Origin of the sequence: Mesorhizobium sp. WSM3860, assembly GCF_002294995.1 — a bacterium.
In the GTDB taxonomy this organism is placed as follows: Bacteria; Pseudomonadota; Alphaproteobacteria; order Rhizobiales; family Rhizobiaceae; genus Mesorhizobium.
In genome coordinates this window covers 1-57,671 of the sequence record NZ_NSGF01000005.1, presented here as the reverse complement: position 1 = coordinate 57,671, position 57,671 = coordinate 1, and the positions used below count along the sequence as shown (strand labels likewise).

Genomic DNA, 57,671 nt, shown 5'->3' with positions numbered 1-57,671 from the left:
TAATCGCGTTGGCGGGCTGACGAAGGCAAGACAAATTCGCGACTTCGGCGTGTCTGTCGGGTGGCAGATGCATCTGGAGGATCTTGGGGGATCCGCCCTAGCCGACACAGCAGCGATACACCTTGCGTCCTCCACCCCGCGCGAAAACAGGCTGGCGAGCTGGCTTTGCCATCACCACCTGGCCGTCGATCCTGTTCCAGGTCAAGGGGCGCGGAACGTCAAAGGCCATGCCACGCCCCCTTCGGCGCCTGGCTTAGGAGTGAGCCCCGACGCCAACCGGCTTGGGGACCCGGTATCGACGTTCCATTGATTCGGGAGAATCGCGTGAGTTCACAATCCGTAATGCGAGCCGTTGTCCTGACTGGCCATGGCGGCCTGGATAAACTCCACTATCGTGAAGATTGGCCAATTCCGGTTCCGACCTATGGGCAGGTTCTGATCAGAGTCGGCGCCTGTGGTTTGAACAACACGGACATCAACACTCGCACAGCTTGGTACTCCAAATCGGTGACAGACGGAATCACGCCATCGACCGGCAGCAATGGCTTTGCCAATGCTCGATCAGAGGAAGGAAGCTGGGGTGGTGCGCCGGTTCGATTCCCATTGATCCAAGGCGCTGACGTCGCTGGCACCATCGTCGGCGTCGGCGCGGGGGTGGACTCTGCGCGAATTGGGGAGCGGGTTATAGTGGATCCCTGGTTGCTTGGCGCAGGTGATTGGATGGACCTTGCCAACGCGATCTATTTCGGATCGGAGTGCGACGGCGGCTTTGCCGAATTTACAGTGGCACGCTCCGGCAATGCGCTGCGTATCAATACCGACCTTTCCGACGCCGAGCTTGCAACATTCCCGTGCGCGTACACGACGGCGGAGAACCTGGTGGCGCGAACCGATCTTCGCCCCGGTGAGACAGTGGTGATTGCGGGAGCTTCGGGCGGAGTAGGGTCAGCTGCGGTGCAGCTGTGTCGACTGCGCGGAGCACGGGTCGTTGCTATTGCTAGCCCGTCGAAGGTGGCCAGCCTTAAGGAACTCGGCGCATATGCCGTAGTCGATCGAAACACACCTGCTCTTTCTGACGCAATCCGATCAGCGGTGGGCGGTCCGGTCGATGTGGCGATTGATGTTGTCGGAGGCAAGAGTTTCGGTCATCTCATTGAAGCGTTACGCCAAGGAGGACGGTATTCCAGCTCTGGCGCCATTTCAGGGCCTAGGGTCGAGTTCGATTTGCGACAGCTCATCTACAAGGATCTGCAACTCACTGGCGCAACCATTGTGCCACCTGGCACGGCCAAGCGACTTGTAGGCCTCATTGAGCAGGGACTGCTGAAGCCTCTTCTGGCAGCGCAGTACCCTCTGCGAGAGCTTGGCCGCGCACAGCAGGCGTTTATGGATAAGCAGCACGTTGGAAACATCGTGGTCACTACGCAATAGCCGCGTGTCTCCAACCTAGGAAGCTATCGGCCCCTGTAACTTAAGCCGCCGCCGCTTGAAGCCTGTCAGGCCAGGCTCATCGCTCTGGCCAGCGCTGCACGGGTTTCTCGGATCGAGTCCAACCAGTCCGGGTCCATCTGCGGAACCGAGGTTAGCAGGAGTTGCGTGTAAGGATGATGTGGAGGGGCGAAGAACTCGTCCTTCGGGCCCTGCTCAACGATGCGCCCTTGATTCATGACAACGACTTCGTCTGCGATAGCTCTAACGGTCTGCAAGTCGTGCGTGATGAACAAATATGAAACCCGCAGATTCTTTTGCAGGTCCATCAACAGCCTAAGGACGCCCTGCGCCACCGATTGATCGAGGGCCGATGTTACCTCATCACAAATGATCAGATCGGGCTTCGCGGCTAACGCCCGCGCGATGCACAAGCGCTGTTTCTGGCCACCTGAGAGCTCTTCAGGAAAGCGATCCAGAAAAGTGAGATCGAGCTCAATCTGCTCAAGCAGCTCAATGATGCGTGCTGTGCGAAGGCGCCCCATGAGCCCGTGGTAGAAGGTCAATGGCCGCCCAAGCACCTCCCGCACCCGGTGGCGCGGATTCAACGATGTGTCGGGCATTTGGTGAACTAGCTGGATGCGTCGCCGTAAATCCAGGCTGCGGCGTCTGAGCGAGGAGTCAATCGATCTGCCATCGAACATAAGGGCACCTTTGCTGCACGGCAGCAGGCCGGTGACGACGCGGGCGAGCGTTGATTTTCCTGAGCCTGATTCACCCACCACCGCTACTGTGGTGCCCTCCCCTACGGAGAGGCTGACGTGATGGAGGACCTTTATCGAGCCGTAAGCGGCATCGACGGAGGAGACCGTTAGGATCTTTTGACTTGCGGTCGTTGTGTCGCTTTTTGGAGGATCACGCCCCAGTAGCTGGCGGGTATAGTCGGCCGAAGGCTGTTCCAAGATCTGCCGGGTATTGCCTTCTTCGACCAGGTCGCCGTGCCGGAGTACCATGATGCGATCGGCGAGTTGGGCGACGACCGCCAGATCATGGGTGATATAGATCGCGGCGGTATGGAAGTCGCGGACGACATCCTTGATCGCTGCCAGCACCTCGATTTGGGTGGTTACGTCAAGGGCGGTCGTGGGCTCGTCGAAGACGATGATATCCGGCTTGCAAGCCAACGCCATCGCCACCATCGCCCTTTGCAACTGGCCGCCGGAAACCTGGTGCGGGAAGCGCTCGCCGAAGGCCTCCGGATTGGGCAGATGCAGCTTTCGATAAAGTTCTACTGCCTCAGCGCGCGCGGACGCAGCATCGCGAATACCATGAACGACGGCAACTTCGGTGTATTGATCAATAAGCCTGTGCGCTGGATTGAAGGCAGCTGCCGCCGACTGAGCGACGTAAGCGATCCTCACGCCTCGTAGCCGGCGCAATTCTGCCTCGGAAAGTTCGCTTAAATCTTCGCCGGCGAAAAGGATGGTCCCATCCGTGATCCGGCAACCGGGTTTAACATACCCGAGCGCTGCAAGCCCTATCGTCGACTTGCCGGCCCCGGATTCGCCGATGAGACCAAGTATCTCACCGCGTCGCAGCGTGAGATCAATCCCTTTGACGATCTCGGCCCAACCGGCTTTGCTTTTGGCCCGGATTCGAAGGCCTTTCACGTCCAGTACGACGTCGCCTTTGGTGCCGCGGACGCTATCAAGTTTCGTCATCTAAACCGCTCGTCTCGTGCAGAAACCAGTCCACCAAAAAATTTACCCCGACCGTCAGAAGGGCAATGGCGGCGGCGGGCAACAGTGGGGTGACATCACCGTAGGTGATAAGAATTGCGTTGTCCCTCACCATGGAGCCCCAGTCTGCCGTGGGCGGCTGCAGGCCGATGCCCAAAAACGAAAGGGAGCTAATCAGGAGAAAAACGAAGCAAAAACGCAAACCGAACTCGGCTACGAGCGGAGGCAAAATGTTCGGCAACACCTCTCGCGAGAGTATCCAGATCAGCCCCTCACCCCGCAAGCGCGCCACCTCCACATAATCCATCACCGCGATGTTCATTCCCGCCGCGCGCGCCAGGCGAAAGACGCGCGTCGCGTCGAGCACGGCAATAATCGAAACCAACGAAGTGACCGACGCACCAAAAATCGTAAGCAGCAGCAAGGCGAAAATCAGCTGCGGGACTGCCATGAGGATATCTATCAGTCGCGCCAGGGCCTGGTCGACCCAACCACCGACCACAGCCGCAACAAGCCCTGCGCCGCCGCCAATAAGAAAGGCAAGCGATGTCGTTAGAAACGCGATGCCGACGGTGTTTCGTGCGCCGTATATTAATCGCGACAGCGTGTCCCGACCCAGATTGTCGGTACCCAATAGATACTGGGCGGTCCACGGATCGAACTGCGAACCAACCACCTGGCCTTCCCCGTATGGGGCGATCACGGACGCAAATAGCGCAACCACGACGTAGACTGCCACGATGACAAGACCGAACCAGGCGCTTAGAGGCGCCTGGCGAAGGCCTGCGAGCAATGCCCTAAAGCGGCCGGGATCCTGGCGATGAGGCCGGTCGGCCGGGGCTATGTTCAGCGGTGGGGAATGATCAGCGGGAGTACTCATTTGGGGTACATTAGCCTCGGATTGGTCGCAATCGCCAACACGTCGGCGAACATGTTCAGCAAAACGTAAGTGGCTGCAAAGATTAGGCTGCAGGCTTGAACCACCGTAATATCGCGACGCTGAACGGCGTCGATCATCAGCTGCCCGAGTCCCGGATAGACGAATACAACTTCGACCACCACAACGCCTACAATGAGGTAGGCCAGATCGATCACCACGACGTTGATAATCGGTGCAAGGGCATTGGGTAGCGCATGCCACACAATGACCCGCCGCTGGCCAATGCCTTTCAGCTTTGCCATCTCTATAAACGGGCTGCCCAGAACGCTGATAATTGCCGCGCGTGTCATGCGCATCATATGCGCGGTGACGACCAGAGTGAGCGTCAGTGCCGGCAACGTCACTAAGTAGAGGGAATGGGTAAAGCTGTCGCCTTCTCTCATCGTCGACAGGCTGGGAAACCAGCCCGCCTGGACGGAGAAGAACATGATCAGGATGTACGCGACGAAGAACTCAGGAAATGAGATCCATGTGAGTGTGACCGCGTTCGTGAACCGGTCGAAAACCGACCCGCGATAAAGCGCCGTGAGCAACCCCAAGAGGAGGGACACCGGTACAGAGAAGCAGGCCGCAACGCCGGCCAGGAACAAGGTATTGCCTAGCCGCTCGCCTATCAACTGTGAGACGGCGCGCCCATTTGCGAGGGAGTGTCCGAGATCTCCCTTAAGCAATCCACCGAGCCAGTGCACATATCTGATGTGAAGGGGCAGATCGAGCCCCAGTTCGTGTCGAAAGGCAGCGACCGTTTCAGGGAGCGCTGACTGGCCCAGGATTTCGGTCGCCACATCTCCGGGAAGCAGGGATACCCCGAGGAAGATAATAAGCGACACCACCCATAGGACAAAAATCCCCAGCCCGAGGCGCTTGGCTATCAGCTTTGGAATGTTTCCCAATGGTTCCTCCGCCAACAGTTATGGCACAAATGTTTTTGTATGGACAGATTAATAAAACAATCGTACCTTCGTCAATCAGCGGACGTTGAACAAAATGAATAAGCCGGGAAGACCTCCGTTGGCATGCTTATCAAAGCGCTGCTGTTTTTCGCCCCATAAACAGCGGTGAAACAGGGTGGGGTATAATGGGAGAATTTCCATGAATGGTCACTTGTCATGGCGTCCGACGCGGCGAACCTTGCTCGTCGCCGGCGCCGCGGCGATTGCAAGCGTCAGCTTGCACGGCGGCCGGGCCTCGGCCTCGACCCCTAAGCGAGGAGGGACCTTACGCATAGGCTATTCTCAGGGCGCAACCGCCGATAGCCTTGATCCCATGTCCTACTTTTCCGATCCCAACTATGCCTGTGGATGGCTTTTCGGAAACAATCTAGTCGAGCTCGCGCCGGACAAGAGCCCAGTTCCGGAGCTTGCAGAGAGCTGGGAGGCCAGCAAAGACGCCAAGACGTGGACGTTCAAGTTGCGCAAAGGCGTGGAATTCACGAATGGCAAGAAGCTGACTTCAGCCGATGTGGTCTACTCCCTCAAAAGGCATACTGCAGCTGACTCTAAGTCGGCGGCAAAGGGCCTCCTTGAGGATTTTGCGGACATCCGTGCCGACGGGGACAACGTCGTTGTCATTGAACACAAGACCGGTGACGTCGACATTCCTGTTATCCTCGGCGATTTCCACCTTCAGATCGTACCCGAGGGGTTCAAAGACTGGAGCACTTTTATTGGGACGGGACCCTATATCCTCGACAAATTCCAGCCGGGTGTGACGCTTAGTGCCCACCGCAATCCGAACTACTGGAAAGCCGATCGCGCCTGGTTCGATGGCGTGGAATTCACTTACATCAATGACGCTACGGCTCGAGCCAACGCCCTAACCACAGGCGCTGTGGACGCGGTTGATCGGATCGAGCCGAAGATCGTTCAGTTGGTAAAGCGAAACAAGCAGCTGAAAATCGTGGAGACGGTTGGCGGTGCCTACGTTGGCAGCGCCATGGACATCAGCAACAAGCCGTATACGGACAACAATGTCCGCGAGGCAATCAAATACGCAATTGACCGCGAAAAGCTGGTGGCGAGCATTTTCTCCGGTTTTGCGGAAGTCGGCAATGACCAACCGATTGCGAGCAACGATCCGTTTTTCAATAAGGCCTTGCCGCTACGCAAGTACGATCCGGATAAGGCGAAATGGCATTTGAAGAAGGCCGGGCTCTCGTCGCTCGATGTGGAACTTAGTGCTGCGGACGCCGCCTTCGGGGGCGCCGTCGATTCAGCTGTTCTGATGGCCGAGCAAGCGCGAGCCGCCGGTATCAATCTCATCGTCAAGCGAGAGCCAGACGATGGATATTGGTCCAACATTTGGATGAAGCGGCCGTACTTCACGACCTATTGGGGGACACGGCCTACGCCCGGAATGATGTTCTCGCTTGCGTTCAAGTGCAACGCTCCCTGGAATGAAACGAGGTGGTGTAACGACCGCTTCGGCCAAATGCTGCAAAGCGCCCGCACGGAGCTCGACGTGAACAAGCGTCGATCGATTTATCAGGAAATGCAGGCGATCTGCAGCCAGGACGGCGGCAATTGCATCTTCGCGTTCCCTGCTTCGTTGGATGGCTACAGCACCAAGGTCGATGGCGCCGCCGGTCCTGATCTCGTTCGCTCGATGGCCGGTGCTCGTCTGGCCGAGCGCGCTTGGTTCAGGGAGTAGAAACCGCGGACAGCCGATCACCCGGCGGCCCGTATTTTTCGGGGGACTCGTCTTCCCACGGTACCCTCCCCCGGTGCACTGTGTGTTTCCGCAGCATTGAACCGATGGGTTCAATGCCCTCATTCTTGGACGAGGATCAGCATGAAAATAGCCCGAATCGTGGTCTGGGAAGTTCCCCTAACCAGCCATGTTCCTTATCACATGGCCGGCGGAAAGACTTGCGATATCGTGACATCGGTATTGGTTCGCGTTGATACCAATGAGGACATCTCGGGGTGGGGCGAAGTGTGCCCGATCCCACACTATCTGCCCGCGTATGCCGAGGGTGTCCGCCCGGCGATTGAATATATGGCGCCTGTTCTCATCGGAGCCGACCCTGTCGGACCCGAGGCCTTGATGAGCAAGCTCGACGCATGGCTGCAGGGGCACGTTTACGCGAAATCCGCCATAGACCTCGCACTTTGGGACATCACAGGCAAAGTCGCAAAATTGCCCCTCTACTCCCTTCTCGGCGGACGGCAGGCACTACGCATGCCGCTGTATCATTCAATAACGTGTATTGGACCGGACGAAATGGCGCGCATCGCGCGGGAGGCATTGGCTCAAGGGATGCGGCAGTTCCAGGTCAAGTTGGGTACCGACAACAATTGGGAAACCGATGTAGCGCGCCTTCGCCAAGTGCGCGAGGCGGTTGGTCCCGGTCCTCTCGTCTACGGGGACTGGAATTGCGGGGCGAGCCGACTAGACGCGACCCGCGTTGGCAAAGCCGTCGCGTCACTCGACATCATGCTGGAACAGCCTTGCTCGACCTTGGAAGAGTGCGCAGCAGTTCGGGCTGCCACAGGCCTCCTGATGAAGATTGATGAAAACGGCTATGACACTGGCTCCCTGTTACATGCCTACAATCTCGGCTGCATGGATGCAGTCGCGTTGAAGCTCTCCAAATCAGGCGGACTTAGTGCACTTCGCCGTTTACGCGACCTGTGCTTGCACTTCGGCGCCAAGATGTGCATCGAAGATGCGTGGGGTTCTGATGTGAGCACTGGCGCATTGCTGCACTTGGCCGCCGCCACCCCCGTAAGCCGGCTTTTGAACACCTGCGACCTGTCAGGGTATGTTGCGCCTCGCCTGGACCCGGGTGCACCCGCGCGGAGTGGCGGTAAGATCTCGCCGCCTGAGGGGCCGGGGATCGGCGTCAATCCGGACCCCGACGTGCTTGGTCAAGCAAGCGTAATTATTGACTAAGCCCGCACAACGGGACGCTACCCACCATGAAGATCACTTCAGTCGATATCTATCGCAAGAACTATGCAAATGGCAGACAGTGCGATCTCATATCGGTCACGGGCCGACTGGCAAACGCCCCGCCCTCAAGAATTGACCGATGCCGAATGGCGCGTGGATGGCCGGACACGCCCTGTGAACAGCAGGCCTTTGATGCGGTTGACGTGACGCATGCGCTCGTTCGTCAAGACCTTTGCGCTCGCATGATGCGGCGACGGTCCTTCTCCTCGGGCGCCGGCACCCGGAGCATCGCAGACACCCGTGGGTCCCCTCGCTTGTAGGCCAGCAACGCGCGGACCGGCGCTTCACCGTCGATCCTGGTCGGTCTTTGCGCGGCGGTGTCAGCGCGAACTCGCAATCGGGGCCGTGACCACGTGAATTCGATCCCTTCCTTCTCCAACATCCGATTGATCCAGAAGGGATCGAGCCCGGCCTCCTCACGATGATCGGAAAGCACTGTCTGTTCCGCCCCTGCGCGTTCCTCTTGAGCTCGGCAATCGCCCCAGCAGTCCGGCGCCGTCGCCGGGGCCACCACCGAGTGGTTCGACATCTTCTCGCCCACTACCTGGCGACAACGAGGGGATCAAGCATTTCGAGCGACTCAGTTCCGACGAGACTAAGATTACGCCAAATCGGCACCGATAGCGGTAGGCGCTTCGGATTGGAGAGCTGCAACGGGCATGCTTGCCTCCAGCGTAAGGTGTGGATCTAGCGACCTGACTTTGCTAACAACGCAGGTCGCTATCCACCACCTCATACGATCTTGCTGCTATAGCAATCTCGCTTGCTCGGCCTCGCGGCGCAGATTCTGGCGCGGGCGCGGCCGATCTGCTGGATCACCAGCCCGGCCGCCAGCGAGCCGAGATCGCCGCAATCCTTAAGGCTGTGGCCGATCGTGTAGCCGTAGAGGAAGCCTGCGGCATAGAGGTCGCCGGCTCCGGTCGTGTCGACCAGTTCCTTGATCTTCGTCGCCTCGAGGATGACGGTCTCGTCGCCGCGCACGATGACGGAGCCTTTTTCGGGACGGGTGACGGCAGCGATCTTGCAATCCTTGCGGATGGCGGCGAGCGCTTCCTCGAAGGAAGCAGTCTGGTAGAGCGACTTGATCTCGTGGCTGTTGGCAAAGACGATGTCGAAGGTGCCCGAACGCATCAGCTCGAGGAACTCGTCGCGATAGCGGTCGACGCAAAAGGAATCCGACAGTGTCATCGACACTTCGCGTGCCGCCGCATGCGCCACGTTTCGCGGTCCGGCTGGCGCGCGGCGCACGATCGAGCGCCTCGACCCTGGCGCGCGGTAACAGGAAGTCATCTTCCGGCAGCTGCACGAGCCCGGCTGCGTTGGCCTGTCGGACTTCACCGATATGAGCGGCGCCGGCGTCACCATCGCCGGTCGGTCGCTCGATCACCGGCTCGCCGCAGCAGCGCCCGAAGCATCCGCGCCCCGGCGAAGGGGTAGTCGAGATGCAAACTCGTCGACGGCGCATCAGCGCCAGGTCCTCGGCTGAAACCGGCCGAGGCTTATAGTAGACCGTACTTGTGGGCAAGGGCGAGCATCTTGGCTCGCCCGACGATCGGAAAGGCGTGCACCACCGGGCATCTTCGAGCGGAACGTCGAGAGCCACCGGCGGCGCGAGGCCATCCGAGGAAAGCACGGCTCGGTCGCCCCGCGTCATACGGAACGCCAGGAAACTTCGCTCCTGATTGACCCGCCGCGACAATCAAACGACAAACCCCTTGCGCGGCAGGTATCCGAGGTGCTCAGCATCATCTAAACGACGGATGCGGTCGAAATCCGCGGCGCGTCGGCGGCATTTCCAAACAGCGCTTAATCCTGGTCAGTCAGGTCGCACCAGATCGGTGTGGCTGACACGGGGGGCTTCTGCCAGTTCATAAAGCGTGACGATAATTGGGTTCCTTTTGGCCTCCTCCAGCCCGCTGATGTACTGCTGGCTGACGCCGAAGTTCTCGGCAATTTGCTCCTGCCCCAAGCGGCCTTCTCACTGATCCAGCGTGCATTTCGTCCGACCAGCTTGCGGATATCTATGCGCGGAGGTCAGCGGAGGACGGCTTTAGTTTATCCACATTGTCATTGCCCGAACCATCGGCCGGGGGCAGCAAATCAGACATGCGATTTCGATGACGTTGGTCGCTCAAGCCACGAACAGCACGAGCTATCGGTCACGTAAGCGACGCATTATGTCCGAGATCCTCGCAGGTCGGTTTCGAGCGTTTCCGCTACGTCGAGGAACTCAACGATTCCATGCGACGTTCACCGCGCTCTTACTTGGCCACGGAAGACTGCGGGCGGTGAAGCACTTAGGCAACCTTAAAGTGGGTTAAGCCGTTGTTCTTGGGCGCCGTTATCAGCTGTTCCAGCAGCCGGCGTTGGCGGGGCGATCGAAGGCATTTCGGCATCAGACGGTGCTTGTTCAGATCGCGGATCGAGCATCGTTGCCGGCTCAACCTCCAGCACCGTAGCGAGCTTCTCGACCATGTCGATGGTAGCAGCATATACACTGCGCTCAAGAGCGGTGATGTAGGTTCAATCAACACCGGCTTCATGTGCCAGCGCCTCTGCGACAGCTTCTTTTTCTCGCGAAGCCTACGCAGATTGGGGGCAAAGACCTCTCGGATTCGGCCGCCCTCTTGTTGAGGATTTTACCACGGAGTACGCTCTACAAATTAGGAGCAACTCGCACGAGCACCGACTCTGGCCCGAACTACCTGAGGTCAGGATCGCGACTTCCGGATGCGGTCTGACAATAACTATAGCTGGTCGGCCCTATAGGTATCGCAAGCTGCGCCAAGGTGCGAATGGCTGGTCTGGACCCATGTCAAAGAAAACGGGTTCAGTTCACCGGCGTCCGGTTGCACGCCGTCAAAATCGAGCTCGTCAATCCAGGATGGGCCGGATCGCCTTTGTCATTGCCGCGGCCTAATCAACTCACAAGGATCAACGGCAAGTGCTTTTGCGAGCTGGCCGAGCACACTGACGCTTGCAGAAACCCGAGCACGCTCGATCGAGCCGACATAGCGCATGCTCAACTCTGCGCGGGCAGCCAATTCTTCCTGCGTCAGGTCCTGATCATGGCGCAAACGACGCATATTGATCGCCATGACCTCCTTGAGGTCCATGGCAGGAAAGGACCAGAACCGGAACTATCGTTCTAGGAACGATCGTTCCTATTCGGTATGATTAGCCCAACGAGGAGATGTCTCGCCCAATCCGATGACGAAAAACCCGAACAGCAGGAGGTCACGATGAAACCCAAGGTTCAAGACCAAGTCCCTTGGTCGGACCGCCTGACCGCTTACGACAACGAGCACTTCACGATCTACATGAGGCTCCTGGACGCATCCGCCGACGATGCCAACGAAGAAGAGATGGCGTACCTCGTCCTCGGCATCGATCCAATGCGAGAGCCCGAGCGCGCCCGAATGGCGGTTCGCAGCCATCTCGATCGGGCAAACTGGATGGTTACGACTGGATACAAAGAACTGTTCGGGCGCTGACCGGCTCCAAGTTAGCTCTTCCGATCACTTTTTAGACAAGGAAATCCTGATTGCCACGATCCATGAGCATGTCACCGCGCCGGACGGCACGGCGGATGCGATCGCGAAGGTGATTGCGATTCGGCCAGTCGGCCTGGACGCATTGCCGGCCCAACCGGGCCCTTGTGATTTCACGGTGCGATGCACCACTTAGCCAGCCGGCAAGCGCCTTGGACAAAGCGCAGACAGCTGGCACGGTTCGGGCGTGAGGAGCATTGAGGCATTCGAACGCATTCAGCTGCTGCCTCATCCGATCGCGTGCCGGAATCGCGTCGACAGAAAGCCGAACGGGAGCAAAACTTCCGCGCCGTCCACGACAAGCTGGAGGTCCCGGTGAGCGTTTCGCAGTCTTACGTGCTGACGACCGTCCGCCGTGATCACGATTGCCGCCCGATATGGCAATGCTCCGCAACGACCGGCAGGACCATGGGGGCAAGTGGCGGGAGCACAAGGACACAACCGCATCGCGCCTCAATGAGCCTGCGAAACACCCCACTGCATGAGATCGAGCGACGATCTCAGCACTTCTACGCCGAAGCGCCTTTCTGCAAATTCAGCATGCTCAAGCGCTTGCCTCGAGTCACGCTGGAAGGCCGGATATTTGCACAGGTTGATCAAAGAGAATTCTGTTCCTCAGAGGATTGATGATCGTGAGGAGGCCAGCAGCGTCACCGCCTGATTTTTGGTGCGCACGCCGAGCTTCTTCTTGGCATTGTCCAGATGGAAAGCGGCCGTACGCTCCTTGACCCCCAAGATGCAGCCGATCTCCCAGGCGGACTTGCCCCGTGCCGTCCATTGCAGGCATTCGTACTCGCGGGGAGTCAGCGAAACGCCATCCACCGCCAAACCCTGCGAAAGCTTGCGGCGAACTCCAATGTGAAAGCACGTCGCCATAATCTCGAGCGCCTGTTCATATTGTTCGGCGATGCGCAGGAAGGTCGGATCGAGCCTGTCTGCCGCGAAGGTCATCGCAGCGACACCGCCGCGGCGATCGACAAGTGGAATCGTCAGTCCGCAGCAGATGCCGAATTCGGCAGCCTCGTCGAAAAGCTGTTGCTGTCGCGTTGAAATCCCGGTATGGCCGAATCCCGGTCCCCACTGAAAGGGACATTCGCTGCATCGTGCCCATTCTATGACCGGGTCGATCCTTTCATATTGTTGGCGCATGTAGTGCGACGTCCAACCGGAATGATAGTTCGATATCAGCCTGGGTTCTGTGACGCGATCAGACACCAGAGACAGATAGGCGAATGCGGGAATGTCGAAGGCGCCGGCGGCGCTGGCGAGTGCGTTATGAAAGTCGACTTCATCAACACTTAAAGACAACTGGTCCAGCAAAGTTTCGAAGACGAGCTGCATTTTGTCCTGCGGCTGTTTCAGCTAAACCTGGAACTTAGCAAGCTACGGCGAGAAGATTTGCCCACGAGATTCGACGCTGGAGAAAAGTCACCGCGGTGACTACTCTCCGGACCTTGGATCATATGAAAGCAGGTGCATGCCACCTCGTTCTCCAACTGTCGTTTGCGGACGCGCTACAATCACGCAGATTCAGCGGCTCAAAAAAGGCGCCCCGCCGGCGGGGAGGTACACCGGCAGGGCGCGCCGCGCAACACGCCCCGGTCGTTGGGCAACAGGACAGCGGCGGCAGAACTGATTTGGTCACCGCTTGATGGAAGTCTGAAGCATGCTTAGAATCTCACGGCTTCAAGTCAAGGAGTTTCGGTCGGCTCGGCGTGAAATGCGCTGTCAACCCGTCTTCACCAATGAACGTCAATGCGCGACCAGTCGTAATGCGAGGATGACGTCAAATGTCTGGTACCTGGGAAAGTTCATCCCAGGGAGCACCACGTTGGTTATCCGGGACGGCGTCAACCCGGGGGCACGCTTCCGTTGGCGCTCTGTTCATATCGCATTCTCGGCCTTCAGCGCGCGGTAGGTCGTCTCGATGGATTTCGCGGTTGCGTGGACGATTATGTCGATCTCCTTTCGGGTGATGATCAAAGGCGGGGCAAAGCCGAGGATATCGCCGTGCGGCATGGAGCGCCCGATGACACCGTACTCGAACAGAGCAGCGGCGGCGCGAACGCCGACTTGAAGATCGGATTCAAACGGTATCCTCTGCTTTGGATCTCGCATCAGCTCTACGGCGGAGAGGATTCCGACACCACGAACCTCACCGACAATGGGGTGTCCCGCCAGTTCGGCGTTCATGCGTGCATGCCAATACGGTCCGACATCGCCTACATGCTCCAGAATATTTCTTTCCTTTAGGAGTCGAATATTGGCGAGCGCGGCCGCAGCGCAAAGCGTGTGACCCGAATATGTCCAGCCATGGCCGAGGGCACCGTGCTTCTCTGTTCCTTGTTCCAAGACCGACCAGACGCGGTCGCCAATGATTGATCCCGAGATGGGCAGGTAGGCCGAACTCAAACCCTTGGCGATGGTCACGAAGTCCGGCCGCATGCCATAGAGGTGGGAACCGAATTTCTCACCGGTTCGTCCAAACCCGCAGACCACTTCGTCGGCGATGAGGAGGATATCGTACTTGTCGAGCACGTCTTGGATAGCGGCCCAATATGCTTTTGGGGGCGGAACGATGCCGCCTGTCCCAAGCACGGGCTCTCCGATAAAAGCTGCAACGGTCTCGGGGCCCTCAGCGAGGATAAGAGCTTCAAGTTCATCCGCGCAGCGTTTCGAGAACGCTTGCTCACATTCGCCGTCATGCGCTTGGCGATAGTAGTGCGGCGTCGTGGTATGGCGTACCAAGTCCAGCGGCAGGTCGAAGAAATTATGAAAAAAGGCAAGGCCCGTCAGGCTCCCGGTGACCAGCCCAGACCCGTGATAGCCGCGATGTCGCGAGATAATCTTCTTCTTTTCAGGGCGGCCCAGAATGTTGTTGTAGTACCAGACCAGCTTGATGTTGGTTTCGTTGGCGTCAGAGCCGGAAAGGCCGAAAAAGACCTTTCGCATGTTCTTCCCAAAATACTCGACCACGGCCTCTGCCAAGAGGGCGACTGGCTCTGTTCCTTGACTTGCATAGACATGGGCGAACGGCAATTCGCGTGCTTGCCTGGCAATGGCCTCGGCAATTTCCGTGCAGCCATATCCCATGTTGACGCAGTAGAGCCCACCGAAACCGTCGAGGCTCTTCCGGCCTTCTGTATCCCAGATGTACACGCCTTCCGCACCGGCCATGATCCGATTTGGAGTCTCGCCTCGGCTGTGCTTGGCCAGATGCGTAGAGGGATGAAAGACGAAGCTTCGATCCTTCTCTCTGAGTTGCTCGGTTCCCAGATTGCTCAAGCGCATGGTCCCTCTCTTCGCCAAGTCGGCGGGGCACTCGGCCAGCCGCCTCTCTAGAAATAGCATACCGCATACGTCGCTCGAATTTCGCGGGAATGCACGTCTTTAGCCGACAATTTCGCGGAATTGAGGTAAAACGCCGTGGAACCAAGGCCTCGGCGTTCACCGCTGCCTCAGTGCGGACAAGGGGATCGGCGAATTGGATTTCACCGGTTTGGTCACGACAAGACTGTAATATTGATCGATTCCCAAGCCCGCCTGCAGCAGGCCCTCCATGAAACCCTGATACGCGGCCATGGAAAGAGATGCGACGCGCATTAGATAATCGATGCGCCCGCCGATAGCCCAGCAGTCCAGGATTTCCGGATGTTCTTGGATCGCAGTCTCGAAGTGTCTTTGGTCCTCGAGTCGATGACGATCCAATACGACCTCCACCATGACGAAGACCATACCGCCGATGAGGGCCGGACTCAGTCGCGCGTGAAATCCCTCAATAATCCCTGCGACCTCAAGTGCACGGAGCCGCTCCGAACAGGCCGACGCCGAAAGATGAACGCGTTTTGCAAGCTCGCTTTTTGAAATCCGGCCGTCCGACTGAATCACTGAGAGAATGCGGAAGTCCCAAGCGTCCAGGCGCGCAGGATTGGGTTTCGACTTCATGACCTTCTGCTCTTAGCCGTTGTCGACAATGAATTGACGCCAACCAACCGAGCCGGGTGGGAAGGCTCAAACGCCAATGTTGCGTGCGATGCTGTCCGCCGCCATGCGCTTGCGCCACTCAAGAGGCCCGGAATTGTGAATGGAGTTTCCCTCAACATCGACAGCCATTATGACAGGCATATCCTGCACCTCGAATTCGTAGACTGCTTCCATGCCCAGGTCTTCAAAGGCAACGAGCCGCGCTGACTTGATCGATTTTGATATCAGGTAGGCAGCCCCCCCTACTGCGATGAGATACGGCGTTTTGTAACTTACGATCGACTCGATGGCCGCCCGTCCCCTCTCCGCTTTGCCCACCATCGCGAAAAGTCCGGTTTCGGCGAGCACCTTGTCCATAAAATCGTCCAAGCGGCTGGAGGTTGTTGGGCCAGCCGGTCCGACGACCTCATCTCTCACCGCGCGGACGGGTCCAACGTAGTATATTACGCGTCCCTGCAGATCGAACGGAAGCGGCTTGCCGGCGTCGATCAACTCGACCATTCGCTTGTGGGCGGCGTCACGGCCTGTCAGCATTTTTCCGGACAGAAGGAGCGTTTCACCACAGCGCCACGATGCCGTCTCTTCCTTGGTCAACCCACCGAGGTTGACTCTTCGTACACCTGCTGGACTCAATTCCTCGGTTCCAATGTCGGGCCATTCGCACAAATCGGGCGGCTCCAGCCTGATTGGTCCAGAGCCATCCAAGGTAAACTTCAGGTGCCGGTTGGCGGCGCATTGCGGAATGAGCGCCACGGGCTTGGACGCCGCATGGGTAGGATAAGTCGCAACCTTGACATCGACGACTGTCGTCAGGCCACCAAGGCCCTGAGCGCCGATGCCCAGCGCGTTAATCCGTTCATAAAGTTCAATCCGCAGTGCCTCCTCCTCGCTCGACGCCCCCCTGGCGATCACTTCCGCCATATCAATGGGGCGGTTCATGGCCTCCTTAGCCAGCAGCATAGCCTTTTCAGCGCTACCACCGATGCCAACGGAGATCAGGCCGGGCGGACACCACCCACTGCCAAGCGTCGACACTGTGTCAACCACCCAATCGGAAACAGACCCGCTGGGGTTCAAGGTGGTAAAGCGTGCCTTATTCTCCGACCCGCCGCCTTTTGCGGCGATGGTGATCTCAATCTGGTTCCCTTGTACAAGGTCGACATGGATGACCGCTGGAGTGTTGTCACGGGTGTTGACCCGTCCGGCGAGCGGATCGGCAACGATCGATGCCCGAAGGGGATTGTCAGGGTCGAGATAGGCCTGACGGACGCCCTCATTTACAAGGTCGGCGAAACTGACCGTTGATTTGATCCGGGCGTCCATGCCGACCTTCGCGAAGACCACCACAAGGCCGGTGTCCTGGCAAATCGGCCGCCGCCCGAAGGCTGCCATGCGGGAGTTCAGCAGAATCTGTCCCATGGCATTCTTCGCCGCAGGGCTCTGTTCGCCCGCATAGGCCTGCGAAAGAGATCGGATGTAATCTGGAGGATGGTAGAACGAGATGTACTGAAGGGCGTCGGCAACGCTCCTTGTGATATCCTTGCCGGCGATGGTCCGTGTTCTACCCACGAAAACTTATCCAAATGATCCGAGGCCATTTACCATCTTGAGGATTTGAAAGCTTCGCACCCCCTGCTCGCCCCCCTCGTATCCATAGCCGCTTTGCTTGACGCCTCCGTAAGGCGCGTCCGCGGAAACCCCCTTCAGGTAATTCACACTGACAGCGCCTGCCGAAAGGCCGTTGATCATCATCTGTTGCGCGTCGGCAGCGCCAGTGAACAAATACGCGGCCAGGCCGTAATCAGTCGCGTTGGCTTCTTCGATTGCCTCTTCGATGCCTTCGAACGGCGCCACCGTGAGGATCGGTCCGAAGGGCTCTTCATGAAGCACTCTGGCATCCTTTGGCACGGCCGTCAGGATGGTTGGCGGCCAGTAAAAGCCTGGTCGGTCGAGGCAGGCGCCACCGGTCTCGATGCGGGCGCCGCGTTCGACCGCATCTTTGGTTAGGCGCTGCATGGCCTCGATTCGCCTCGCGTTCGCCATCGGACCCATGTCCGTTGCAGCGTCGTCTGGTAGGCCGATCCTGATTTTGCGGACCGCCTCCGTCATCCGGGACAGAAATTCGTCGTAGAGTGGCCGCGCGACGAGGATCCTGCTGGGGGCATTGCAGCTCTGGCCCGCACACTCGAACTTGTATTCCGAGATCGCCTGTATGGCCTTTGGAAGGTCCGCATCCTCGCACACTATAACCGGAGAGTGCCCACCGAGTTCAAGAATGCAACGCTGCAAGTTATTCGCCGCTAGTGCGGCCAGCTGTTTTCCAACCGCCGTGGAGCCCGTGAAAGTCAACACCTTCACAATTGGCGAACTGAGCAGATACCGCGATATGTGCACCGGAACACCGAAGACAAGATTGACCACGCCGTCGGGGATGCCTGCTTGGCGCAATGATTCAACGATATGGACAGCCACGCTCGGTGTCTCTTCAGCCCCTTTGAGGATCACCGGGCAGCCTGCCGCCAGCGCCGGGGCGAGTTTGCGGGCGATGAGAACGGCCGGATAGTTCCAGGGCGTAAAGGCAGCAACGACGCCAAGCGGCTCCGGGACGATCATCCGGTTCGGCCCCATCGGAATAGGGGCCGACAACTCTTCGGCATGCCTGCCGTTCCATTCCAGCGTTTCGACGGCACGCGTGTACTCACCTGTCGCTTCGGGAATCGTCTTTCCTTGTTCGGCCGTCAGGTCCCTGGCTGCTGATTCAATCTTCGTTGCCAAGATTCTTGCCGCTGCTACCAAGATCTCGCCACGTTCTTTTGCAGGCCGTGAAGACCAAGCCTTGCGGGCGCGTTCTGCCGAAGCCAGGGCCTCATCCAGATCCGACACCGTGGCCGAGGTCACCGAGGCAAATACCTTCTCCGTTGCCGGATTAATCACCGGCAATGTGGGTCTGCTACCACCGGCCCGCCATTTGCCGTTAATGAAGAGCTCGTGGCTCCTGGCGTTGGACATCGCGTGCTCCACTTGTGGTGAATTCCAGCCATGCGAGTGCCGTTCGAACGTTGAAACCGGCAACTCGCTTAAGCTAGTTTCATCGCGACGGTCGCGGCGGGTCAAATATCGATTAATGCCGAAATCCATCTGGAATCCAGATCGATCTAATCCAACGGCAAAAAAGGTCGTGCTTTATAGATCGACGGCTGTCAGGCCGCGTCAGGAGCCGCGGCTGCCCAGCCCCGGTTCTCAATTAATTCTCTGGCGACCCTGGGGATGAGCTTGCGGACCGCGGAGACGGCCGCAGAACGCTCATCTTTGGAATTTACAGCAAGCACAACCGAGCGGGTAATCACCGGATCGACGATCTTGACGGTCCGCACCAGCCCTTGAGAGGCTTCTTTCTGGACCGCGGACGGGGCCAGAATAGAATGGGCTTTTCCCTCTACGACCATGTTGATGATCGTCGAGAGCGAGTCCACTTCAACCTTGACATCCAAGGCGCAGCCGTGTTGTGCGACGACGTCAGCCACCGAGCGCCTGACGTTGTTATTGCGCATGGGAACCGCCAACGGGAACGCATGCAGGTCCGCCAGACATATCGACTCCTCGAAAGGCGGCTCACCTGATGGCACCACCAGACAGAGGTCTTCGCGCGCCAAGACTGTCATTCGGCCCACACTGTCCGTGGTGCGGTAGAGAACTGCCAAATCGAAGCGTCCAGCAGCCATCCACTCCTCCAGCGGTCCAGTCATGCCCTCAACCATCTTAAGGGAAACTTTGGGCAGTTCGTTTCTTACCGAATCAAGCAGCGGGCCGCTTAGGACTCGAGCAGCTCCAGACGGAATGCCAATAGTCACCTCACCCGCCGGGGAGGCAGGAGAGTTGGTCAATTCCACCTCGGTAAGTCGAATTTCCCTGAGAATCGCCCGCGCCCGATCGAGGAGTTTGGCTCCCGACGCCGTGACACTCACGCCGGTCCTATCGCGTATTAGCAACTGGGTGCCGAAACCTTCCTCCAGCTGGCGCACATGTAGGCTCAGCGCACTCTGGGCGACATTGAGGAAGCCGGCGGCCTTCGTAAAACTGCCTGCTTCAACCACGCCGACGAAATATCTTAACTGCCTGATTTCCACGGGTACTCTTCCGAGGGCCAACTCCGATTTATATAATCTATCTCGAAATGCGATGGCGCGACAGCAATAATTATGCCACGCTGCAGAGACCCTCGGGCGACGCAATTGGGGGCTTTTGTGATGTCTCGCCCGCTTCTAATCAGTTGGCGAAGGTCTCTAAACGTCCAGCTCGGCTCGCGCGCCCGAGGCGATGATTGTCGGATGGATCGCCAAGGCCCCGACAAAGCCAAGCCGCCGCGCACGCGTCGCAATCGGAGAACTCGCCGATGGCGCTTCGAATGACCGGAGCATGGACCAGCTTGCCGTCCAAGGCGAAAGCACCTCTGGCCCCGGGCCGAGAAATCGGTTGCGCCGCGACCACACGATGGGCCCTCGAGTTCTTGTGCGCTTGGCGAGAATGCCTCATTGAATATGACCACTTGTGCTCCCTACGAAGCCCAGTAGGAGCAAGTCGGCCGCACGGGCGGCAAACAAAACAGAAAGGTTCGGCGCCAACAGAAGGTCGAACTTAGGGGAGCCGCCGACACAGCGGCACTGAAGGCTTCGGGACTAAGCGCCATTGCGGCTATCCTGGGATGCGCCAACGCAATGGTAGCCGTTGCAAGGCGCCTGGGGTCTCGATCTGGGCAAGGAACCGGATGCGTCCCAGCGGAAGATTTCTTTCCCGTTCAAGTTCTGAAACTGCATTCGCGATCTCTGACACCCATTCTGCCGAATCGGTCTTCGGAAGAACCACTGCGTCAACACCCGCTATCACGGCTGCATTGAGACCGGCCGCCAAAGCGCGCAAACCATGATTAACGCGGACCAAAACAAAAGCGCCTTTCCGGCCACCTAGGCCACGCATTCAGCAAGCTGTCGCGTGCCTCACCCTTCTGATCCTGAGGAACGGAATCCTCCAAGTCGAGAATGAGGCCATCCGCACCCCGCTCATGGGCCGTCTCCACAAAGCGCGGTACGTGAGTAGGTACGAAGAGCAGGGACCTCCAACGTGGTACAGACATCTCGGTTTCAACTGACGGAAGGGTGTCCGCCATCATGGAGTCACCTCTGCAATCAATCTTAGCGAGCGTGATGGCGGTGGGCTTGCTGGATGGCCGACGCGCTGAGATGATCCGAGGTACACAGCTTAGACGCGCGCTCACGCTGACGCCGCTCTGTTGCGCAAGAGCCCCTCAACCTCCTCGCGGACAGCCTCAGTATGAGCGCCAAGAGCCGGAACTGGGCGTAGCGAAGGTTGCTCATAATTGAAAATTGCCGCCGGCGCGATGGTTTCGACGCTTCCTTCAGGCGTGCCAATCTCGACTCTGCGGACATGTGGATGTTTTGAAACATCCGCCACTTCGCTCAGTCGGCCATATGCCAGTCCGGCCGCCTCAAGCTCCTGCATTGCGACCTGGCAGGATAGTTCAGAGAACCGCCGTTCAATGATCTTATCAAGTTGCGCACGGTGGCTAAGGCGCTCCATATTATCGGCAAAACCAAGTGCGCGTGTAAGTTCCGGCTGCTTGAGGAACTTCTCGCAAAAACTCACCCATTCGCGGTCATTCTGAACCGAAAAGATGACGTCCTTACCATCGGCACAACGATAGGCGCCATATGGCGCCAGAGACGGGTGTTTAACACCGGCGCGTTCCGTGTGGTAGTTGCTATAGTCGTTTTGCAGAACCGGAACATTCATCCACTCAGCGACAGCATCGAACAGTGACACCTGAATGCTGGTCCCTTCGCCGGTGACCTCGCGGTGATACATCGCCTGAAGAATGGCGCTGTGCGCTGTCATGCCCGCTGAGATGTCACAGACCGAGACCCCGACACGTGCGGGCCCTTGCTGGTTGCCGGTGATCGCACACAGACCTGTTTCGGCTTGAACGATGAGATCATAGGCCTTCAAGTGTGAATAAGGCCCTTTGTCACCGAAACCCGAGATGTCACAGGTTATCAGGCGCGGAAATCGGCGACGCAGGTCAGCAGAGCCGAAACCTAGTTTTTCGACGCTGCCCGGCTTCAGATTCTGGATAAAGATGTCAGCAGCGGCAATGAGCGTATCGAGGACCTCGCGGTCCGCCTCCAACCTCAGGTCCAGACATACCGATTCCTTACCGCGATTAAGCCAGACGAAGTAAGCACTCTGCCCTCGGACCAACTTGTCGTAGCTCCGGGCAAAGTCTCCTTCGGGCCGTTCGATCTTGATCACCCGGGCACCGGCATCCGCCAGCCTAGAGGACGCGTAAGGCGCGGCCACGGCCTGCTCCACGGCTACGACAGTGATCCCCTCAAGAGAGTTCTGCATGCGACACCGCGCCTCTCATCCAACGTTTTTGGCTCGAACTCGACGACGGTTCAGCATCGCCAGCAATCGGTTCTGCTCGTTCCCGACGATGGAATATGCCTCGTCGACACCCATTCCGGGCTTCGCAAGCATCATGTCGGCCTGGGTTGCCACCGATACGTGGACAGAAGCCTGGGCGGAGAGGTCTGTCTCGGTACAGCTTCCCCCGACATAGGCCCCTTTCTTATTTGCCTTGCAGATGAGAACGGCGCGCGCCGTATCGACAATTGAGCCGACATCGGGTGTCTTGATCTGCACCAGATGCGTCGCTTTGGCTTCGACAAAGAGCCGAATGTCCTCAAGCGTATTGCATCTCTCATCCACGACAACGCGTGCGCTGGAACCCCGTTTGTCCAAAATCGATACGATCTTGGCGTAGTTCTCAATTTGAGCTCGCGTAGAACCAAAGTCTGCCGGGGACTCGATGTTGACCGTAAAACCCGGAACGGTATCCGCAACCTTGCAGATAAAATCGGCAATGCTCTGCGGCTCCAGGCCGATTTCCTGGCCGATCCAGCCGTACACATCGAAATGAAGCACCGGATGATACCCAGGGCGGCCGAGTTCGCGCGTGCGCGTTGCAACCCACTTGACGAACTCAAGGAAAGTCTGGCCGCCTTGGCCGAATTTCTGCCGTGAATTGATCAGGCCATGGGGAAGTACATCCACCGCCTTGAGGATCATCTTGTCGACATTGATTTCGCGGGCATCGCCGCTCTGGCAGTAAATCGGGACCCTGCGCGTTGGCAGCGGTAGATCAAATTCACTGCATATGATCTCCGCCATCGTCGTACGTTGAAGATGAGCCGCCGCGCGAAGGAGCGCCTGGCTCACGCCATACTCAATAGCGAGAGGTAGCCGCTTGTCTTCAAAGGGCTCGAAAACCTTCGCGCAGGCATCAAGATAGCGAGACGCATCGACATCTAGAAGCCGGGGCACCACAGCGCGCGACACCAAACCCGAGATTTGAGCGGTTTCAAACACAGGATCGCGACCGCCAGCACCAGAGTACTGCACGTTCATCATGTCGCCCCAAACAATTGTTTCGTCGGCGAGGATCAGCCCGATGCTGAGCGAAGATGCTGGAATGCGAATGGATTTGAACCCAAGCGTTGTCGGTTTGCCGATATAGTTGAAGCCGTCCTGAGCTGCGCCCGAGACAATGGCAGCTTGATCGTCGTAGAAGAATGCGCCGTTGCCAGGCGCAAGGAGGACGTCTTTGATCCGCAATTCGGCCACTCTATTCATCCTGTACGGGATTAAATTCTTCCGCTACTGACACGCGGGGCGCTAGCTGCCACCCGCCTCTTATTTCTTCAGCGGCCGTGCAAGGAGCGCTACCACTTTGTTGGCGTCGAAATGCGCCCCTGATGCTACGGCCAAGACGACGGAGGTTTCGGGCGCGCGGATATCAATCGATTCAGCGGACAGCGAATCTATCGGATGCAGGATACCTATGAGATCGCCCTGCTTCATTTCATCCAGGACCGAGCAGCGAGGTTCGAAGATGCCCGGCGCAGGCGATTTCAACTCGTCGGAGGGGCGCGTTTCGAGCGTTTGTCGGGACTTCTGTCGACGGAAAGTTGGAGAGTCGGCTTTGCCCTCGATCAGCCGGAGCGCGATGAGCGCGTTGCGCACCCCAGCCTCGTAGATCGCGAGATTGTCCGCGCCGACCGTACCGCCGCCGAATTCAGTGCAAACAAATACCTTGCCCTGGTTTTGGGCCGTGATATCAAACATTCCAGCCGTGTCGTTGTGTTGCCAGATCAATGTCAGAGGCAAATTGAAGGCTTCCGCCATTCCCACCGTCCGGGCCATAAGATCGGGATCGGCAATGGGGTGCGTCGTGGCCGCCGGTGGGAAATCCCAGGTTGGTCCGAAGCTGTGCAGATCAAACACGATGTCGACCATTGGCAACAATACCCGCGACACCGCATCCGCGATTCGTTCAGTCACTGACCCGTAGGCGTGGCCCGGAAAAACGCGATTGAGGTTCAACCCGTCGAGGGGAGTATTGCGGCTCCATGCCTCCACGGCCAATGGATTAAGCACCGGCAGGATCATGACTCGCCCACAGGTTTGCGCTTCTGGCAGCCACTTGATAAGCCGTCGCGCGACAAGTGGCCCCTCCAGTTCGTTGCCATGATTTCCGCCGGTGACAAGAAGGCGCGGTCCCTCTCCTTTGTTGAGACTAAAGACCGGGAGCGAAAGCTCTCCACGGTCGGCACCTCCAGGGACAACCAGATGCCCCCTGCTCACGCCCGGCGTATCTAGATCAAACGTAATATGCGGTGCTTCGCTCATTGTTCAACCAATTGCGGGTGTTCAGACTACGTGGCGCGGGTTTATGATAGCTGTTGCGGGTTCGCATTCTAGCACTCCTGAAGTATGCACCACGAGGTGTTCAACACGCCAATATAATGTCCCGGACGGTGCCATCCCGTTTTTAGATGGTCGCCGCCTGGCTTGGTGCAAGTATCGCTGCTCCATGTACAAGGAAAGTCGGCAACCGTGACGAATAGCTGGCTCCCGCGCCTACACCCCAGGACCGACAGCGTGTTTGCCGCCACAGGGGCTAGCCTTCAGGATCTTGTCAAGCTTGTGCAGATGCTCGAACGTGGTCGAGGGCTAAGAAGAGATGGCCAAGCAAGTAGTACTTGCCGACCTCAGACGGGGAAAGACCCCCGGTCTCCATTGACCGGGGCAGGTCAGTTGCTGCCGGCTAGAGCCAGAGTCTCGTGGATGCGCCGAACCACCGGCGGATCAACCATCTTTCCGTCCAACGAGAATGCAGACAGTCCGCGGGCTGCAGCATTGTTCTCCGCCGCGATGACATCGCGGACCCACCCCAGTTCCTGTGCGCTTGGCGAGAAAGCCTCAATGAATATAGCCACCTGTGTTGGATGAAACGCCAAAGCTCCGGCAAAGCCAAGCAGCCGAGAATGTGCCGCGGTTTCACGAAGCTTATGCGTGTCGGAAGACTCGCCGATGCTTCCTATGAAGCCTTGTGGCAGCAGGCCAGCCACACGGGCGGCAAACAGAACGGAAAGGTTAGGCGTCAAGAGAAGGTCGAATTCCGGCGCAGCGCCAACAGAGGCACTGAAGTCTTTAGGGCCAAGTGCCATTTCATCATCCTGGTGGGCCGACGCCCGCGGCTCGTGACATTAGCCGACGGGGTGCCGACGCCCGAAAAACAAACGGGCGACCGCAACCCGCAACCCCCCGCCTCCCATCCGACGGGTACCGCCGCGCCGAGCGACCAGATCGCCGCTTCAGGCCGCCGAAAACTCATCGCTGTGCAGCGAGGCGCCCAGGTGATTCTGCGCCTAGTCCGGAAATTTCAACAGATTTCCATCACTGTGGGGATTCGGAGGTGAATCCGTCCGCCATTTGGATCAAAGACTGGCAGCCATTCCAAACAAAGTCGGCCAGGTTTCGGCACTAAACATTTCCTGCTGTGTCAGCAGCTTTGGCATTAGGTGCCCCCGCGATGAACCGGGGAATTTGGATACCGCAAAGAGAACGCTGATGTAAGCGCCCAGCCGTGGCCGTTCAGCCGGCATGGTGGTTGAACGGCAAAGGCTGCTCGAGTTCCGCGTTGAGCCAGCCGGCGGCGATGCACTGGACGGCTTGTGCGAGCCAGCGAACGGATCGACGTCGTTCATTTTCGCGGTTTGGAGGAGTGAGGCGATCGTGGCCCATGTCTTCCCACCACCGTTGCTGCCGCGAACTATGCATTCTTTCTGTGAATGTCTGCGGCCGGATGGCCCGCTCGACGGCATTGGGGTCGATGTCTAGACCACCATCATGGGTTCGAGGGACTCGCGTCGATTCTGGCGTAGCGGATTGCCTCGGCGAGTTTCGACTTGTCGATGGGTTGCCAATAACCGGCTCTCGGAAGCCGAACGCGCCGGCGCCGCTCCAGCTAGCCGCGTGTCGGACACGCTCCTGAGACGCAAGTTCTTCCAATGGCAGCTCGGCGATGATCGCGGCCGACTGCTCCTGGCGTGCGGCGCAGCGGGCATGTGATCCTGGCCACGGGTACGCTCCTCTGCGGCAATCAGAGCCTCCGTGTAGGGATGGACCGGCTTAGCGAAGAGCGCCTCGCACGGCGCAAGCTCCACGACGCGCCCGAGATACATGACAGCCACGCGATGGCCGATATGCTCCACGATGCCTGGGTCATGTGAGATGAAGACGAAGGAGATGCCCCTCTGCTGTTGCAGATCTAGAAGCAGGTTCAAGATCTGGGCTTGCACCGACACGTTCAAGGGCTGACACCGCTTCGTCAGCGATGATGAGAGAGGGGTGGAGCGACAGGGCGCGGGTGATTCCGAGCCGCTGGCGCTGGCCACCCTCCGAGGGCAGCCTGTGCATCATCTCGGGTGACATTACGACGTTTCGGAGAAGCTCCGCGGAAAGCGCCTGGTGCTGGCTTCGGCTGAGGCGCTCAAAATTCTCGACCGGTTCGGTGATGATGGGACGTCCTTGCGGAAAACCCCCGCGCTAAGCGGATAGTGCTTGAGCAGGTTCTCGACTTTCAACAGAGGACCACTCATGCGTCAACAACCTCTTCGAAGCGCCAGCAGGCTGCGGCGTGCCCCAGCATGACGTCACGCAGGATGGGTGTCTTCTCGCGGCCGACGTCCACGCGCGGCAAAGCTGCATCCCACCATCGGCTCGCGCAGGCTCGGCGCGATGCCTTCCGGCTCTTTGCCGCGCCGCCTGTCCGGCACTGGATTCATGAGGCTTTCGTGTAAGGATGCGCGGGATGCGCAAACAGATCCGTCATCCTCGCCTGCTCGACGATGCGGCCGGCATACATCACGACGCGCGCTGGCATGTCTACGGCGACGACGCCCAGATCATGGGTGATGAACATCGCGGCAGCTCCCGTGCGTTCAAGGCCGACCGGAAAATGATTGTCGCTGGCAGCGAGCTTAATCCCTTTCACGGTCTCACAGCGAACGTTTCCTGGAACGCAGACGGGCGCCCTCAGAGCTGGCTCCGCTTGTTTGGACAGCACCCCGCGCGGAATTTTAAGTGGCATCCTGCCGGGTTACGTTGAGCGTGGGGCTTGGCGATTTTGCTGCGGCATCGGGAGGGGGTAAGCCCGACCAGAGTTGCAGCAAAATCGCGCGGCGACGATCATGCGGCCGTGGCGATCGCTTGCGCGCCGAAATAAGCGTCGTCGGCGCGCGCCCGTCAAGGTTTGAATGCGGGCGCCCTCCATTATAGAAGGCGAGATACCGGGCGATCGACGCGCGGGCCTCGGACACGCTGTCGTAGGCGCGCAGATAGACCTTCTCGTATCTGATCGTGCGCCACAGCCGCTCGACGAAGACGTTGTGGCGCCAGGCACCTTTGCCATCCATGCTGATCGACGCGCTCGCCGCGACATGACGGCGGCCGACCACGACACCAGCTCGCCGCAGCAGCGCCCGAAGCATCCGCGCCCCGGCGAAGGGGTAATCGAGATGCAACTCGTCGAGCCGGCGCATCAGGGCCAGGTCCTCGGCTGAAACCGGCCGAGGCTTATAGTAGACCGTACTGCGGGCAAGGCCGAGCATCTTGGCTTGCCCGACGATCGGAAAGGCGTGCTGGGGGTCGATCATCGTTTTGCGCTCAACAGGCCGGCTTTGCTGAGCGCGCCCTCTAAAAGATCGTTGGCCAGCGTCAGTTCGACGATCCCGGCGCCTTCTCTTCTCCTGATTCGCAGCCAGAAACCTCGCCGCCGTCAGGCACGAAATCCACTTATGCCACCGTCCGAATTTGCGGAGCCAGCTCTCTCGTCGACCTTCCGCACTGATGCCCTCACCCTGGTGCGGCGAGGGCAAGGAGTCGCAGCTTGCTCCTATTCGCCAACTGTCGGAAATGGTGTGATCGACCAATCAATCGTATCGACGGCACGTTGGAGTATCGCCTCAGTCCGAGCAGGGCTGGGTGAAGCGGCAATGACGTGTCCGATCCAGTCTCGGTAATCGCCTTTCCTGATGATCGGCGTCTTGGGTTCAACATAAAATTTGACCTCGGCTATACCTGGCACGGAGGCCGCCCGACTCTCGCCTACGATCCAATCCAGTGTGCCGTCGCGATCAGGAACTATGTACCGCGCCGCCGCAGTGTGCGAATGCCGTCTGTGCACATCGCAATCGTGGCCAATGGTAAGCTTGACGTGCTCGGTGATGAGATCGATACCGTAAGCTAACTGAACAAGTTGAGGACCGGGCGCGCCAGCAAGACGGGGGTTCACTTCAATGACGACTGGTCCTCGCTTCGTCCACCGTAGCTCGATGAACGTTGGCCCCCAGCCAAGGCCGAGAGCTCGCAAGCAGCACACGGAAACATCGGCGATGCGCTCATGCTCGTCATCAGCCAGCGGGACCGGAAAGGTGGCCTCACGCCAGACAAAATTTGGCGGGCGGCCGAAGCCGCCGATACCGATCCCAATAACCTCACTTCCCATGATCTCGGTGAAATAAAGGGGGCCTTGGGCGAATTCTTCGACCAGTATCCTCGGCGAAGACTGCCATCCGTGCTTCCCGCACAACAGATATGTGGTATGTTCGACCACCTCGTTGGCGTTACGGCACAATCGCACGCCCATGCTGCCGCTGCCAACGGCTGGCTTAACAATTACTGGCAGTCCGATCTCCGAGACCGCGCTTTCAACGTCGGTGGCATTTGCTGCTAAGCGATAAGCAGGGATTGGAACGCCGGCCTCCGCGAGGAGCTGACGTTGCACGAACTTGTCACAACATCGTTCGACGGACGCGGGGTTTGGTCCCGGTAGATCGAAGTGCCGACAGAGCTTGCCAACTGTCGCATAGACCGACTCGTCGTCGCCCGAAAAGCCAGTAATACCAGCTATGTCATAGTTCGCGCGTAGCTGGCAACATTCGCGGATCAACGCATCGAGATCGTCTGTATTGACGCGGATCGCCTCACTTCGTTCCGCCGCAACATAGTCGTACTGAGTTGGATCAGCCGACAGGGTAATTGGATGAAGGCCAAGACGCTTGGCCGCTTGGACGTATCGTAGACCATTACCTCTTGAATGGCCTTCAACCAGGATGAGCGCTCTTGTTGACATTTGCTTCTGCCTCCGACGTTGCGCGTTGTGCAGTCCGAGCGTAAATGGGCATAAGTGTTCTTTGCTACGCCACGCCTCAGACGTCGCTGTGAAAGTACCATCGCCGGAAATTGCGCGCGCAAAGATTCCGTAAATTTACTTGAAGGACCAGTTGCACGACTGAAACAAGAAAGTACCCTCCGATGAGGGCGGTGATCAGGGTGCTTTGAGGGTGCTCATTGTAGCCTGCCAGTGCCAGCGGTTTGTGCAGGCGTGTCTGCCGGGCGGCGGCGGTCCGCCAGCCGGGCCAGCGCATTGTTCAGCGCCTCTACCGTGTGTAAGGCATGTCCGAGCATCGCTGGGTCGGGCAGACGTGAGGCGGCTAGCACATGGGCTTCGAGCCGCTTGAACAGTGGCATCAGCGCCGCAGCGCCGGCGCCGACCTAGTGGCGGGCGTCGACAGGCTGAGCGGCACGCCTTCGCGGGCATAGCGTTCAGCCTTGGTGGTTGAGCGGCAGCTGTCAGAACTTCTCGAACAGGATCACCGCCAGCAGGCCGGGACCGGCCGTGGGGTGACGTGGAACGTCGCCGGAGCCTGGCTGATCGCCTCGCAGCCGCGGCAGGCGAACTTCTCCCGCACGTCCTGGATCACCTTCCATTGCGGCGGCGCCACCCCCGGCGTCTCACTGATATCGTCACCCAGCTTGCGCAGCCGATGACCGCCGCAGCAGTCGCAAGCGGCCGGCGCCGGCTCCGACCATACGCTCGCGCGGCAAATTTGGCTGGCGCGCCGGTCGTTGCCAACACAAGGCGCCACCTCGGTGGTCCGGGCCGCGGCCTGCTCGGCGGATCTCGTCTTGCCTCGTCGTGCTCTCGAGTTCCTCGAAGGTGAGTCTCCATCCGCTCGTGCAGGCGGGCCGAACGTTCAGAACTCCGGCCATGCAGCGCCCGCTGCAGCTTCCGGATCGTCAGATCCTGGTGTGCGATCAGCGCCGCATCATCCGACGCCTTGGCCTTGGCGACCGCCAGTTCGGCCTCGACCAGCGCAGCGCGCGCGGCCTCGTCTTTGGCTCTGGCCAGCGCCGCGGCCGGCGCCGCCCTCAGCGCGCCGATATCGTCCGGAACAACATCCTGGGCGGTGGCAACCGCGCCCTGGCGTGTATCATAAAACGCGTCCGCTGACTCGCGGAAAATCGCGCAAATCAAAGAAAACTCGGCCCGCGCGCTGGGGGCGGAAGGTGTGACGCGGGTTGCGCCAATCGATCCCATCAAGCACGTAGGCGAGCTGCGCTAGTGATATGGAAACCGTGCCATCCGCCTGCGACGGCTATAGAAACCGGCCTTTCTCGAGCCGTTTTGCATACAGCGACATGCCGAGCCCATCTGCCAGAGAATCTTGATCAGATTGCCACTGCGGCCTCGGAAAACATAAAGATCGCCGGCGTGCGGTTAGGTGGCGCGCCACCGACGCGGGATCCCCCTGCGCCGCAATGCTGGAGGGGCGATATGCCCGACTTCTATTTTTCGTATGGTGGGGTACTGAGGCGCCTCGCGTAGCGGTGCACTCGGTGCGAGATGGATCGCTTCGCGGAGCATTTTTCACACGGCGAAGCCGGTTGCGACAAAACTTTCAAATGATTTTGCAAATATTTTAACAATACAACCTACCGATAATGGTATTTATACTCATGATTTCGAGGTTTGGCGAATGTAAGAAGATGCCTCACGCGCAGGCTGACGCACAGCCCACAACAGAAGGTCAACGCCAATGGCAAGAAGAGCGTTCATCCTGGTGGAAGGCGCAAGTAATATGTTGCGATACATCCTAGCGGCCCGGCGCCTTGGGCTTAGACCAATCGCCTTGGTGGCTGATCCGGCTCGGTATGCTTATCTCGCAAGGGAAGGGATTGAGGCAATCCGTGCCGATACAAACAGCGTCGATGCGCTCATTCGCGAATGCCGCCGGCTCCGTGAGACCTATGACATTGCTGGGATTACGTCTGCCCTAGAGTTGACCTATGCGGCCGCTGCTAAGCTCTGCCGCTATTTCGATCTGCCGGGACCGAACCCCGTATCGATCGAAAGGTGCTGCGACAAATTCACTCAACGTCAGCTCCTCCGGAAGGCTGGCGTTCCAATGCCTTCTTATCGATTGGCAAAAGATGCGGCGGAGGTAGAAAGCTCTGCCGCGGAGATCGGCCTTCCGGTGATTGTTAAGCCAGCCGCCGGCATAGGCAGCATGGGGGTCCGATTGTGCCGCAGTTTCGATGAGGTAGCCCAACATACGAATTATTTATTGGGGGGCGAGCACGTCTGGTGGTCTTCGCCAAGTATACTGATCGAAGAATTCGCACAAGGGCCCCATTATAGCATTGAAATAATGGGAAATGAGATCATCGGGATAGCCGCCGCAGACTTCGGCCTCCCGCCGCACTTCGTCTGTCGTGAGTACATCTATCCAGCGCCGCTGAATGGTAATGAGAGTAAGCGTATCGCAGATGTTTCACTGAGCTGTTTGCGAGCTCTCGGGCTTGGCTGGGGGCCGACGAACATTGACTTGCGGTGGACGAAGCTTGGCCCAGCTGTCATTGAAGTCAATCCGCGTCTTGGTGGCACGCCGGCCCCTCAATTGGTCCACTTGGCTTACGGTGTCGATCTCGTCACCCAGCATATCAAGCTTGCCATCGGGGAGGAGTGGAAGTCAGGCAAGAGGCATTCGCATACTGCGGCGGCGCGGATTTTACTTCCGCATCGCGATGGCACCCTCGATTGGATTGACGGCAGTAGGGCGGCTGCCGTGCCAGGTGTTGCTGAGGTCGAATTCTATATTGAACGCAAGACGCCGATCATCAGGAAAGGCGATAGCCGAGACAGGATCGGCCATGTCATCGCCGCTTCGCCTAAGCGTATTCGGACCAAGGCAATACTTCAGCATGCCGTGGACTTGATCGATTGGTCGATCACACCGAACTCTGGGGAATAAGACACTTTAGTGTCAGTGCACCCGAAGCAAATGGGTCAATCAAGCTGGTTTCCTTAAACAGGCAACTCTTTGAACTTGGTCTAAGGACTGTGTCTCAGGGGAGCCGAAGTGGTACAGAAGCTCCGTTTTTCCGCTCCATGCCATTGCAGGTCACCCATGGTTGTTCCGATACGGTCGCATACTCCGCCGCTACTCAGCCACGTCGGCCGCGGCGGCCGTCCTTCCCGGCACCAGAGCATGTCGTGCCATAACCTCCCTTAGGATTGAATTGATGACACAACTCTTCCCGCCGCGCTTTCCCGTCGACGAATTCCGCTCGCGCCTCGCAGTATTGCGCACGGTGATGGCCGAGCGGCGCGTTGACCTGCTTATCGTGGACCAACGCGAGCACATGATCTATTTCAGCGGCTACGCTTCCACAGCGGCAATGTATCAATCGGTACTCATCCCTCTTGATGGCGAGCCGATCCAAGTGGTCCGTGCAATCGACGCTTCGACCTTTAACGAGGCGAGTTGGCTGACTGATTACGCGGCGTTCAACGATAACGAAAATCCGGTCAAGGTCGTGGCCGAAACTGTTAAAGCTCGCGGTTTTGGGGCCTCAGCCATAGGTGTTGAGCGCGACAGCCATTTTCTCACCGTAAATCGGGCATTGGAGCTCGAAAGCCTGCTGCCGAGTGCCAGGATAGTAGATTTCTCCCGGGTTATGTGGGAAATGCGGCTGGTCAAATCTCCGCTCGAACTTGCCTGTCAAAAGATGGCCGCCAAGATCTGCGACCGCGCGGCATCGGCAGCCTTCGAGACAGCTCGGGCAGGTATCAATGAGCGAGAAATTTTCATCGCCATGACGAGCGAAGCTTGGCGCAGTGGCGCGGACAACGCCCAGATCGGCGTTATTTCGTCCGGGCCTTCCACGTCCTTTCACTCCTCACTCGGTGACCGTGTGCTGGCCGAGGGCGATCTCGTGTTTGTGGAACCGGTTCCGCATTTCCGCGGCTACACCGCGCGGATCATGCGCTCGAAATTGATCGGCGTGCCAACCGACGAACAACTCCGGACCGCGGAAAGGATCATCCAAATTCAAGACGAGCAGATCAGCGCTATGAAGGCCGGAGCAAATGCTAAGGATGTGGACCGCATCCTGCGCGAGGGCATATTGGCGGCTGGATTGCGCGACAGCTACACGACTATCACCGGCTACACCCTCGGCCTCAAGCTCCCTCCTCGCACCAGTGATTTCACTCGCGTCTTCCTCCCCGAGAGTGAATGGCAGTTGGAGGAAAATCAAGTTTTCCACATGTATACCTCGGCGTGCAGCCTTCCGTTTAGCGAAACCGTGGTCGTCACACGTGAGGGCGGCAAGCGCCTGACGGAAATGGAGCGGAAGCTTTTCTACTAAGAGACGTTTTGAAAATCGGCTGGCTCAGGTCGGTAGCCATGATGGTGTCGGTGGATCGGCCCTCATCGGCGAGTTACGCGCCATTCGGCTGAAGGATATCGACTGGCGAACAGCGATGTTGTTTTTGTCCGGCGCACCAAGGGCAAGCGTGATCGGTGGTGCTACTCCTCGAACAGAGCGGCGCCGCACTCGCCGATTGCATCCTGCTCGCTCGACCGAAGGTGGACAGTCCGTGTCTGTTCCTGTCCTTCGCGCCGCCGCTGCGGCCGTTCAAGTGGCGCGTCGCCTGCGTGCGGAAGCGGGTTGCGGCCGGGCGCCCTCATTATAGAAGGCGAGATACCGGGCGATCGACGCGCGGGGCTCGGACACGCTGTCGTAGGCGCGCAGATAGACCACTCGTATTTGATCGTGCGCACAGCCGCTCGACGAAGGCGCCTTCTCGGCCATGCGCCGCGGCTCCAAGAAGCCTGGAAAGTAGGAGCCCTTCCTGAGCCTGGGGATGCGCAACTCGACGGTGCCGGCCCCGCATCTCCCAGTCTCTGTCGCGGTAGCCGTTGCGCTGGGCCGCGCCCAACGGGCTCTTCTCCCCATAGCCGGCGCCCACCTCCAGCTCCATCAGCCGCTCAGCGGCAAAGCCGAATCGTCTGGCGCAACAATCGGCATCGGGGGTCTTCTCCACGGGTGTGCGCAGGTTCATCATGTCGTCGCTCATCGGTCGTTCCTTCGAATCAGGTTGGTGTGAGCAACCCGACCTACCGGGGAACATCGATGACCGCTGCTACGCCGCTCGCTCGCTCCAGCGCTGTTGAGGGCGCGCTCGCGAGCGGCTTCGTATCCGCCGAGCTACACCACGCGGTGGGGCACGACCCTCAATGACATCACAGCGGCTAGAAGTACCTCCGAACTTTCTGCTATTCGGCTGTCTCTAAGCAACGTCACAGCGGGGATTTGGGCTTCAGCCTTATGGCTCCAGTGTCGTTTTCAATGACAATTCGGGTTCCGAACGGGTCGGAGAGCTTCTGAAGCCGCTGCAGAATGGCCTTTGCCTGTGGGCCGTGGACCAACTGCGGGATACCCCGATTGGCAAACCTCTTGGAATAGCCAAGCTCGATCGGATAAAGTCGCAACTCGGCAAGCTGGTTCTGCTCAAATCGGCTGACTGTGATGACACTCTCGTAGAAAATGGGTTGCGCAAGCGCGCCCACAAATCCGTTTGCCGTCGGGTACCCCTTCGTCTCTTCGTCGACGGTCACCTCGGCTTCGGTGTGGTGTCGTGGATCTTTGCCGTAGGCGGCGAACATGTCCGCCCCCACGGGCGTCCGGAGGTCGTCGTAGAAAAAGTTTCCGAGGCTATAAAAGATCGGGCGGCCCTTATAGATTTCGATGCCTCGCAGTAGGTGCGGCCCGTGTCCGACATATACATCGGCCCCGGCATCAATAAGTCTACGCGCCAAGGATTGCTCGTAGTCCGGCGGTTCCTGGCTTACTTCCTCAATCCAATTAGGCTCGTGACCGTGGTTCGTAACGATGCAGAAATCAGAGAACTGCTTGCCCCGGCGAACGTTTCGCAGAATGTCGGCGACATCGCCCGGATCGGGTTCGTAGCTGTAGCCGGCCTTGTCGCCCGCCTTGAACGTCGCTCCGGCGACCACGACTCGGGTTGAGCCACCATGGCTGGATTTGTAACCGGGCAGCGCATCGCGCACTTGCCCTAAGTTTTCCAGCATCTCTGGCGGGACCACGATGCTTTCCGCCAAACGAAGGGGGTTGAGTCCAGGTCTGGCGGGCGCCTCGCCGGCGGGATTGCACGCACGAGACATCGGCATGAACGTTGAGCTAAACGACAAAAGTGCCGCGCGACCACGTGTAGTTTCCAAGAAGCGGGCGGCGCCAGCTTGTGCAAGACTTTCCCCAACACCAGCATGGACGATACCGCTCTCATCCAATATGCGGCTGGTCTCTCGCATGCCTTCAACGCCCCAATCAAGCGAATGGTTATTTGCGCGGCTCATTAAATTGAACCCCATCGCCTTCAAATCAGGTCCGAGCTCCGGTATGCTGACGTGATACGCACCACCGTACTCGGCCGCAGGACTTCCCTTGAACGATCGAATATCGAAGATCAGGGTTTCCATGTTGCCGAACGTGACATCGGCATCACAAAGGATCTTGACGACCTCACCGAAGCCGGGGTGTTCGTATCTGGTCAGCGGTCGGGATACAATCAGGTCGCCGACTGCGACCATCGTGAAACCCTCTGCAACGTTGGTTTCGATCGAGCCGACCGTATCGTAGCTATCAGACCGCCGGGCTGGATGAGCGTTATCGCACAATTTTTTTTCCACTGCATTCTCGCTAGGTTGAGTGTGCCTACACGGCCGAAACTGTCGTTGCCGAGGTATTCGCCGGTTCAGCGAACTAAGGGAGTTCCTGTGGCCGGAGCGCGCACGTGACAGGCCACGACCCGCCCGTCTGGCATTGGCACCAAAGGCGGCACGTCGATGCGGCAACGCTCGACCGCGAGCGAGCAGCGCGGGTGAAACGCGCATCCGCTCGGTGGGTTGATCGGGCTCGGCACCTCGCCTTCCACGGGCGCCGCCAGACGAGCTCGCGTCGGATCCGGTACCGGTGCCGCGGTGATCAGAGCTTCGGTGTAGGGATGGACCGGCTTGGCGAAGAGCGCCTCGCAGGGCGCAAGCTCCACGATCCGCCCCAGATACATGACCGCGACGCGATTACCGATATGCTCCACGACGCCGAGGTCATGCGAGATGAAGATGAAGGCGATGCCCATCCGCTGCTGGAGATCTGCAAACAGATTAAGAATCTGCGCTTGCACGGACACGTCGAGGGCTGAGACCGCTTCGTCCGCGATAATGAGGGAGGGGTTGAGCGACAGGGCGCGTGCAATGCCGAGCCGCTGGCGCTGACCGCCCGACAACTCAGACGGGAGCCTGTTTATCATCTCGGGCGACATTCCAACCTTTCGGAGAAGGTCAGTGGCAAGCGCCTGACGCTGCTTCCGGCTGAGACACTCAAAATTCTCGACCGGTTCGGTGATGATCTGTCCGGCGGTGAGGCGCGGGTTGAGCGACGAGTACGGGTCCTGAAAGACCATCTGCATTCGACGGCGCCACGCGTGAAGCGCGCCCTTGTTGAGGCCCGCGATATCAGTCCCGTCGATCACCACGCGCCCGCCCGTCGGCTCAACGAGCCGCATCAAAAGCCGCGCGACAGTCGACTTGCCGCAGCCGGATTCGCCCACGATGCAAAGCGTCTCGCCCTCGGCGACGGAAAAGGATACATCCTCCACCGCCCGGATCACCGGAATGCTTTTCTTGAAGATTCCCGCACCGAGCGGATAATGCTTGGTCAGATTCTCGACTTTCAGCAAAGGACCACTCATGCGCCCATCACCTCTTCGGCGCGCCAACAGGCTGCGGCGTGGCTCGACCCGACATCCCGCAGGGCGGGAGTCTTGTCGCGGCAAATGTCGATCGCAAACGGGCAGCGAGCCGCAAAGCTGCAGCCCACAATGGGCTCGCGCAGGCTTGGCACGATGCCGGGGATTTCCGCAAGGCGGCGTTGACGGCCGCGGCGCCGATCAGGCACCGAACGCATCAGGCCCTGGGTGTACGGATGCGCAGGGCGCGCGAACAGCTCAGTTACGCTCGCTTGCTCCACGATCCGGCCGGCATACATGACAATTACGCGCTGGCATGTTTCTGCCACAACGCCCAGGTCATGCGTGATAAACATCACGGCCATTCCCATCCGCTCTTTCAGATCGACGATAAGCCGCAGGATCTGTGCCTGGATGGTGACGTCGAGCGCCGTGGTGGGCTCGTCAGCGATCAACAGTTGCGGTGAGCAAGCAAGAGCCACGGCGATCATGGCGCGCTGGCGCATGCCGCCCGACATTTGGTGAGGGTAGTCATTGACGCGACGCTCGGGGTCCGCGATGCGGACGAGACAGAGCATCTCTTCGGCTTTCTTCATGGCCACCGAGCGAGACGCCTTGGTGTGGATCTGCACCGCCTCCGCGATCTGATGGCCGACCGTATAGACCGGATTGAGGCTCGTCATCGGTTCCTGGAAGATCATGGCGATCTGGTCGCCGCGGATCTTTCGCATCTCGCGATCGGACAGCTCAAGCAGGTTGCGACCGTGAAAGCGGACCTCGCCGCCGACGGTCCTGGCGCTCACCTTCGGCAGCAGGCGAAGGATCGACAGGGCAGTGACGCTCTTGCCGCATCCCGATTCACCAACAACGCCGAGCGTCTCACCTTTTTTGACCTGGAAGCTGATCCCACTGAGCGCGCGGGTGACGCTCTCTTCGCCGAAAAAGTGTGTCTCAAGGTCTCGAACGTCGAGAAGCACATCGTTGCCTGCGCTTTGATTCATCTGCATATCAGCGCCTCCGCTTGGCGCTGGGATCGAACAGGTCGCGGACGCCGTCCCCGAGCAGGTTGACGGCAAGAACGGTGACGGCAAGGCAGATCCCGGGAGCGAATATCGTCATTGGCGCGATGGCGAGATACAGCCGCGAACTGGCAATCATGTTACCCCAGCTGGGAATCTCGGGCGGCACGCCCACGCCGAGGAAGCTCAGCACCGCCTCCGTCAGGATCGCGCTGGCGGAGACGGTGGCGCCCTGCACCATGAGCGCTGGAACCGTGCTCGGCAGGATATGCCGCCAAAGCACTTTCGGCAGGCGCGCCCCGCCGCAGAGCGCGGCCTCCACATAGGGGCGCTCGCGAACCCCCAAAACCACCGAACGAACCAGCCTCGCGACGGCGGGCGTCTCGGAGACCGCGATCGCCACGATGAGGATGCCAATTCCCGGTCCCGTCAGGGAAATCAGCGCGATTGCCAAAAGAATCGTCGGGATCGACATCAGGCCGTCCATGACCCGCATGACGATCTTGTCGATGCTGCGGCTGTAGCCCGCGGTGACACCGATCAGGAGCCCGGCAAGTGCCGCGCATGCCGCAGACATCAATCCGACCAGGAGCGAGATGCGGGCGCCGAAGATCGTTCGGGCAAAAACATCCCGACCTAGATTGTCGCTGCCGAACCACATTTCGGCGGAGGGCGGCTGCAGCCGCCTGAATGGATCCATGTTCCCCGGATCGCCGGCGTAAAGCGGGGCAGCGAGTGCAAGGATGATCAGAAGCCCCAACAGGCCGCCGCCTACAGCGACCAGCGGATTACGCCTTGCCAGACGGGGAAGATCACCTATTTGGAGGCGGCTGCCCGCAGAGACGTATTCGACTGCTGAAGACAATACTGTCATATCAGTATCGTACACGGGGATCGACCAACGTATAGGCCAGATCGATTGCGAGATTAATGAGCACGTATAGACCTGAGGTCAGGATGATCACGCTCTGAATGATGGGATAGTCCCGGTTGTTGATCGCATCCACCACCAGGCGACCGATACCTGGTATGTTGAACACCGTTTCGGTAAGGACGACTCCGCCGATTAGATAGGCGAAGCTTATGCCGATGACGGTCAGGATCGGGATGCCGGCATTCTTCAACGCATGGTGAAAAAGCATGGCATAGGACGAGGCACCCTTGGCAGCGGCTGTCCGCATATAATCCTCCGACAGGACCTCGAGCATGCTTGTACGTGTGACCCGGGCGATGAATGCAATGTAGCCAAGACTTAGGGTCACGGTAGGAAGGATCAAGTGCACGAACCAATGCCCGAGGCCAGCATCGATGGGCACATATCCCTGCACCGGTAGCCAGTGTGTCTTGATGGCGAATAAGTATATGAGAAAATAGCCGATGACGAAGACCGGGACGGAATAACCAAGCGCCGAAAAGGCCGTGAGGAGGCGATCGACGAGGCGACCGGCCCGCCACGCGGCGAGGATGCCGAAGCTTACCCCAACCGTCACCGAAAGCAGCATCGTCATGAGCGCAAGCGAGACCGTCGGTTCAAGCCGCTGCGCGATGAGTTCAAGAACCGGGCGTCCGGCAAAGATTGACGTCCCGAAATCCCCACGAAGCATGTCTCCCGCCCAGCGGGCAAACTGAACCGGTAGTGGAGCATTGAGCCCTAGTTGTTCGCGGATGCCGGCGATCATCTCCGCTGTGGCCTCTTTGCCGGCGATCATGGCTGCGGGATCACCGGGCGCCAGCCTGAGGAGCAGGAAGATGAATATCCCGACTACCGCCATGACGGCAATAGTCGAAACCAATCTCCGTAGGATGTAGCCAGCCATCACGCCGAGGCCTTCCGCATGTTCCACATCGGGACGACTTCCGGCATGCCGATCAGGCCGGTGAGTGTCATGCGGCGCGCGATTGGGGAGATGACGCGCCCCAGCAGAACCGTACCAGCAAGGTTCCAAGCGATTTGTTGCATCTTGCGCGCAAGCGCTTTGCGCTCTGCCGTGTCGACATTCGCCCATTTGGCTCGAAGAGCCTCATACTCGTCGCTCTTCGGCCAGCCGTACCACCCTTTCTCGCCGTTCATACTGAGTGTCGAATCAGTGATTGGATCGCCGCGGGAGTAGTCGGACTCGCTCGTTATGAAAATGCTCCAGCCACCATCCTCAACTGGGCCCTTCTTGTTACGGCGCGCAACAAGCCCGCCCCAATCGCTCGGCGCGACTTCGGCGTTGACCCCAATCTTCTGCAGCGCCACCGCCAGCAGCTGCGAGGCATTGTCGGCTTCGCGCCAGTCCGTCGGATCGAGAATGACGACCTTTTCGCCTGCGTATCCAGCCTCAGCGAAGAGCTGCTTAGCCTTCTCCGGGTCTCCGCCTTTTTTGAACCATCCCGTATTTTCGTCGTTGGATACCGGGTTGCCGCTCCCAAAAAAGGAGTTGACCGTACTGCTGTATTTTGGATCAGGGGAAATGACACTCAAAAACGCCTCCTGATCGACCAGGTGAAGGACTGCCTGGCGCGCCTTCACACTGTCGAACGGCTTCTGCAAACAATTCATGCGCAGGAAGTAATCCTGTCCAGACTTGTCGAGAACTTCGAGTGCCAAGTTTGGGTCGCTCTCGATATCTGCAAAGAGATCAGGGGGCGGCCCCTCAAAGTAGTCAATCTCACCCGCGTGCAAGGCCGCCAATGCGGTCTGCTGATCGCCGATATTGTTCCAGACGACACGATCGACATTGACAATCTTCGCGCCTGCCAACCCGTCCGATGGCTCGCTTCGTGGTACGTATTTTTCATTGCGGTCGTAGGCGAAACTGGCGCCTGGCTTTGCTAGACTCTGGTTGAACCTAAAAGGGCCCGACCCGATGTTGGTGGTCACTGCTTCGGTTGCCGGCCTATCCGCATCCTTTTCGCGCATGATGTAGCGGTACTGAGACAGCATAAGCGTGAGGACCCCCAGAGGCTCCCTGAGCGCAATCGTGAACGTCTTGTCGTCCTTCTTCGAGATATCTGCCCCTTGCGCCATCATTAACTGACCGGGCCCGCCGGCTTCGAAAGAGCGACGGATGGAGGCCACACAGTCGGCAGCAGTAACGGGCCTGCCATCGTGCCACCCCAGGCCATCGCGAAGCTCAAACGTATAGGTCTTTTTATCATCCGAAACGCCCCACTTTCCCACCATCTGAGGCTGCGGCACAAACTTAGAATCGAGCGAGAACAGCGTGTCGTAAATCGCAGTGGCGTGATCCTGAGTGATGTTAGCCGTCGTAACTACAGGGTCGAAGACTGTTAAGCCGCCGACCTTCACCATGCGCACCGTCCGCGCGTCCGTTGGCGCTTTCTGCGCGCGCAGGACAGAAGGGATTGCTAACACCGTCCCAGTGGCTACCCCCGCCTTGAGGACTTCACGTCGAGATATCGTCATCCTTAGTTCCTCCACATTGGCTTATGTCGAAAGCTTTTATGTCGAATTTCTCTGGCATTCGATCAACGTACGTGTCTTAGCCTAGCGCCACGAGAAGCCGGCGCGTGCGGATGAGCCTCGGTGGCATTGGCCATTACGAAACAAGGCCATCGGCCCCTACACTTCCCGACGGCTTTGCTTTTTGGTTGGTTGAGTCATAGTCGACAAAGAACTTGCGTCAAATTCAGGATGTGTATTGAAGTCATCTGGTTTTTAGATAGGCCTGCCGGCATAAGGCCGACTAGATCCGCAAGCCATCTGAAGTAGCTATACGGCATCGACGTAGCGCCGGAACATGATTTCGGTCCTCATCGCCGCCTGGAGGAATCGCAATCGCCTGCAGCGGTGCGGAGAACCCAACTTGGTATTTGGTCATTCATGTTCTCCTGTCCACCCGTGTCAGATTGATGACGCCGTGTTCGAAACAATACGCTAGGCGTCAGTATCCAAACCCGAATCCATGCTTTTCCCCCTCCCTGACGCAAACATCCGTGGCACGCCATTTGCTGAAGGGGTGAAGGCGCTCGGGTCAACAGGGATGCGAGCGATTTGACATTGTACAGGGCAGGAATCAAAGGGAGTGGCTCATGCGGGTAGCCGTCGTAGGCAATTTTAACCACACAGGCGTGATCAACCGGTTCGGTCAGCTTCGTAAGAGGACCCAGAATCGCGAGGCGGTCGAAACCTTGGCGGCAGCACTGCAAGAGGGTGGCCACGAGACGCTCGTGTGTGAAGGCGATAAGGGACTGATCGCTACCCTCGACCGGTTCATGCCACCCGATCCGCAGGCCCGCCCTTCGGGAATTGTCTTCAACTTAGCGGAGGGAATTCAGGGTGAGTCCCGCTACACCCACGTTCCCGCCATGCTTGAAATGGCCGGTGTTCCATACACCGGATCAAGCCCCCTCGGGCACGGGGTTGCCAACGATAAGGTTATCGCCAAGACGCTCATGCGCGACCGCGGTGTGCCGACGCCCAAGTTTCGCGTGATGCATAGTGGCACCGAGAGCGCCGGCGATCTGAATTTTCCTGTTGTAGTCAAGCCCCGTCGCGAAGATTGCAGCTACGGAATGCAGCTCGTCCGTGAACCTGGTCAGTTGAGGCAGGCCGTGGAAGCAGTCGTCACGCAATATGCGCAGGATGCGCTCGTCGAAGAATACATCGACGGGCGAGAAATCACGGTCGCCCTACTAGGAAACGGAGAGCTCGAAGTGTTGCCTCTGGTGGAGCAGGATTTTGGCGACAGCGAACCGCTGTTCACTTATGACGCGAAGTATATGGGCGTCGGGAGCCCGAAGAAGATTTGCCCGGCCCAGCTCGACACTAATCGTGCGACAGTGCTGCGGGATATTTCGGTTGCTACCTTTCGTGCCTGCCTCTGCCGAGACTATGGCCGCGTTGACATCCGGATCGACCGCTCCGGCCAGCCCTTTGTGCTGGAGATCAATCCCAATCCCGAACTCGGGACAGGCACGTCATTTTTGTTGGCCGCCAAGACCGCCGGATACACTTCCTCGAGCTTGATCAATCACATCCTGGATCTCGCACACACGCGATATTTCGGACCCTTTCTCCCCGCAAAGACGCTTGCTGGACCTTACCCACATGCTGAAGATTGAGCTAATATCGCTCCTGCCCCGACTTACGGCGCGCTTGGAGTGCTCGGTGGCGCCAAGGCTGTGCTTAGGCCCCGACGAGCGGCCGTCGGTCGCGTGGCTTTCTAGCCGTGGAACGAACGCGCCACGACATTCGTCATGCCCGCATTTTAACGCCGCCTGGGCTTGGAAAAAGCTGCCTTCGATGCTGAGACTGCGTGTTTCGTCAATCCGGGACATCCGCTTCGCTAACTCCAGAAGTGGTGGAGTCTACTCCTCCGGACTCAGACAAGGAAAATCGGGGACACCTCCCGCGTCACGCGCCTTTTCCATCTCTCGTGTGCGTGAATGTGCTTCTGTTCGTATTCCCCCGGAGTTAGAGAGTAGAGCGCCGCATGCAACCGTTGCTGGTTCTGGCTGGTGTCGATGACGGCTCCGATCCGTTCGCAGAACGGCCGCATCCTTCTAGTTGAGGCGTTGCAGCTTCATCCTGCTTGAGCGCCTTTCATGAAGCTTCCGCCTGCGCGTTGTTTTAAGGACCCGACACTGCTCATGCTCGCCTGGATACCGTGAAGATGTAGAATTTCGGAGTAGGCTCCGCAGGCGTAGTGAACTCCGCGGTCGGAATGACTGGACGAGGCTCCCTGGTTCGGGCTGCGCGTGTAGCGAGCGCCATCTCGATAGCCTCGAGCGCAAGGCTTGCTAAAGAATGCGCATTCAACGCCCATCCGACACGCGTCCAGGAAACGGCGCTCCTCAGCCAGATGCAGGAACGTGATATCGGCCACCCACAGATGGTCTAGTCCATCGAGGATCTTTGCCTTGCAATCGGCATGACGTGCCAATCATCCCTCGAGTCCTCGCCACAGGATAGCTGGCTTGCGCGCAGCATAGAATTGCCTTTTGGCATGATCAGTAGAATGCGCCTATGGTTGACTTGCCATCCGCTGCAGCAGGGCTGCGACCCGGCGCGCCTTGGCTTAGGCGACGCACTGGTCATGCAGCCAGGCGTGCAACTCCTCATAGGTCTTGAAGCGCAGCCTAGGCGTGAAGAAGCGTGACCCTTCTCCCAGCCCGACGCCAGGCGACCGGCTGCACCAGATAGTGGGTGCATATCTGCAGGAGGCGGCTATTGTATTGGCGGTCCTTGCCAACAAAGATCGTTTCCACTGCCGTCTTCATGTTGTCGTAGATGCCGCGCGTGCAGGCGCCGCCGGAGAAGGCAAAGGCTCTGTCGTGGGCGTCGGACAGCCATCTCCTGCATCTCGCGCTGATAGGCCCTGACGAACATCCTGCGGCTGTGGCATAGCCGGACATGGGCGACCTTCACGGTCACCGTCACGCCCTTGATCAGGACGATCTCGTGGCTCCAGTCGAACTGGTAGGCCTCGCCCGGCGCGAAGAACAGCGGCACATAAGGCATCCGCCATCGCCGACCCCTGCGCCTTCGCCCAGATCTTCGCGTATTGGCGGCCGGCGTCATAGCCACCCTCGTAACCGAGGCTGCAAAGCTCTTCGTAAATCCAGATCGGTGTCAGTTGCTCGCGCGCCGCCTTGCCCCACGGTTGCCATTCAAAAACCCGTCAAGCTGATCCCGCCACGGACGACCTTCGGCTTGGGCTGCCGCTCCCATTCGTAGGAGAACGATGTCTCATCGGATCTGAGAATCTTGCGGACGGTGTTCCGCGACACATGCAGCTCGCGGCAAATCCGCTTGAGCGACCATCCTTGAACATGGAAGGCGCGCCGAACCCGGCAATCGTATCCACCGACTTCATCCCCACACCATCCGCTCGCCACGACGAGCTGATGGTCGCAAATCAAAGCTCAGGGGGGTTAAAATTGGACGACGATTCCCCGGCTTGTGGGTCAATTTTGCACCCCGACTCATACCTCGAAACTCGTTGTGTAGCCAAAGTCGTCAGGATTGGCCAACGATACTCTTCCCACAGCAGCACCAGCGTTACTTTGCGCCGGCGCAACTCCTTAGCTCCAATCGGGCACCGGCCGCCAGGGGCTTTTGCGGCGCGCCATTGCTGACCCCGAGCGCGATGGCACGTTCGTCAGCGCGCTGGACATGTCGTAGGCGTAAAACTTCTCTGATCCGGCGCATCGACAATCTCTGAGCGGCATCAGGCTCCTCGTTTTGAACGAGGCATCCTGTAGACAGGCTGAGTTGTCGGTCGAAGCGTCCAGCCCTCCGAAAAAGGTGCTCACGATCGTCTGAAATCCGCTGCTCACGATAACCCGAAATCGTTGCTCATGATCCCGTGAAATCGTGCTCACGATGCGGTGAAATCCGTGCTCACGATCGTCTGAAGTGCGCATGGTGCATCGATGCAGACCTTCCTTGACACGGCCCCAGCCGGCGAAGGAGAAAATGATCGCTGCCTAATCCTCTCGGGCAGAGCAAAACGGACCATTCTCAGACGCCAGCTGATCAACTTCAAACTTCTACAGGTTAGTGTCAAAGAAGCCAGCACTTGCGCCGCAGTGTCCAGCGGAAGATGACCGCGGAACTTACTCTGTGTGCTTGAAAGCCATTCTTGGCCAGGCCGATATTCGGTCACGGAGTGGCTCCTTTCCATCTGGCACATCGATGGCGTGGGGGGCCGTCACCCCATCACTGGAAGACGCTGACCCTCATCGCGTTGCGCTGCGACCGGATCGACGGACCGTACATCTTCGACGGCCCGATCAGCGGGCGCTGCTACCACCGCTCAGCTCCTCAGCGTCGTAGCTGGTCGAGCACCCAGGCCATGCGAAATGCTGCTTCCTCGGCTACGGTAGGCCCATGTGAAGGGCCGCTATGGCCGCCCACCATCCGCATGCGAAAGACAAGGGTCGGGTCACGGCCACCCGCGCAGGAACGACGCTGTGCCACGTAGCGAGCGGGCTGGTAATACAACACCTGGCTGTCCTCGAGCGCCGCCTCGATGTAGGTGGGCGGAAGTTGACGATCGGCGCTGAGGTTGTAGTATGGGTCGTAGCTGCGTAGGCAGCGATATTCATCGGCAATGTGAGGATCTCCGTACTCCGCCGTTTCTCTGAGCGCGTACGGCATCGCGAAGTCCAGCTCGGTATCTAGGAGGTCGGCGAGTGGAACCTCAGCGAGCACGGCGCGGAACAAGTCAGGCCGAAGGTCCGCGGTCGCAAGCACGGTACACCCGCCAGCGCTCGATCCCTCAATGGCAATCCCGTCGCGGGTGGCGACTCCCCGCTTAACAAGCCCCTCGGCGCCGGCGATCAGATCTGTGTGGGTGATACGCTTTTGATCGCGAGTAGCCGCCTCCTGCCAAGGCCATCCGAGCTCGCCGCCCCCTCGAACGTGCACGATGCCGAAAGCAACTCCGCGATCGAGCAGGCTCAAACGCGCGGTCATCGATGATGGCCAAGTGAAGAACGAGGGCCATCTCGACGTCCCGTAACAGCCATACACATTCAACAATACCGGCCCTGGGCTTGTTCGATCTCGGCGCGAGACCAACGAGATCGGGACCTGCACCCCGTCTTCAGCCTCCGCCATGAATACCGTCGCCACATATTGAGCCGAGTCATACCCGGGAAGGCGGGCTTGGTGCAGGACTACCGAGCGGTCATCAGCGATATCATGCTCAACGAAGGTATCGGGCGTTACGAACGAGCTAACCGAGTAAACCAGCTTCGAGCTTCGGAACGGATGTCGTGGGGCCGAATGGCTACCCCCCGTGGACAATCCGACCTCAAAAGTGCAACTTGGCTCGTCGGGAAAGATCGTGGCCACAATCCGCCCGCTTTCGTTGCGCGAGACCAAGCGAGGACGAAGGCCTTCCCGCTCCAGTACAATCAGATGGTGTTCGAGCAAGTGGACCTCCTCGAGCGTCACGCCTTTCCGATGCGGTATGACCTCTTCCCAGCGGGAGGGTGAGGGGTCGTCAATCGGCGCACGCACCAGTCTGGAATACGGCCCGGCGTCATCGACCTGGAACAGGAAATTGTCTTGCCAGTGCTCTGCAAGGATATGGTGACCAAATTCACGCGTCACCAAGCGGCGCCATCCAGCGTCCGGCTGGTGAGCGGAAAGGCACCACACCTCAACCGGCCCTCGATGGAGGCCCTTTACATCCAGAAACAGCCAGGCGCCGCTGTCAGAGCGCCTTATCCCCACATTCAGTCGCTCGTCCACCTCTTCGAATACGACCTCAGAGTCCCCGGTTGCAACGTCCACGCGGATAAGCTCATGAGTTTGTCGTCGCAGGTCAGCCCGCTCCCTAGTGAAAAACAGGGTATGACCATCTGCGGCCCAAGCTACCATCGCAGCACGCCTCGAGCCCCTCAAGACTTCGCTACCGGTCTCCATATCCCGCACCCTAAGCTCGTAGTTCTCGTCACCGATGACATCGAAGCTGAAGGCCACGTAACGACCGTCGTCACTCGGCTCGAAGACACCGAGTTGGTAAAAGAGTTCCGCCCCTTCGAGCGCGTTCGGATCGATAACAAGCTCGGCTGGATCTCCGGCCACCGGCCGGCGCCACCACGCCGGATGAGCCAGCCCCTGCTCGTGTCTTTGGAAATACTCAAAACGTCCAACTTGGACGGCTGGCGGCGCACTCTGGCAAGGCTGACGCCCTTCGATCTCAGCAATGAGTTCCGCCTTAAGCCCTTTCAGGTGAGCTGTCGCTTTCTCCGCGTAGCTGTTCTCCGCTTCAAGGTATGAGCGGACATCCGGATTCTTCCGGTCCCGAAGCCAACGAAACCGGTCGATCGTGACGTCGTTGTGAAGCACCCGGATCCGTTGCTCGCCATGAGGAAGCGGCGGCTGCAGGACATCATCTCCCATCACATCGCTCCTGCCATTAAAAATTGCATAAGGATTGCCCCAGCAGGCCGCGAACAGTATAGTTTGTGCATTGATGTTCCTCCGAAAAAATATCGTTTATCCCGTCCAGCGTGCATTGCACACGACATTGCAAAGATGTTTTCTTTCCGAGTTCTTAGAAGCAAGGCGTTCAACCCATAGCGTTTCTTGCTGCCTGCAAGAGATGGCGGCGCGTCGGAATTGGATAAAGGGGTGGCGGTGTCGCCACTGCGTTCGCGGACGAGGCTACGGCGGCTTACGCCATTTCTGTGCTTGGCCAGCCGATATCGCGATAATTTGATGGAGCGCCCTATAGTTGCTCGCACTACAGGGCTACGCACGCAACATTCGCCCCAACGCAGTCATTTGCGGCATAGTAATTTTGTCGCCGATGACGGCCGATGCCAACGGATGCGATGCGAAGCGCGCAACGACCATCTCGGCATCAGGTGCGATATAGAGGCGCTGGCCATGAATGCCCCGGGCTTCGATGGCACCAAACTCATCATGCGTGACCCACCACTGGCTGCGATATGAATAGCCATCGTCAAGCTTGGCCGGGTGGTCGCCGCTCTGTATATCCCGCACGACGGATGCGGGAATGACCTGTTTGCCATTCAACATGCCTTCGCACCGCATCATCTCACCGAACCGCGCGAAATCGCGAAGGGTTACGCACAAGCCGCCGGCACCCATTTGCATGCCGGCAGGATCGACGTGAACGTAGGCGTCCTCCTCGCAGCCGAGCGGGCTCCACAGCCGATCCTGCAGCAGCTGCGCGAACGTACGGCCACTCACGCGGGCCATCACCCAAGCCATTACGTCGGTATTCACACTCTTGTACTCGAAGGTGCCGTGTTCGCCTTCCTTACGTATCATTCCCAAGTAGTCACACAGGCTCCGCGGACCATCGTAGCCGGCCAACCGCGGTCGCCTGCCGCAGGCACGGTGGTATTTCCAGATGTCCGACTCCTCCTCGCCGTAAACCTCCGTGTAGGCTAGCCCTGTTTGCATATCCATCACTTGGCGCAGGGTGGCGTCTTCCCAGGCGGTGCCCCGCAATTCGGGAAGGTAGTGTGGAATCGTCTTGCGATCATCGAGCACATCATCAGCGATAAGAGCAGCGGCAAGCGTGCCGGCATATGACTTCGTGACTGAGTGGCATGCGTGCGGCAGGTGCGGCTCGAGCGCGCCGAAGTACCGCTCATAAACGATTTGTCCGCGATGCAATACCAATATGCCATCAGTGTAGGTGTCGAGGAGCGCTTGGTCGAAGCGGAGGATGCGTCCGTCCGTGTCTGTGATCGTGAGCGCGTCAATCTCAGTAGTCCGCTCATAGCGTTCAAAGTGCGAAGGTGCGCCGCGCCCCCGCCAGACGTTCACTGAGGGAGTCAGCTCACGCATGTGTGACAACGACCAGCGGATTTGTGGGAAGGCGAGGATGCTGTCACCTTCGAACGTGATGCGCTTGTCGGCGGGGGGCGGCGCGCCGCGCATCCAACCGAGTTTGCTTGGATCCGACGCGCGACCATCAAGGTATTGGCGTCCCCCGAATTCAGGCATATCCATCGTTCCTCCCTAAGGTATTGTTGGGCTAGCCCGGCACTGCCAATGCAGTCGCCGAACATTTTGGCTCTTTGTCCAGGTCTGGGCCGAGCCAGAATTTTCGGTCCGCGACAGTGGTTCGCCCTGACAGGCAAATTGCTCGTGTATTCTGCTCGTGGTGAGTTAGAAATCTCACACTCGGTAATCTGGCCTATGCAGCACCTGGGTAGCCCGTACGTATGAAGAAGAACCAAGCGCCGGCTTCCCCTGAAACGATGTGCCGCCTCAATGTACTGTTGACCCGGTTGCATTCAATCGCTGTCCACAACGGTCATCTTGCCTATGCCAAAGTCGCACGACAGCATTACGGTGCATCTCCTTCAGCACAACACAACGTGCCAATGACAAACTCAATCCAGCCGCGGAAGCGCCGTTGGCGTCGCCGACGTCGCCGGCCGCAAGGCGATCATGGGCGATGGAACCATCGAACCTCACCGTCATGGCTTTTGCGACGAGTGCCACTCAGTAGAAAAGCTTGCGCTCCATTTTCGTCAGGCGCTTCCCGCCCTCCGGTCTGACGACGACGGTTTCGCTGAACGGCAGGCCTCGAGCCGAAGTATACATGTGGAAGACTTGGTTTTCCTGAAGCTCCCAGTCACTGTCGGCCAGGAAGACGCGAGTAAAATCACTGGTGCGAGGCGGAGATTTGAGGCCAAGCGTATATCCGGTTATATTCGTATAGCTGTCGCGCAAGCCACCCTTCAACATTCCCTCGCGCACAATGCGATCGACTTCCTTTGCATTTGCGCCAGGCTTCATGGTGCGGAACTGATCGTCTTGAATTCGGATGATCGTTTCCGCACTACGGAGTTGTTCGTCAGTTGGCACACCGATGACTTTCGAGCGCATCATCCTGGCGGTGTAGCCGCGAAAATGCGGAACCGGTTCCACAAACACGTTATCCCCCTCCTGCAACACGCGTTCGCCGAGCGAGGCGTGAAAGGATGTCGAAGGTCCGGAGGAGATTGCGGCGAGCTGCGCATTGTCCGCGCCACTGCGCCACGCCTCGCTGGTCATCGCTATGAAGACCTCACGCTCGCTGACACCGGCCCGAGCTGCATGGAAGGCTGCTGCCGCCGCTCGGTCGCATATCTCGGCTGCCTTCTCAAGGTAGGCAAGCTCGAGCGGCGACTTGACTAACCGCATTTCCCACATGACACGGGAGAAATCAACGATCTTGGCAGTCGACAGCAGGCTTTCTAGCTCCAGTGCCCGGTTTACAGTGAGAAAATGGCTATCGCGTTCAACGCCAATGACCGAGGCTCCAAAACCCCGAGCCTTGACGGTATCGGCCACGACCTTGATCGGATTTTCATTGTCGGCGAACATTATGCTGTCGGTGAGCCAGCTTTTATGGCTGAAAGTTGCTGCGTCGAGGGCGCGGACCACTTGCACCAGCTCTCCTTCGAGCGGGATAAGTAGCGCTTGGTACATTGCCGCTGTGGACGCGTAACCGCTGAAGAAAATCATATGCTCATGCTGATCCACTATGAGTATTTCAACGCGCCGCTCGGCCATGATGGAACGCAAAGCTGCGAGGCGCGAGCGGAATTCATCAATGGGAAAGTGCGGCGGGAGGAGCGGAGGATATCCCATTAAATGGTCTCGGGGATGCCTATGACTGAGGGTTTGACGAGCCGTCTGACGCTCTTTGGACTACGTTGGGGTTAAACCAAGCTATTGTCCAATGCATTTTTGAGCTTCCATCCATCGCTTTTTGAGAAACCTTATCGACGGCGCATACGTCGCATGTGAACTGACAATACAGACAAGCGGCAAGAGCTTTACCCTAACGATCGCTGATATTGAGCTCCGTCGACCTCGACATTGGCCATTTCAAACCAAGCGCTGGCGCTCCGGATCGAGTCAAGGATGGAAGCCGGAGCGGCGGATGCATCCGGCGCGCTGCACAGCCATAGCTTCGGGATAAGCCAACCTGATGTCACTTCCGTCGCGCTGCAGGCCGCGATAGGAACTATGCTTCTACATGGGCAAATTCGGTCATTTCTCCCATTTGCTTACTTTGCGATGCGTTGATCGGACGCAGCTCGGGTCCGGTGGAGCGGCAGGATTGGAACTGCTCGATTGGGGCGCCCTGATAACAGCCACTTCGCCTAGCTTTGCCGCGGCTGCTGTTGCAGCATGCCCGGGCGATAACGGAGTTTGGATTTCAGCAGCCTTCAAAGGGTGTTCAGGATTCGGGCGACGCAGAGGTGTTTTGACTGCCCTGGTCTTCAGGCTCGCCAGATAACATCCGGTGTCCGGCTCCGTGAACCCGTGGTCGGCGCCGCGAGCTTTTGCAAGCGGCTGGAGTCTCGATCTGAGCAAGGACCCGGAGCCTCCCGGTGCAGGATTTCTTCCTACGCGCGTGCGGTGGCGAAGTTGCATGCTATTTCGGCCGTTCGCAGGCGATGGTTGTCCTTCAGGCTTGTCAGTGGTTACTTACGTGCATTACATGGACACATCACATGACGGGGAAACTCTCATCCAGCTTCGCAGTTTACCCAGCTTTCAAGGTGTCGCGCAGGAGCCGTTTAGCCGCGCGAGTCCAAGTTTTCCTCCTCGTCACGCAGTATCGTTTCCGCGGCATCAGCCAGCACTTGGCAGCCGAGCACCAGGTCGGTATCATCTGTATTTTCCGTCCAATGGTGGCTGATACCGCCAATACTTGGGATGAAAAGCATAGCGGACCTCAGTCTGGGCACCACGATCTGTGCGTCGTGACCAGCTCCACTTGGCATCCTTACATGGGCGCCTGGAGCATGGCGCGCAGCCGCGTTCTCTATAGCGTTCTGGAAGGCCGGATCCATATTGCATGGTTTGCCGGTCTCGGTCCGCACGATCTCGGTGCGGCAACCCGTTTTCAAGGCGGTTTCTTCGACCAACTCCCTTAGCAGAGCATCTAGGCGTTCAAGCACCGGCATCTCAGAATCGCGGAACTGGAAAACCATCTCTGCCTTGCCCGGAATTATGCTGGGAGCGCCCGGCTCCAGGTTAATGCGGCCCGCGGTCCACACGGAGCACGGGCCGGCCACTTCAGGAAAGCGCTTGGCAATGGCCAGGACTAGCGTCGCTGCAGCAACGCCGGCATCCTTACGAATCGCCATGCGCGTTGTACCGGCGTGGTTCTGGATGCCGTGAAAGATGATTGAATACTGCCAGATCCCGACGATGCTCGTAACAATACCGATCCGGTTGCCCGAGGCCTCCAGCGCGTCGCCCTGCTCTATATGTGCTTCCAGGTAGCCGACGTGGCGTTCCGGCTCCACCAGAGATCGGGGAACGCCGGCTAGGCCGGCCGTACGGAGCGCGTCCCTGAGCGGCAGCCCTTCATTGACATTCACCGCGCGATCGATCTCCGCCTCGTCGATGTCACCAACGAAGGAACGACTTCCGAGCATTGACACGTAGTGACCTTCTTCATCCGCCCACGCCACTGGTGAGATGAGAAGGCCTGCACAGCCGAGTGTTTCCGCAAAGGTTCGGGCAATCTCAAGACCGTAAATCACACCAAGGGCCCCGTCGAGCCATCCGGCATAATTCTGGGACTCAGCGTGCGACCCGATCAACAGCGATCGTCGATCCGACCTAGGCGTGCCAAACACGTTGCCGACCCCGTCAATATGGGCCTGGAGCCCTGCGGTTTCGTACTGCTGCACAAGCCAGCGGCGGCTCTCTATGTCCTCTCGTGAATAGGTCGGACGATGTACACCCGTCTTGTACGCGCCGAACTGCGCGAAACGTCTGAGATCCGATAGCAACCGCTCGGCGTCGATCGTTGGCATCTGTTGCACTTCCTTTGGTTAGCACGGAAGCAGCTGAATGGAGCGGTCCGTGGTTGGGTATGCCTGGAGATCTGGGCAGGGTTCATGGCGGCGTGCCCAATCTGGAGAGTCATCCGCACCTTTTCCAATCCAGCATTCAGCCCCTGCCCCTTACCCGAGGTGAGGAAATCTGGCACCTGCGCGCTATGCCAGCACACGCGCATGGAAGATGAAGTAGTCCGGGACAAGCACCGGTCGAAGCCTTCGTTGCTTGAAACACGTTGCACGACCCCCTACGCGCACGATCTCCGGTCTAGCTACTCGAGCCTTACTAGTTGACCATCTGTGTGGGGGCGGATTGCACTGCACCGGCCGCGCGCGCCGGAAGTTGTAACCGGCCAAGCTCGTGCAACAACGCAGCGCCTGTGCGAATCCCGCTGTAGAAGCAACTGAGTGTTAGATTCTCATTCGGCGCATGGTTTGCCTGGTCGTGGTTCGCGTAAGGCGTATCGAAAGCAGGAATACCGAGCATCCTAGTGAATACAAAGTTAGGGAGAGTGCCGAAACCTGCGGGAACCAGCAAAGGCTCCTCCCCTTGCGCGGCGACGAAAGCGAGGCGAAGCGGCGCACTCAAAGGGGAGGTAATGGGTGTTTTCGAGGGGTACATAGTCCCTTGCGCTATGAATTCCACTTCGGGCGCGTGTTTTTCCACGTGGGCGGCCACCTTGCGCAGGATGTCCGCGGGATCCTGTGCTTCCACAAGCCGTATGTCGCATTTCACGAAGGCTTCGTTGGGCAGGACGCTCTTGCTACCAGGCCCGCTATAGCCGCCATGAAAGCCATTGATCGTAAGCGTGGGGCGGAAACACAGGCGCTCGTAGAAGGGCCGTTCCACCGGCGCATCGAGTCTCGCAAGATCGAGACCACGCTTCACAGCCTCGACATCGAGAGGTAACCGCTCGACCGCTGCCAATTCCTCCTTTGACGGCGGCTCGATTTCATCGTCGAAACCGTCAATGGTGATTTCACCATCGGCATTCTTCATGGTGCCGAGCAGATGCACCAACGTCCAGATCGGATTGGGCACAACGCCGCCAAAGTTACCCGAATGCAAGTCACCGCTAGCGTGGCGGCAGCGCAGTTCAAAAGAGACCTCGCCGCGCGATCCGAACTTGATCACAGGTGCGCCGCTCGAATGACGCGGACCATCGGCGGTGACAGCAAGGTCAGCTTGTAGGATACCGATGTTCGCACGGACGAAATCGGCGATGTGCGGACTACCGATCTCCTCTTCGCCTTCCAGCAGCAGGATGACGTTGCAGGGCAGCGCGCCATGCACCTTGAGGTGGGACTCAATTGCCAAAATCTGTGCGAAATGCTGCCCCTTGTTGTCTCCCACACCGCGTGCGTATAGGCGCCCATCACGGATGGTCGGCTCGAAGGGTGGCGAGAGCCATTTGTCGAGCGGGGCAGGCGGCTGCACGTCGTAATGGCCGTAGAGCAGCACCGTCGCCTTGCCCGGCGCCTTCTGCCAGCGCGCGACCACCATCGGGTGTCCTTCTGTAGACACCAGGCGTGTCTCGAGTCCGATCCCGGCGAGCATCTCGACCAGCAGCGCGCCGACCTCGGCGATGCCAACATTCTCGGCGCTGATGCTCGGGTGCCGAACGTAATCGATCAGGCGATCGAGGAAGGGGGTGCGGTTCGCCTCGATGTGCTCGAAAACGGCGTTCAACGGATCAGAAACGGTCATATCGTTGCCTGTAGGAAAGAGGAAGAATTCGGAGATTCAGGGGGTTCTCGGTTGGCAAGGTGAGCAAAGGCGCGCGGGAGAGATTAACGCGCGGTAGCCAGGATCAGATCCGCAAGCCATGGTCAATCGGCCGGTATTCCTGGACCGGTAGCCGATGTGATACGATGACAAACAAATAAATGAGAAAGAAACCGACCACAAACACCGGGACGGAAAAACAAGTATCGCGAATACCGTCAGGATACGATCAACTAGGCCGCCAGCTCGCCACGCGGCCACGGCCGGGTCACTAGGCTCCGACCTGAGAAGCAGGAAGACGAAAATCCCGACCATCGCCATGACGGCGCTGGTGAATATACTGCGCAGGATGTACACGGCCATTGCGCTCAGGCCTTCTGCATGTTCGACATCGGGGTGAGCCCCTGCGTGCCGGTGAGGCCGGTCAGCGTTTTGCAGCCGCGCGATCGGCGAGACAACTTCACCCAGCAGAACGGTGCCCACGAAATTCCGGTATACTTGTTGCATCTTGGGAGCCAGTACCTAGCGTTCTTCCAGCGTTTCGACAGCCGGGCATTTGGCCCGAATAGCCTCATATTCATCGCTCTTCGGCCACCCCAACCAACCCTCCTCTCCGTTCGCGTTCGATTCGATAATGGAATTCACGCTATCGGTTGCTGGGCGATTCGTATCCTTCTCGCGCAGCATGAACAGGCACGGCGCAGACGCGTTCCTCATCATCTCGAGCAGAATCCCCATGGGTTCATTGAGCGTGATCGCGAATGTTTTGTCGTCAATTTTCGAGATGTCCCTCGCCCGCTCCGTGATCAGTCGTCCGCCGCCGGTATCCGCCTGGCCCCGGCGACGGATCGAGGCGACACCCGCGCGTTGCGCTCTCCGACTGTTCGAATCTCAATCCACCGCTGACCCCACGTCAAATTCAGTCTGTGTATCGCAGTCATCTGGTTTTGCGATGGGTAGGATGTGGCTCACACTTATCAATCTCGCTCAAGATAAGCGTCGGATTAAAGTTGAAATGCTCGTGGTTTCCGGCGCGACCCCGCCATCGGACGACCTATACATACGCAGCCAAACGCCGATCGGGGGCAGCGTAATCCGGTTGTAGGCACTAGCGGGTCGGAAAGCTCTTAGAGCCTGACACAAAACTCGGCTACGTGCGAGGTTGAGTCGCGCGGCGGCGGAGCATCAGTCGTTTGGAGGCGATGAATATCCACGCCCGGCACTTGCGATAGTCGCCTCGAAATCCTTGGCGAGCCGGCGGCAGCGCCCGAGCCAGGCGAAAGTTCGCTCGACAACCCATCGTCGCGGCGGAACCTCGAAGCCCTGGGCGGTGTCGGAGCGCGTGATGATTTCGATGGGCCACGTGCCCAAGTCGGCAAAGGGCCTGCATTAGTTTTTTCCGGCGTAGCCGCCGTCGGCAAATAGATGGCGCAGCCACGGGTAGCGCTGTCGAATGGAGGGGGACGCCAACTGCCCCATCCCTGTCCTGGATGTCGGCCGCGTGCACCCTCAGCCCGACAAGGTGACCCTCAGGCGTCGGTAATGATATGGCGCTTGCGGCCCTTGATCTTCTTGCCAGCATCGTAGCCACGCAAACCGGCAACTTCCGTGGTCTTTGCTGATTGACTCTCGATTATGCCGGCGCTCGGGCTCGCCTCGCGACCAAGCGCCGCAGCCACCAGGTGGAAGTTGGTCTTCCGCAAGCCATTGTTCCGCCAGGCATAGAAATAGCGTTGAACCGTGGGAGCCGGCGGAAAGCGGTCCGGCAATGCCCGACACTGGCAGCCTGTCCAGCCAATATAAAGGCGCGCGTCCACAACCGCCCGAAGCTCGGTCGTGCGTCGTCGTCCCAAATGCCTTCATGAACGGCTCGATCAAAGAAGCGCGTCGAGGCGCCTGACCGCCTCCAGCACGATCGGGCAGACCGGCTCGCCCTTCTTGCCCTCGCGGAATCTTCGCGATGTCGGCCGGTTCGAAGAAGCCCCGCCGAGCATGGGCGAAGCAAAATGCCGGCGTGATCGGCAGCAAACAGCTCCGTAAACGTGAGCCCAATGAATGGGTCGCATGCAGCCCGGACGCCCATCCCGGCTACATCAGTTGGGAGCAGAGAGCTGGCTCCGCTTGTTTGGACAGCGCCCCGCGGAATTTAAGTGGCATCCTGGGGGTTACGTTGAGCGTGGGGCTTGGCGATTTTGCTGCGGCATCGGGAGGGCGTAAGCCCGACCAGAGCTGCAGCAAAATCGCGCGGCGACGATCACGCGGCCGTGGCGATCGCTTGCGCGCCGAAATAAGCCTCGTCGGCACGCGCCCGTCAAGGTTCGAATGCGGGCGCCCTCCATTATAGAAGGCGAGATACCGGGCGATCGACGCGCGGGCCTAGGACACGCTGTCGTAGGCGCGCAGATAGACCTTCTCGTATTTGATCGTGCGCCACAGCCAGATAGCCGAAGCCGCGCCGCATCGGGATGTAGCTGATGTCCATCGCCCAGACATGGTTCGGCCGTGCGATCTTCATCCCGCGCAACAGATACGGGTAGATGTTGTGTCCCGCAGCTGGCTTGATCGTGTTCGGGCCCCGATAGATCGCAGAATTCCCATGCGCTTCATCAGCGTCGCGACATGGCGGCGGCCGAATCGATCATCGTTTTGCGCTCAACAGGCCGGCTTTGCTGAGCGCGCCCTCTAAAAGATCGTTGGCCAGCGTCAGTTCGACGATC

Annotated in this window: 38 protein-coding genes and 15 pseudogenes (1 of these 53 running past the window's edge); 9 read left to right on the top strand and 44 right to left on the bottom strand. The window is 58.9% G+C overall.

Annotated elements, in window-relative coordinates; genetic code table 11:
• Together CK220_RS10850 and CK220_RS10845 are read left to right on the top strand one after the other, a co-directional pair.
• Window positions 1-310, top strand: partial view of a mandelate racemase/muconate lactonizing enzyme family protein gene (locus tag CK220_RS10850; RefSeq protein WP_095811531.1) — the 3' end only. The gene continues 797 nt to the left of window position 1, outside the view; only the last 310 of its 1,107 coding nucleotides appear in the window; the start codon falls outside the window, past its left edge; it ends in the stop codon at window positions 308-310.
• Window positions 311-324: 14 nt separating this feature from the next.
• The gene (locus CK220_RS10845) at window positions 325-1,431 is read left to right on the top strand and encodes an alcohol dehydrogenase family protein (RefSeq protein WP_095811530.1); all 1,107 of its coding nucleotides are present in this window, start codon (window positions 325-327) and stop codon (window positions 1,429-1,431) included.
• A 65-nt stretch (window positions 1,432-1,496) separates the two neighbouring features.
• Here the strand turns inward: CK220_RS10845 and CK220_RS10840 are convergent, their stop codons facing one another.
• The 3 genes from CK220_RS10840 to CK220_RS10830 all read right to left on the bottom strand — a co-directional run bounded on the left by CK220_RS10840 (window position 1,497) and on the right by CK220_RS10830 (window position 5,000).
• Window positions 1,497-3,149 (bottom strand): ABC transporter ATP-binding protein, encoded by a 1,653-nt coding sequence (locus CK220_RS10840; protein WP_095811529.1) that lies wholly within the window; start codon window positions 3,147-3,149, stop codon window positions 1,497-1,499.
• The gene (locus tag CK220_RS10835; protein WP_348629657.1) at window positions 3,136-3,906 is read right to left on the bottom strand and encodes an ABC transporter permease; all 771 of its coding nucleotides are present in this window, start codon (window positions 3,904-3,906) and stop codon (window positions 3,136-3,138) included. The genes CK220_RS10840 and CK220_RS10835 overlap by 14 nt, the downstream gene beginning before the upstream one ends.
• A 137-nt stretch (window positions 3,907-4,043) precedes the next feature.
• Window positions 4,044-5,000: an ABC transporter permease gene (locus CK220_RS10830; protein ID WP_095811712.1), complete on the bottom strand. Its 957-nt coding sequence runs from the start codon at window positions 4,998-5,000 to the stop codon at window positions 4,044-4,046.
• Between the two features lie 199 nt (window positions 5,001-5,199).
• On the opposite strand from CK220_RS10830, the gene CK220_RS10825 reads away from it, so the two are divergent.
• Window positions 5,200-6,756 carry an ABC transporter substrate-binding protein gene (locus tag CK220_RS10825; RefSeq protein ID WP_095811527.1) on the top strand — a complete coding sequence of 519 codons (1,557 nt, stop codon included), beginning with the start codon at window positions 5,200-5,202 and terminating at the stop codon, window positions 6,754-6,756.
• A gap of 141 nt (window positions 6,757-6,897) precedes the next feature.
• Window positions 6,898-8,001 carry a mandelate racemase/muconate lactonizing enzyme family protein gene (locus CK220_RS10820; RefSeq protein ID WP_095811526.1) on the top strand — a complete coding sequence of 368 codons (1,104 nt, stop codon included), beginning with the start codon at window positions 6,898-6,900 and terminating at the stop codon, window positions 7,999-8,001.
• A gap of 173 nt (window positions 8,002-8,174) precedes the next feature.
• Here the strand turns inward: CK220_RS10820 and CK220_RS32395 are convergent.
• From CK220_RS32395 to CK220_RS10795, 6 genes and pseudogenes are all read right to left on the bottom strand, one after another.
• Window positions 8,175-8,497 (bottom strand): annotated as a pseudogene (locus tag CK220_RS32395) (IS110 family transposase); the annotation flags it as partial.
• A gap of 312 nt (window positions 8,498-8,809) precedes the next feature.
• Window positions 8,810-9,279, bottom strand: a pseudogene (locus CK220_RS10810) (adenosine kinase); the annotation flags it as partial.
• A gap of 167 nt (window positions 9,280-9,446) precedes the next feature.
• Window positions 9,447-9,614, bottom strand: a pseudogene (locus CK220_RS31360) (IS3 family transposase); the annotation flags it as partial.
• Window positions 9,615-9,877: 263 nt separating this feature from the next.
• A pseudogene (locus CK220_RS10805) lies at window positions 9,878-10,086 on the bottom strand (helix-turn-helix transcriptional regulator).
• Between the two features lie 384 nt (window positions 10,087-10,470).
• A pseudogene (locus tag CK220_RS32390) lies at window positions 10,471-10,676 on the bottom strand (helix-turn-helix transcriptional regulator); the annotation flags it as partial.
• Window positions 10,677-10,964: 288 nt separating this feature from the next.
• Window positions 10,965-11,177, bottom strand: coding sequence for a helix-turn-helix transcriptional regulator (locus tag CK220_RS10795; protein ID WP_095811524.1), 213 nt, complete (start codon window positions 11,175-11,177; stop codon window positions 10,965-10,967).
• Window positions 11,178-11,303: 126 nt separating this feature from the next.
• Here CK220_RS10795 and CK220_RS10790 point away from each other — a divergent pair, with 126 nt between their 5' ends.
• On the top strand, window positions 11,304-11,555 hold the full coding sequence (locus tag CK220_RS10790; protein WP_095811711.1) for a DUF2285 domain-containing protein: 252 nt from the start codon (window positions 11,304-11,306) through the stop codon (window positions 11,553-11,555).
• 31 nt (window positions 11,556-11,586) lie between these two features.
• On the opposite strand, the gene CK220_RS10785 is transcribed toward CK220_RS10790, so the two are convergent.
• The 18 genes and pseudogenes from CK220_RS10785 to CK220_RS10700 form a co-directional block, all read right to left on the bottom strand.
• Window positions 11,587-11,844, bottom strand: coding sequence for a DUF2285 domain-containing protein (locus CK220_RS10785; protein ID WP_245429098.1), 258 nt, complete (start codon window positions 11,842-11,844; stop codon window positions 11,587-11,589).
• A gap of 383 nt (window positions 11,845-12,227) precedes the next feature.
• Complete coding sequence (locus CK220_RS10780) at window positions 12,228-12,953, bottom strand: LuxR family transcriptional regulator (RefSeq protein ID WP_095811523.1); 726 nt, start codon at window positions 12,951-12,953, stop codon at window positions 12,228-12,230.
• A 543-nt stretch (window positions 12,954-13,496) separates the two neighbouring features.
• Window positions 13,497-14,903 (bottom strand): aminotransferase, encoded by a 1,407-nt coding sequence (locus CK220_RS10775; RefSeq protein ID WP_095811710.1) that lies wholly within the window; start codon window positions 14,901-14,903, stop codon window positions 13,497-13,499.
• Window positions 14,904-15,059: 156 nt separating this feature from the next.
• Entirely contained in the window at window positions 15,060-15,557 is a 498-nt protein-coding gene (locus tag CK220_RS10770) for an Lrp/AsnC family transcriptional regulator (protein WP_095811522.1), read from the bottom strand.
• Window positions 15,558-15,623: 66 nt separating this feature from the next.
• Window positions 15,624-17,165 carry a fumarate hydratase gene (locus CK220_RS10765; protein WP_095811521.1) on the bottom strand — a complete coding sequence of 514 codons (1,542 nt, stop codon included), beginning with the start codon at window positions 17,163-17,165 and terminating at the stop codon, window positions 15,624-15,626.
• 6 nt (window positions 17,166-17,171) lie between these two features.
• A complete protein-coding gene (locus CK220_RS10760) occupies window positions 17,172-18,605 on the bottom strand; it encodes an aldehyde dehydrogenase family protein (RefSeq protein WP_095811520.1) in 1,434 nt (477 codons plus the stop codon).
• Between the two features lie 191 nt (window positions 18,606-18,796).
• Window positions 18,797-19,723 carry a LysR family transcriptional regulator gene (locus CK220_RS10755; protein WP_095811709.1) on the bottom strand — a complete coding sequence of 309 codons (927 nt, stop codon included), beginning with the start codon at window positions 19,721-19,723 and terminating at the stop codon, window positions 18,797-18,799.
• Window positions 19,724-20,288: 565 nt separating this feature from the next.
• Window positions 20,289-20,570 carry an aldolase/citrate lyase family protein gene (locus CK220_RS32775; protein WP_280952720.1) on the bottom strand — a complete coding sequence of 94 codons (282 nt, stop codon included), beginning with the start codon at window positions 20,568-20,570 and terminating at the stop codon, window positions 20,289-20,291.
• Window positions 20,521-20,727, bottom strand: coding sequence for an aldolase/citrate lyase family protein (locus CK220_RS32770; protein WP_280952725.1), 207 nt, complete (start codon window positions 20,725-20,727; stop codon window positions 20,521-20,523). Before CK220_RS32770 ends, CK220_RS32775 begins: the two co-directional genes overlap by 50 nt.
• A 137-nt stretch (window positions 20,728-20,864) precedes the next feature.
• A complete protein-coding gene (locus CK220_RS10745) occupies window positions 20,865-22,016 on the bottom strand; it encodes a CaiB/BaiF CoA-transferase family protein (protein WP_095811519.1) in 1,152 nt (383 codons plus the stop codon).
• A 15-nt stretch (window positions 22,017-22,031) separates the two neighbouring features.
• On the bottom strand, window positions 22,032-23,285 hold the full coding sequence (locus CK220_RS10740) for a methylaspartate ammonia-lyase (protein ID WP_095811708.1): 1,254 nt from the start codon (window positions 23,283-23,285) through the stop codon (window positions 22,032-22,034).
• A 78-nt stretch (window positions 23,286-23,363) separates the two neighbouring features.
• Window positions 23,364-24,359: a succinylglutamate desuccinylase/aspartoacylase family protein gene (locus tag CK220_RS10735; RefSeq protein WP_095811518.1), complete on the bottom strand. Its 996-nt coding sequence runs from the start codon at window positions 24,357-24,359 to the stop codon at window positions 23,364-23,366.
• Between the two features lie 404 nt (window positions 24,360-24,763).
• Entirely contained in the window at window positions 24,764-25,180 is a 417-nt protein-coding gene (locus CK220_RS10730) for a hypothetical protein (protein WP_245429095.1), read from the bottom strand.
• A gap of 669 nt (window positions 25,181-25,849) precedes the next feature.
• A pseudogene (locus CK220_RS32380) lies at window positions 25,850-26,614 on the bottom strand (ABC transporter ATP-binding protein).
• Window positions 26,611-26,967, bottom strand: a pseudogene (locus tag CK220_RS10715) (oligopeptide/dipeptide ABC transporter ATP-binding protein); the annotation flags it as partial. The pseudogenes CK220_RS32380 and CK220_RS10715, both read right to left, overlap by 4 nt.
• A gap of 236 nt (window positions 26,968-27,203) precedes the next feature.
• Window positions 27,204-27,750: pseudogene (locus tag CK220_RS10710) on the bottom strand (integrase core domain-containing protein); the annotation flags it as partial.
• A gap of 159 nt (window positions 27,751-27,909) precedes the next feature.
• The gene (locus CK220_RS10705) at window positions 27,910-29,148 is read right to left on the bottom strand and encodes an acetyl-CoA carboxylase biotin carboxylase subunit family protein (RefSeq protein ID WP_095811516.1); all 1,239 of its coding nucleotides are present in this window, start codon (window positions 29,146-29,148) and stop codon (window positions 27,910-27,912) included.
• Between the two features lie 347 nt (window positions 29,149-29,495).
• Window positions 29,496-30,240 (bottom strand): annotated as a pseudogene (locus CK220_RS10700) (IS66 family transposase zinc-finger binding domain-containing protein); the annotation flags it as partial.
• Window positions 30,241-30,895: 655 nt separating this feature from the next.
• On the opposite strand from CK220_RS10700, the gene CK220_RS10695 reads away from it, so the two are divergent.
• Both CK220_RS10695 and CK220_RS10690 read left to right on the top strand, forming a co-directional pair.
• Window positions 30,896-32,110, top strand: coding sequence for an acetyl-CoA carboxylase biotin carboxylase subunit family protein (locus CK220_RS10695; protein WP_095811515.1), 1,215 nt, complete (start codon window positions 30,896-30,898; stop codon window positions 32,108-32,110).
• 271 nt (window positions 32,111-32,381) lie between these two features.
• Window positions 32,382-33,509 carry a Xaa-Pro peptidase family protein gene (locus CK220_RS10690; RefSeq protein ID WP_095811514.1) on the top strand — a complete coding sequence of 376 codons (1,128 nt, stop codon included), beginning with the start codon at window positions 32,382-32,384 and terminating at the stop codon, window positions 33,507-33,509.
• A gap of 432 nt (window positions 33,510-33,941) precedes the next feature.
• Here the strand turns inward: CK220_RS10690 and CK220_RS10680 are convergent.
• The 7 genes and pseudogenes from CK220_RS10680 to CK220_RS10650 form a co-directional block, all read right to left on the bottom strand.
• Window positions 33,942-34,221 (bottom strand): annotated as a pseudogene (locus tag CK220_RS10680) (transposase); the annotation flags it as partial.
• 223 nt (window positions 34,222-34,444) lie between these two features.
• Complete coding sequence (locus CK220_RS10675; protein WP_095811513.1) at window positions 34,445-35,854, bottom strand: CapA family protein; 1,410 nt, start codon at window positions 35,852-35,854, stop codon at window positions 34,445-34,447.
• A gap of 65 nt (window positions 35,855-35,919) precedes the next feature.
• Window positions 35,920-36,915 carry an oligopeptide/dipeptide ABC transporter ATP-binding protein gene (locus tag CK220_RS10670; RefSeq protein WP_095811512.1) on the bottom strand — a complete coding sequence of 332 codons (996 nt, stop codon included), beginning with the start codon at window positions 36,913-36,915 and terminating at the stop codon, window positions 35,920-35,922.
• Window positions 36,912-37,919: an ABC transporter ATP-binding protein gene (locus CK220_RS10665; RefSeq protein WP_095811511.1), complete on the bottom strand. Its 1,008-nt coding sequence runs from the start codon at window positions 37,917-37,919 to the stop codon at window positions 36,912-36,914. The genes CK220_RS10670 and CK220_RS10665 overlap by 4 nt, the downstream gene beginning before the upstream one ends.
• Window position 37,920: 1 nt before the next feature.
• Entirely contained in the window at window positions 37,921-38,805 is an 885-nt protein-coding gene (locus CK220_RS10660) for an ABC transporter permease (protein ID WP_095811510.1), read from the bottom strand.
• Window position 38,806: 1 nt separating this feature from the next.
• On the bottom strand, window positions 38,807-39,748 hold the full coding sequence (locus tag CK220_RS10655; protein WP_095811707.1) for an ABC transporter permease: 942 nt from the start codon (window positions 39,746-39,748) through the stop codon (window positions 38,807-38,809).
• Entirely contained in the window at window positions 39,748-41,343 is a 1,596-nt protein-coding gene (locus tag CK220_RS10650; protein WP_095811509.1) for an ABC transporter substrate-binding protein, read from the bottom strand. The genes CK220_RS10655 and CK220_RS10650 overlap by 1 nt, the downstream gene beginning before the upstream one ends.
• A gap of 626 nt (window positions 41,344-41,969) precedes the next feature.
• On the opposite strand from CK220_RS10650, the gene CK220_RS10645 reads away from it, so the two are divergent.
• Window positions 41,970-43,001, top strand: coding sequence for an ATP-grasp domain-containing protein (locus tag CK220_RS10645; RefSeq protein WP_095811508.1), 1,032 nt, complete (start codon window positions 41,970-41,972; stop codon window positions 42,999-43,001).
• Between the two features lie 959 nt (window positions 43,002-43,960).
• On the opposite strand, the pseudogene istA reads toward CK220_RS10645, so the two are convergent.
• The 8 genes and pseudogenes from istA to CK220_RS32370 form a co-directional block, all read right to left on the bottom strand.
• Window positions 43,961-44,755: pseudogene (istA, locus tag CK220_RS32375) on the bottom strand (IS21 family transposase); the annotation flags it as partial.
• A 115-nt stretch (window positions 44,756-44,870) separates the two neighbouring features.
• A pseudogene (locus tag CK220_RS10635) lies at window positions 44,871-45,090 on the bottom strand (IS21 family transposase); the annotation flags it as partial.
• A 615-nt stretch (window positions 45,091-45,705) separates the two neighbouring features.
• On the bottom strand, window positions 45,706-47,796 hold the full coding sequence (locus CK220_RS10630; RefSeq protein ID WP_095811507.1) for a S9 family peptidase: 2,091 nt from the start codon (window positions 47,794-47,796) through the stop codon (window positions 45,706-45,708).
• A gap of 351 nt (window positions 47,797-48,147) precedes the next feature.
• Window positions 48,148-49,383, bottom strand: a complete 1,236-nt coding sequence (locus tag CK220_RS10625) for a serine hydrolase (RefSeq protein ID WP_095811506.1) — start codon at window positions 49,381-49,383, stop codon at window positions 48,148-48,150.
• 498 nt (window positions 49,384-49,881) lie between these two features.
• On the bottom strand, window positions 49,882-51,015 hold the full coding sequence (locus CK220_RS10620) for a Xaa-Pro peptidase family protein (RefSeq protein ID WP_095811505.1): 1,134 nt from the start codon (window positions 51,013-51,015) through the stop codon (window positions 49,882-49,884).
• 938 nt (window positions 51,016-51,953) lie between these two features.
• Window positions 51,954-53,204: a Zn-dependent hydrolase gene (locus CK220_RS10615; RefSeq protein ID WP_095811504.1), complete on the bottom strand. Its 1,251-nt coding sequence runs from the start codon at window positions 53,202-53,204 to the stop codon at window positions 51,954-51,956.
• Window positions 53,205-53,514: 310 nt separating this feature from the next.
• Window positions 53,515-54,936, bottom strand: a complete 1,422-nt coding sequence (locus tag CK220_RS10610) for a M20/M25/M40 family metallo-hydrolase (RefSeq protein WP_095811503.1) — start codon at window positions 54,934-54,936, stop codon at window positions 53,515-53,517.
• 112 nt (window positions 54,937-55,048) lie between these two features.
• A pseudogene (locus CK220_RS32370) lies at window positions 55,049-55,317 on the bottom strand (ABC transporter permease); the annotation flags it as partial.
• Window positions 55,318-55,335: 18 nt separating this feature from the next.
• On the opposite strand from CK220_RS32370, the gene CK220_RS31860 reads away from it, so the two are divergent.
• A complete protein-coding gene (locus tag CK220_RS31860) occupies window positions 55,336-55,860 on the top strand; it encodes a hypothetical protein (RefSeq protein WP_176479052.1) in 525 nt (174 codons plus the stop codon).
• Between the two features lie 244 nt (window positions 55,861-56,104).
• On the opposite strand, the pseudogene CK220_RS32365 reads toward CK220_RS31860, so the two are convergent.
• A pseudogene (locus CK220_RS32365) lies at window positions 56,105-56,835 on the bottom strand (IS5 family transposase); the annotation flags it as partial.
• Window positions 56,836-57,208: 373 nt separating this feature from the next.
• Window positions 57,209-57,585 (bottom strand): annotated as a pseudogene (locus tag CK220_RS10585) (integrase core domain-containing protein); the annotation flags it as partial.
• Window positions 57,586-57,671 lie beyond the last annotated feature (86 nt).

Excerpts from the sequence above, each read along its gene's own strand:
- CK220_RS10840 (WP_095811529.1), bottom strand. The coding sequence starts at position 3,149 with ATGACGAAACTTGATAGCGTCCGCGGCACCAAAGGCGACGTCGTACTG.
- CK220_RS10825 (WP_095811527.1), top strand. The coding sequence starts at position 5,200 with ATGAATGGTCACTTGTCATGGCGTCCGACGCGGCGAACCTTGCTCGTC.
- CK220_RS10820 (WP_095811526.1), top strand. The coding sequence starts at position 6,898 with ATGAAAATAGCCCGAATCGTGGTCTGGGAAGTTCCCCTAACCAGCCAT.
- CK220_RS10795 (WP_095811524.1), bottom strand. The coding sequence starts at position 11,177 with ATGGACCTCAAGGAGGTCATGGCGATCAATATGCGTCGTTTGCGCCAT.
- CK220_RS10790 (WP_095811711.1), top strand. The coding sequence starts at position 11,304 with ATGAAACCCAAGGTTCAAGACCAAGTCCCTTGGTCGGACCGCCTGACC.
- CK220_RS10785 (WP_245429098.1), bottom strand. The coding sequence starts at position 11,844 with ATGAGGCAGCAGCTGAATGCGTTCGAATGCCTCAATGCTCCTCACGCC.
- CK220_RS10780 (WP_095811523.1), bottom strand. The coding sequence starts at position 12,953 with ATGCAGCTCGTCTTCGAAACTTTGCTGGACCAGTTGTCTTTAAGTGTT.
- CK220_RS10775 (WP_095811710.1), bottom strand. The coding sequence starts at position 14,903 with ATGCGCTTGAGCAATCTGGGAACCGAGCAACTCAGAGAGAAGGATCGA.
- CK220_RS10770 (WP_095811522.1), bottom strand. The coding sequence starts at position 15,557 with ATGAAGTCGAAACCCAATCCTGCGCGCCTGGACGCTTGGGACTTCCGC.
- CK220_RS10760 (WP_095811520.1), bottom strand. The coding sequence starts at position 18,605 with ATGTCCAACGCCAGGAGCCACGAGCTCTTCATTAACGGCAAATGGCGG.
- CK220_RS32775 (WP_280952720.1), bottom strand. The coding sequence starts at position 20,570 with ATGCGTGGCCTAGGTGGCCGGAAAGGCGCTTTTGTTTTGGTCCGCGTT.
- CK220_RS32770 (WP_280952725.1), bottom strand. The coding sequence starts at position 20,727 with ATGTCTGTACCACGTTGGAGGTCCCTGCTCTTCGTACCTACTCACGTA.
- CK220_RS10745 (WP_095811519.1), bottom strand. The coding sequence starts at position 22,016 with ATGCAGAACTCTCTTGAGGGGATCACTGTCGTAGCCGTGGAGCAGGCC.
- CK220_RS10735 (WP_095811518.1), bottom strand. The coding sequence starts at position 24,359 with ATGAGCGAAGCACCGCATATTACGTTTGATCTAGATACGCCGGGCGTG.
- CK220_RS10730 (WP_245429095.1), bottom strand. The coding sequence starts at position 25,180 with ATGGCACTTGGCCCTAAAGACTTCAGTGCCTCTGTTGGCGCTGCGCCG.
- CK220_RS10705 (WP_095811516.1), bottom strand. The coding sequence starts at position 29,148 with ATGTCAACAAGAGCGCTCATCCTGGTTGAAGGCCATTCAAGAGGTAAT.
- CK220_RS10695 (WP_095811515.1), top strand. The coding sequence starts at position 30,896 with ATGGCAAGAAGAGCGTTCATCCTGGTGGAAGGCGCAAGTAATATGTTG.
- CK220_RS10690 (WP_095811514.1), top strand. The coding sequence starts at position 32,382 with ATGACACAACTCTTCCCGCCGCGCTTTCCCGTCGACGAATTCCGCTCG.
- CK220_RS10670 (WP_095811512.1), bottom strand. The coding sequence starts at position 36,915 with ATGAGTGGTCCTTTGCTGAAAGTCGAGAATCTGACCAAGCATTATCCG.
- CK220_RS10665 (WP_095811511.1), bottom strand. The coding sequence starts at position 37,919 with ATGCAGATGAATCAAAGCGCAGGCAACGATGTGCTTCTCGACGTTCGA.
- CK220_RS10660 (WP_095811510.1), bottom strand. The coding sequence starts at position 38,805 with ATGACAGTATTGTCTTCAGCAGTCGAATACGTCTCTGCGGGCAGCCGC.
- CK220_RS10655 (WP_095811707.1), bottom strand. The coding sequence starts at position 39,748 with ATGGCTGGCTACATCCTACGGAGATTGGTTTCGACTATTGCCGTCATG.
- CK220_RS10650 (WP_095811509.1), bottom strand. The coding sequence starts at position 41,343 with ATGACGATATCTCGACGTGAAGTCCTCAAGGCGGGGGTAGCCACTGGG.
- CK220_RS10645 (WP_095811508.1), top strand. The coding sequence starts at position 41,970 with ATGCGGGTAGCCGTCGTAGGCAATTTTAACCACACAGGCGTGATCAAC.
- CK220_RS10630 (WP_095811507.1), bottom strand. The coding sequence starts at position 47,796 with ATGGGAGATGATGTCCTGCAGCCGCCGCTTCCTCATGGCGAGCAACGG.
- CK220_RS10625 (WP_095811506.1), bottom strand. The coding sequence starts at position 49,383 with ATGGATATGCCTGAATTCGGGGGACGCCAATACCTTGATGGTCGCGCG.
- CK220_RS10620 (WP_095811505.1), bottom strand. The coding sequence starts at position 51,015 with ATGGGATATCCTCCGCTCCTCCCGCCGCACTTTCCCATTGATGAATTC.
- CK220_RS10615 (WP_095811504.1), bottom strand. The coding sequence starts at position 53,204 with ATGCCAACGATCGACGCCGAGCGGTTGCTATCGGATCTCAGACGTTTC.
- CK220_RS10610 (WP_095811503.1), bottom strand. The coding sequence starts at position 54,936 with ATGACCGTTTCTGATCCGTTGAACGCCGTTTTCGAGCACATCGAGGCG.
- CK220_RS31860 (WP_176479052.1), top strand. The coding sequence starts at position 55,336 with ATGTTCGACATCGGGGTGAGCCCCTGCGTGCCGGTGAGGCCGGTCAGC.